The sequence below is a fragment of the Chitinophaga flava genome (assembly GCF_003308995.1).
GTDB lineage: Bacteria > Bacteroidota > Bacteroidia > Chitinophagales > Chitinophagaceae > Chitinophaga > Chitinophaga flava.
Window position 1 is genome coordinate 3,113,110 of sequence record NZ_QFFJ01000002.1, and the last position, 57,671, is coordinate 3,170,780.

Consider the following 57,671-nt stretch of genomic DNA (forward strand, 5'->3'; position numbering starts at 1 on the left):
TGTTTTTTCCTGGTTGTCGAGATACATCAGCAGTCCTTCGTTGACAACGGCCACAGGGCCGGGAGCAAAGCGGCTGGTGACAGCACTGAACTGCTGTTCGTCGAGTGCGTTCAATGGTAGTGTTTCCAGTTTACCAGTCAGTGGTGCATGGTTTTCCAGTAGCGCCTGGGTAAAACGTTGTTTGGTAACGATCAGGTCTGGCAGGTCGGTGTCAATATAATGCACATCCTGCTGCCGGGTGACAGCCAGTCCGCGGAAAGAGAATCCGGAAGAGAGTTCCAGGATATTCTTCACCGGGAGGCCGTTCAATAGCTGATCGATGCTGTGGTAGCGGTTTTCGAAATGTACCACCCGTGCCCAGAAACCGGGCTCAGTACGGCTGTAGTCGGGGATGTACGGTTCCGGTGCCATCATCAGTTGGGCAGCTTCACGGGCATAGGGGATGTCTGTCAGGCCTTTCATTAGCAGCAGGCTTCTGGCAGAGGGACTGATAGTGTTGTAGTCGCGTGTTGTTTTACTCATCGTTATGAATTGAGGGTTTTCGGTTGATTGTTTCTTCCAATCTAAATTTACGTTATTTCAATTTCCCGCGAAGAGGCGCGCTGTGTTGATAAAGCAGTTAAATTCGCTATATTCTAACTATATATATCGATGAAAAAAATTATCGTTTATTGGATAACACTGGGTATACTGCTGGTGGTCCATTCGTTGAAGGCCCAAAATAAAATTGTTGTTTTTCAATCAGACTTCGGATTAAAAGACGGGGCCGTATCTGCTATGAAAGGTGTAGCCAACACGGTGTCCACCGATCTGAAGCTGTATGATCTCACCCATGAAATACCGGCTTATAATATCTGGGAAGCCGCATTCCGGCTGGAACAGACGGTACCTTACTGGCCGGAAGGAACGGTGTTTGTTTCGGTGGTAGACCCTGGCGTAGGCACCAGCCGTAAGTCTGTAGTACTGAAAACACGTAAAGGGCATTTTATTGTCACGCCAGATAACGGCACCCTCACACTGGTGGCAGCCTCCGAAGGCATAGCTGAAGTGAGGGAGATAGATGAAGCTGTCAACCGGCGAAAGGGTTCCGGTCAATCCTATACCTTTCATGGCCGTGACGTATACGCCTATACCGCCGCCCGTCTGGCCGCAGGTACCATCACCTTCGGGCAGGTAGGGCCTGTATTGCCCGCCCAGGTCGTGACGCTGCCCTATCAGCAGGCCACCCTGCAAGGGAAAGTGCTGAAAGGTAATATACCCATCCTTGATATACAGTACGGAAACGTATGGACCAACATCGACGCATCGCTGCTGGAACAGCTTCATCCTAAGTACGGCGACATCCTGGAAGTCACCTTCTATCATCAGCATAAAAAAATAGCTACCCTGAAAGCGCCCTACAGCGAGACTTTCGGAGCGGTGCCCGAAGGTAAACCGCTCGCATACCTGAACAGTCTGATGCAGTTGTCATTTGCCCTTAATATGGCCTCCCTGGCCGAAACATACCATATCGGCAGCGGCAGCGAATGGAGTGTGGAAGTAATTCTGGATCGTTTTAAGTAATTTGCGTTCCATTTTAAGCATCTTTATGGATATCAGTATTAATAAATACATCAGCGAAACCGGCTTCTGCAGCAGGAGAGAGGCAGACAAATACATTGAACAGGGCCGCGTGACCATCAATGATAACATCGCCTCCAAAGGCAACAGGGTAAAGGCCGGCGACGTGGTAGAGATTGACGGGGAGCCACTGAAGAAAAAGAAAACTTCCGTGTACATCGCACTCAACAAGCCTAAAGGCATCACCTGTACCACCGACCTGAAAGATAAAACCAATATCATCGACTACGTTAACTTTCCGTCCCGCATATTCCCCATCGGCCGGCTGGACAAGCGTTCGGAAGGGCTGATCTTCCTTACCAACGATGGCGATATCGTCAATAAAATCCTGCGTGCCGGTAACCAGCACGAAAAAGAATATATCGTCACGGTAGACCAACCTATTACCCTGGAGTTTGTGAAGGCGATGCGCAACGGCGTGAAGATCCTGGGTACCGTTACACAGAAATGTTTTGTACAGCAGGAAGGTTCAAACCGTTTCCGTATCATCCTTACCCAGGGCCTCAACCGGCAGATACGCCGTATGTGCGAAGTGCTCGGATATAATGTGGAAACACTCAAACGAGTACGTATCATGAATATGACACTGAAAGATCTGGCCCCGGGAAAATGGCGTTATTTCACCAAGGAAGAAGTCGCCAATATCAATGCCATGGTGGCTTCCAGCAGTAAGGTCGCCGGTGGGGATGATAGTGGTGGTATGGACGAATAACGTATATGCCTGACGTTTAGACGGGTGTTTTTTTTGAAAAAAATTTGGAAGTGATAATTTAATTCCTATTTTTGCACCCGCTAAACAGCAATACAGTAAAGGATTCCGTAGCTCAGTTGGTAGAGCAATACACTTTTAATGTATGGGTCCTGGGTTCGAGTCCCAGCGGGATCACAGAAGACTTGCAAACCTCACGCGCAGCGTGGGGTTTGCTTTTTTAGCCGAGTTCCGATTATATAATCTCAATTCGGATCAAGTTGAATACTTGGGGGATTGATTATTTTTTTATGCATAGCAAGTACCCATCAATACTACAATTCGGATAGCTGGGCTGCCTTGAGACATTTATTATAGTAAGGGTCAATCCGGATTTGACGCTGTGGCTTTTTTGTATCAAATGAAGATCGGTTCCAGATGGTTACTTTATCAAACCATATGACTTGTTGCAGTAGGTATTCGAACTTTGATTCGCGTTTAACCTCATTACGTGCAGCCCTCCATATCAGCAGTTGTTCTTTGTGAATCCGCTCCTTCCATTCTTTGTATACCATTGTCAGTATTGTTATCTAGCCTGTTTTTTGTCAGCAGGGCATGGCCGGGGTTATTTTTCATCATAAGCATTAAGATCGCATAAATTTACACTCAAGTGTAGGGTTTTACAAGAAAAAAGTCGGGATTTTTGGCTGAAATCCAAAATATGAACCTATCAAGTACTGACACTAATGATCTACTGAAAAGAAAAAGCCGTATTCAGGGAATGCTAGCAGGATTCCTGGTACTGTGGATGATAATGATCGTATGTGTTCTAATGATTAAAGAAAAGAAGGTGGTGTATATCGCCCCGATGTTTTCATTGTCGCTGGTCTTTTTCCTTTTATTTCAACAGCTGAAAGCTATTAAAAAAGAGCTGCAATCCCGTGCAGCTGCTTCCGCTAAATAATTTTACTATGAATTGCAAGTCATGTAACGCGGCTGTTGCTGATAAGTATTGTGGACACTGCGGCAATCCGATAGCATTGAAGCGGGTGGATAGCCATTATATCATTCATGAGGTGCAGCACGTGCTGCATTTTGAGAAAGGAATATTGTATACGATCAAGGAGCTGTTGATACGCCCCGGAGTAAATATCAGGAGGTTCCTTACAGAAGACAGGAGCAGACTGGTGAAACCGATCATTTTCCTTATCATATGTTCGCTGCTGTATACGCTGGTTACCCATTTCTTTCATATCGAGAACGACCATTACGTAAGCGAGTCCATACGGCACGAAACCTTTGCAGCCCTCACCACATGGATAGAAGGGCATTACGGCTATGCCAATATCATCATGGGCCTTTTTATCGGCGTCTGGTTGAAATTGTTTATGCGCAAAAGCGCGTATAATTATTATGAGGTACTGATTATGTTATGTTTCGTGATTGGTATGGGGATGTTGATATATACGCTGTTTGCACTGGTGCAGGGAATCAGCGGGAAAAATATGAAGCTGGCATCGGAAGTGGTATCGCTGTTATACAGCATGTGGGCCATTGGTCAGATATTGGGTGGGAAGAAGATAAAGGGATATATTTTGTCACTGGTGGGTTATATATTAGGCATGGGATCGTTCTGGATTGCAGTAGAATTGTTGGCTTGGATAATAGATCGGTTCAATGATTAAGTATTGCACAGTCATCCCGGCCACGATCGACGGTAGATACGTTTTTTGTTTTGTCGGCAGCTGAAAATTATCGGCGGCACCCTGATTCGCTATACCTATGATGTGTTATCTTTCCATGTATTATTTTCATTGAGGTGCGACATGGATGAGGAAGTAGTCAACTCGATTCATGGTTAAATTGAATCACATATTTAATATGTGAAAATATCTGAATTATGTCTATGTAATAAGAATAAATAATTTCCTTATTTTTTCGGGTATCAGTAAGTTTGTCGAAGTTGCTAATGGGCCACTATGACTGATTTTGAGAGGTTTTCTGTGATCCCAGCGGGATCACAGAAATAGAAAAGGCTTCAAAACGTATTAGTTTTGAAGCCTTTTGGGGGTTTGAGATCTTGATGGAAAAATTTCGATGATCAATAAGGTTCACTGGTAAGTTTCAAACCTCGCGCATGGCGCGGGGTTTTGTTTTTTAGTTGTGTGTTTAGTTGAGTTCCTTTTATATAACCTCGATTTCTTTCCCGTACTTTATATAGGTTAACGAGCTTTTACTAAGCTACGAAAGAAATAAAAAAAAGATTTAGTTAAATTACTTGTGCCAATTAGGACGTATTGCAGTTGATCTAATACAGGAAAAGTTATCTAAAGGAGAAACAGTAGAGGATATTCTTACAGCCTATCCACCTAATAAAAGCCAGCAAAAGAAATATATCCCCATTTTAAAAGTAAACATAAAATTGTCTCCTTATAGGTTATGAGGCTTTCTGCTGTTGCGAGAAGCTATACTCCGGAACAGAATGGTATATTACTATTGTTTCGACTGTAATGATCCATGCCACTATTATATTGAATAATGTAAGAATCTGTATAGGTTTCCTGTACCGCAACGCTATAGTTATCTGTCTGTAAATATCATGTCCATGCTGTATTGTTACCGGGATGTTTTTCTACGCATTGCTATTTCTTCTGTGATGTCTGCTTGAGCTGATATATTCGCAGTGGATATTTTTATTAGAAAAAAATTTTATTAACGACGTCGTTTAGCAGCACCTGCCCTTAATTTTAATCCGTTTAATAGAGTAATTGCCAGAGTGTTGCTGGCTAATTGTGCAATATACTTTGTCTGGTATTGCTGTACCATAAACGAGTCCGGCACTTATAGTGCAGTGAAATATTACCATTGCCGAAATGAAATATAAGCAGTTCATAACTGCTGTTATAACAGAAATGCCTATTTTATTCACCATAATAGCAATAATAAAATGATGAACAATAACAGCATAAATAATATTGTCATTGTTGGCGGAGGAACGTCAGGATGGATGACAGCTGCCTATCTCAATGAAGTATTTGGGGAAAGTATTAAAATTACAGTTGTTGAGTCCCCGATTATCGGAACCATTGGAGTAGGAGAAGCCACTTTCAGTACTATAAAATTGTTTTTTGATTTCCTCAAACTGGATGAGCGCGACTGGATGCCGCATTGCAGTGGAAGCTATAAGCTAGCCATTAAGTTTGTTGACTGGAACGCAGAAAGGAAGGACTTTTATCACCCTTTTCAGCGGCATGAAATTGCAGATGGATTTCATATAGGTGAGTGGTGGATGAAACATCAGGGTGATCTGGATGCTTACGACCGTGCCTGTTTTACCACAGCAGCTTTATGTGATAATAAGCGGTCTCCCAGATATTTTGACGGAACAGTGTATGATAGAAAAGTAGAAAACTATTTTAAAAATAATGTGGCGTTTCAGAAAAATAAGCTGTCTGATCTCCGGATACAATTTCCATATGGTTATCATTTTAATGCAAACCAGCTGGCAGTTTTTCTCAGAGATATGGCAACGAAGAAAGGTGTTGTTCATATTGGGGATGATGTAACAGAGGTGAAACAAAAAGAAGATGGCAGCATCTTGTCTGTCATCACCAAAGAAAATGGAGAGATTGAAGGCGATCTGTTTATTGATTGTACTGGTTTCAAAGGATTACTGATTAATAAAACCCTGAAAGAACCGTTTATTCCTTTTGCTGAGTCGCTTTTATGCGACAGTGCCGTGGCTATACAGGTGCCCAGGGATATCGTCAGAGATGGTATGAATCCTTATACTACCGCAACCGCGCTTAAATCAGGGTGGGTGTGGAATATTCCGCTGTATGGCAGGGATGGCACCGGATATGTATATTCCAGTGCTTTTATTTCCAGTGAAGCGGCAGAAAAAGAATTCCGGGAACATCTCGGGCCTGCTGCAGACAATTGTAGTGCACTGCATATAAAGATGCGAATTGGACGCAATAGAAATGCCTGGGTGAAAAATTGTGTAGCCATCGGTTTGTCGAACGCTTTTGTTGAACCGCTGGAATCCACAGGAATATTTTTTATTCAGCATGGCATTGAGGAATTGGTGTCTGCTTTTCCTGATAAATCATTTAACCCTGCGCTGATGAAACAATATAATCAGGCAGTGGGAGACTGTGTAGATGGTGTGAGGGATTTTTTAGTACTTCACTATTTCGCGAGCAGCAGGTATGATACGCCTTTCTGGAAAGCGACAAAGCATGACCTCAAATTGCCTGGTGATCTGGAAGAACGCATTAAACAGTGGAAAAGTCAGCTTCCCAATTCCAGGAATATAAATCAGAAATATCATGGCTTTGAATCTTATTCCTACGCTGTGATGTTACAGGGTCTCGGTTATCAGCCGGAATATTGTTTGCCTGTTATTCAGCATATGGATAGTACAAATGCCCTGGCTGTCTTCCGGGAAATCAAAGACAGATCCGAATTACTATGTAATACATTACCTTCTCTCTATGAATACTTAACCTCCTGGCAAGAACAAGCACTAATGTAAATAATGCTTATCTGCGATTACCGGTTTATATTATGCTGTAGCATTAACCCATCATATCTATATTGCGAATAATAGAACGTACACCTGCTACATACTGCGACTATCAAATACCGAATCAAACAACACTTTTATAAAAATATATTGTTTACCCATTCAGTTTGGATTTTAACCCGTATTCCAACTAATATACTGTTCTGGAAAAACGGCCAGGTAAGAAACAAATTACGCATACGATTGAACGTCTTCAGTTGTATATGCACTACAGTGCAGTATAACCATATTTTAAAAATGGGTATGGAAAGATATTTTGATAAATATGTTCCGGAACGTTTTATAGCCTTTGATAAGACAACGAAAATTCGTTTGTAAATATGATAACAGTCATCCGATACAAACTGAAAAACCTCTGAAAATCGGGCCTAACCGTGAATTGGTATAGGTTACGTCCGTATTGATATATTTTTAACCGCACAATAATGATTATTAATACTATGAAAGAGTTCTTGTCTATTCTGAGAAAACATAATATTCATTTGAAATTGGAAGAAGGCGGGTTATCTGTTAACTATCCTGATGGAGAGGTAAATGAAACACTATTGAACGAAGTCCGGATCAGAGAAACGGCATTAATAAATTATTTAAGCTCATTGAACGATGACGTTTATCTGAACATCCCCGGAACCCGGGAACAGCTAAATAAAGAGTCATTAATCAATCATAAAGCATATTGGTTAAAACAATTCGAAGGAGAGCTGCCTGTATTGGAATTGCCTGTTGACAAAGTACGACCGGCAATAAAAACGCATCATGGCGGAACGATACATAGGGTAATTAGTCCGGCAATAAGCAGCCGGATAAAAGCTGTTTGTAAGCAACAGGATACTACCTTATTGATCGGCTTACTGGCTGTCATTAATACCTTATTGCACCGCTATACAAACCAGGAAGATATTATTATCGGTATTCCAGCAGCGGGAAGTGAGCATATAGATGTAGCAGAACAGATTGGATTGTACTTAAACATATTGGCTTTAAGAACACAATTCACAGGAGATGATACTTATAAACAATTGTTGGCGAACGTAAGAAGGATAACTTCAGCGGCTTATGAACACCAGGTATATCCGTTTAATGAATTGGTAGATGCCTTGAATATTAAGCCGGACATGAGCCGGAATGCTTTGTTTGATGTAATGGTGACACTCCGCCATGCAACTGCCGGCAATAGTAATAAGGAAGAAATATCTGACAACGTAAAAATAAACGGACTTAAAGAAGAAAACCGGAATTACAGATTTGATCTGACTTTCAACTTTATTGAAACGGAAGAAACATTAGAAGTATGTATAGAATATAATAGCGATATCTATGTGAGGGAAACAATAGTCAGGTTATCAGACCACCTGGAGCAGTTATTGGAGGCTATTGTAACGAATCCCTCAAAACCAATCCGGCAATTAAACTATTTAAGCGCGGCAGAGCAATATCAGTTGTCAGTAGTATTTAATGATACAGCAACATGCCCACAGGATAAAACAGTTATCGCATTATTTGAGGAACAGGTGGAAAGAATACCTGGTAATACGGCAGTAGTATTTGAAGGAAAAATATTAACCTATAGCGAATTAAATGCAAGTGCCAATCAGCTGGCAGCTTATTTGAAAAATCATTATAACATTCAGCCAGATGATTTAATAGGAATAAAACTGAAGAGAAGTGAATGGATGATTATATCCATAATTGGTGTGCTGAAATCAGGAGGAGCTTACGTGCCGATAGATTGGGAATATCCGAAGGAGCGTATTGATTATATGCTGGAAGATAGCAGCTGTAAAGTGTTAATAGATGAAGAGGAGCTGATGGAATTTTTCAGAGAAGCACATGATTATAGTAAAGAGAATTCAGCTTCGCAATACAAGCCGGATGATCTGGCGTATGTGATTTATACATCCGGTTCCACAGGTTTTCCTAAAGGGTGCGCTATTACCAATAATAACTTGTCCAATTATATTCAATGGGCCAATAGCTACTATTTCAAGGCCTCCCATAAAGCTAATTTTGGGTTGTTTACTTCTTTTTCTTTTGATCTTACTGTTACAAGTATATTTTGTCCGCTGACAGGAGGTGGTGAACTATTTGTATATGGTCAGCACACAGAGATTACTACAATCCTATCTCATATTTTCAGTGGGGAAAGTGCTATCAACTGCATTAAACTTACGCCTTCACATATAAATCTGTTAAAGTACGCAAACCTGCATTCCTCCGCTGTTTTATGCGCCATTGTGGGAGGGGAAGAAGTTACAGCCGAGCAGGTGAGTATCTTAAAACGCATTCATCCTTTCATCAGGATATATAATGAATACGGCCCTACCGAAACAACGGTAGGCTGTATTGTAAAAGAATTGGAAGAAAACGTACCAATCCTGATTGGTAAACCTATTTCCCAAACGAGTATATGGATACTGGATAAATCATATGAGCTTTGTCCGATCGGTATTCCCGGGGAGATATACATAGGAGGCTCTGGTGTGGCCAGAGGGTATCACAACAGGCCGGCGCTCACTGCTGAAAAATTTGTAGCTAATCCGTTTAAGGAGGGTGAGCGGATGTATAAGACAGGTGATGTAGGCCAATGGCTACCCGATGGGGATATAAAATTTGGGGGAAGAAAAGATGACCAGGTAAAGATCCGTGGCCACCGGATAGAATTGGGTGAAATTGAGAGTACATTGCAGGGACATCCTGAAATTTCCGCTGCTACTGTATTGGTCAGACATAATACCGAAAATGAGAAGGAATTGCTGGCTTATGTAGTATGCCGGAAAGGGTTAAATGTAACGGATATACGAAAATATCTGAGCGAACAGTTGCCGGCCTATATGTTGCCTGGTCGTTATATTGAGTTGGCTGAATTACCATTAACCACGAATGGAAAGATTGATAAGAAACGCTTGCCGGATATTGCAGGTACAGGACTGGAAACCGGTGTGACATATGTGGCTCCCCGCAATGAAACGGAAGAACGGCTGGTAACGATATGGCAGGAAGTATTAGACGAAGAGAGAATAGGGGTAAAAGATAATTTTTTTGACAGGGGAGGACATAGCTTAAACGTTACCCGTTTAACCAGCCTTATATATAAAACGTTTGAAGTCCGTATCGGATTCGATGAATTATTCGAGACAGTAATACTGGAAGATCAGGCCCTGCTAATATCGGAAGCCCGGAAAACACCTTTTGTTGCTATATCCCCTGTAGTACAACAAGACCATTATGCACTATCCTCTTCGCAGCAGCGACTATGGGTAGTGAGCCAGTTGAAGGATGGTAGTATAGCCTACAATATATCAGCTGCATACAGGTTGGAGGGCGCATTGGATGATGCTGCATTCGTGAAGGCCTTTAATACGTTGGTGGAGCGTCACGAAATGTTGCGGACGATATTTAAAGAAGATGAACAGGGAGAAGTTAAGCAGTTTATTCTTTCATCGAAGGAAGCGGGAGCAGGCCTGATATACCATGATTTGCGCCATAAAACAGACCCGGAAACAACAGCAAATGAATGGGTACAGTCAATGTTTGTTGAACCTTTTGATCTTGCAACCGGTCCGCTGATACGTGCCGGTTTGTATCAGGTGGGTGATAATAAATGGATATTTACTTATACTATACATCATATTATCAGTGATGGTTGGTCTGCTGAAATATTGGTAAAAGAACTTTTTACATTATACAATGCCTATGGTGAGGGTAGGGAGAATCCTTTAGCTCCTTTACGTATTCAATACAAGGATTATGCGGCCTGGCAACAGGAACAACTCAAGGGAGAGTCATACAAGGCCCACAAGACATACTGGTTAAAACAATTCGAAGGAGATCTGCCTGTATTGGAATTACCAGGGGATAAAATACGTCCTGCCATAAAAACATATAACGGGGAAACGGTTTATAGGATAATTGATCCGGAAATAAGTGGGCAGATAAAAGTGCTTTGTGAGGAACAGGGCGCTACCTTATTTATGGGATTGCTGGCAGCAATCAATATTTTATTATACCGGTACACAAATCAATGTGATATCATCCTTGGTATTCCTATAGCAGGAAGAGAACACGTAGATGTAGAAGGCCAGATAGGGTTATACTTAAATACGCTGGGATTAAGGACGAAATTTAAGGGGGAAGATAGTTACAGGCATTTATTAGCAAATGTAAAAGAAACAAATTTAGGAGCTTATGAGCATCAGATGTATCCGTTTGATGAATTGCTGGATGCCCTGCGTCTCAGGTGGGACACGAGCCGGAGCGCCTTGTTTGATGTAATGGTAATATTACAGCACCCGATTACTGGTAATAGTAATGATGACAGAACATCAGGTGGGATAAAAACAACCAGGCTCCGGGGTGGTGAAAGCCGGAGCAGCAAATTTGATCTGACTTTCGATTTTGTTGAAACAGGAGAAGCACTGGAGGTAAGTATAGCCTATAACAGCGACATCTATGTAAAGGAAACAATAATCCGGATGGCCAATCACCTGGAGCAATTATTGAGGGTTATTGGTAAACAGCCATCAATACCAGTTCAGCAACTAATTTATTTGAGTGCAGCAGAACAGCACCAGTTGTTGATATCATTTAATGATACAGCAAAAATATATCCACAGGAGAAAACACTTGTCACCTTATTTGAAGAGCAGGTATACAAAAATCCAGATACTGTGGCATTGGTAGCAGGGGGAAATACATTCACCTATAAAACATTAAATGAACGCTCCAATCAACTGGGCCATTATTTACGGGATCGATATAAAATAAAGACAGGTGATTTGGCAGGAATCAGATTGGAGCGGAATGAATGGATGATCATTGCCATACTCGGTATACTTAAAGCGGGAGGCGCTTATGTTCCGATAGATCCGGAGTATCCGCAGGAACGTATTGATTATATACTGGAGGATAGCAAATGTAAAGTAGTGATTGATGCAGAAGAGCTAAATAAATTTTCGAAAGAAGAAAACAGATACCACAACGGGGACTTGACATCAGTAATAAAACCAGATGATCTGGTTTATGTGATTTATACATCAGGCTCCACGGGTAAACCTAAAGGAGTAATGATAGAGCATAGAAATGTTACCTCCTTTTTGGAAAATTTCAGTAGTAAGTTTTTTCTTCAACCTGGTATGGTGTTTGGCGCCACCACCAACTACACATTTGATATTTCGGTATTGGAGCTGCTGGGTACTTTGATCTGTGGCCAGCAATTATTTTTACTGGAAGGAACCGATCCTTTAGAAATATTAAGGGATATTACTGACCATAACATAAATGCATTACAGTTAACTCCTTCGAGATTAAATCAGCTGTTAGAGACGGGTTCGGATAGTATCAATACGCTTAAACAGCTGAAAGTATTACTGGTGGGTGGAGAACCCTTAACACAGCGTAATTATGAACGTTTAAAAAGATTGACAACAACCCATGTCATTAACGTGTATGGTCCAACGGAAACAACAATCTGGAGCAGTTGTTCTGCATTGCATACAAGTACATCCTTGTCAATAGGGACACCCTTGTTGAATGAAAATATTTTTATAACTGATCATCAGCATCAGCTATGCCCGATAGGTGTAGTGGGTGAAATCTGCATAGCCGGTGATGGATTATCCAGGGGATATTTTAACAAGCCGGAACTAACATCGGAGAAGTTTGTGGCTAACCCATTCAAGCCGGGAGAGCGGATGTATAAAACCGGGGACCTGGGTAAATGGCTGCCAGATGGGAGTATAGAATTTATAGGAAGAAAAGATAACCAGGTAAAGGTACGGGGGCACCGGATAGAATTAGGGGAAATTGAAAATGCGTTGCAAAGTCACGAAGGTATTGATGGTGCTGTGGTTGTAGCTAAATCAGATCAGAATGGGGATAAGGAATTAATAGCCTACCTGGTATGTAAGGACGTACTTAATATACCGGATTTGCGATCACATTTAAGCAAGTCGCTGCCAGCTTATATGTTGCCAGGGCATTATGTTGCATTAGCGGCATTACCCTTAACGGTGAGTGGAAAAGTAGACAGAAAGAGATTGCCGGACCATGAGGGATCAAGCATCTCAACCGGTATCGCGTATGTAGCTCCCCGGAATGAAACAGAAGAAAAACTGGTATCCATCTGGCAGGAAATACTTGGCAGGGAAATTATCAGTATAAAAGATGATTTTATCAACCTGGGCGGACATAGTATCATGGCAACCCGCCTCGTCAGTAAGATATATAAAACATTTGAAGTCAGCATAGGATTAAGCACCTTGTTTACAACGCTTGTATTGGAAGATCAGGCCCGGTTAATATTGCAAACCCGGAAAACATCTTTCATGGCTATACCTGCCATAGCCGGAAAACCTCATTATGCATTATCTTTTTCCCAGCGCCGGTTATGGGTAATAAGCCAGTTTCCGGAGGGTAGTATAGCCTACAATATGCAGGCTGCCTATGTATTGGAAGGGCCATTGGATCGTGATGCACTGGCGGCCTCATTCAATACATTGATAACACGTCATGAATCACTGCGGACGACATTCAGAGAAGATGAACAGGGTGATATAAAACAATTTATCCATTCCCCGCAGGAGACCGGATTTAAGCTGATATACCATGACATCCGGAATGAGCATGAGCCGGAAGTAGTGGTAAAAGAACGGGTACATTCGGTATTTACTAAATTATTTGACTTTACAGCCTGCCCATTGATCCGGGCTGAGTTATATCAGTTGGGCGATAACAAATGGATATTGGCTTATGTGATACATCACATTATCAGTGATGCCTGGTCCATGGATATCTTTACCAATGAGCTATTCCGGCTTTATGATGCATATTCCGGGGGGGAAGTGAATCCATTGGCGCCCTTACACATCCAATATAAAGACTATGCCGCCTGGCAGCAGGAGCAATTAAAGGGGGAATCGTTGGAGGATCATAAAACATACTGGTTAAAACAGTTTGAAGGTGAATTACCTGTATTGGAGTTGCCATGCGATCAGGTACGCCCGGCGATAAAAACGTATAACGGTGCAATAATAGAAAAACCTGTTAATCACCGGTTAAGTGATGGCATGAAATTACTGATCAAGGATCAGGGCTGCACTTTGTTTATGGGGTTAATGGCAGTCACTAATGTTTTATTTTACCGGTATACTCATCAGGAAGATATTATTATAGGCACTCCCGTAATGGGAAGGGATCACATTGATTTGGAAGATCAGATCGGATTTTATGTAAACACCCTGGCTTTAAGAATACAGTTTAGCGGGAAAAACAGCTATAGGGAATTATTGGAAAATGTTAAAAAGGTATCATTAGGAGCATATGAACACCAGATATATCCGTTCGATAAACTGGTTGATGAATTGCATCTTCAACGGGATATAAGCCGGAACCCCCTGTTTGATGTTCAGGTGCTGGTGCAGAACGCTGAAACCAATCCGGTAATAACAAATCAGTATCCGGTGGAGCTGATAATAAATGAATATAAAGAAGTATCAAATACAGGTAGTGTATTTGATTTGGTCATTAATTTTATTGAAAAGAAAGAAGGGTTATATATCAATATAGTATATAACACTGACGTATATAATGAAGGAAACATAACCCAATTGGTGGATCACCTGATACAATTAATGGAAGCTATTGTCGAATCTCCTGATAAGGCAATCAGTCAGTTGGATTTTTTAACCGAAAATGATAAAGCGCAATTGCTGACAGTATTCAATGATACTGCAGTGGCTTATCCAGATAAAACGTTGGTAGATCTGTTTGAGGAGCAGGTAGTCAAAACGCCTGATAATGTGGCGGTGGTATGTGGTGCAAAAACACTGACATACCGTGAATTAAACGAAAAGTCCAATCGGCTGGCCAATTATCTGCGAAAAACCTATGATATACGCCAGGATGAATTGATAGGGATAATGCTGGAGAGATCTGAGCAATCGCTTATTGCTATAATGGGGATATTGAAATCAGGAGCCGCATACGTACCCATAGATCCCGAACTGCCTAAGGCAAGAAAATCGTTAATAATCAATGATACGGGAATACAGATACTAATAACGCAAACAGAATACCTGTTCGACCTGGATTATTATCGGGGAGGTGTTTTTGGAATAGATACCCAGTTGGATATCCTGGATAATACGGCGAACCCAGTCGGAGTTACCATTTCTCCGGAAAGGCTAGCCTATGTAATTTATACATCAGGATCCTCCGGTGATCCCAAGGGGGTGATGATTGAACATGGTGCGGTTATCAATTCCGTTCAATCGCTGCGAACCATTTTCGAAATGAAGGAAGGGGAAAGAAGCCTTCAGTTCTCTTCTTTCTCCTTTGATGTGAGCGTTTTCGAAGTTTTTACAGTAATAATTTCAGGCGCATCATTATATATAATCAGTGAAGAAGAAAAAAAATCTCCATTTTTATTGGAACAATACATTATAAATAACAGGATTGATGTTGCATCTATCCCACCCGCGTATCTGAGGTTACTGGAGATTAAAAAAATAAACACACTAAAAAGACTGATAACAGGAGGAGAGTCTGTTACGCCGGAAATTGTGCGTTCTTTTTGTAGTTACGGTACCTATTATAACGCTTATGGCCCTACGGAGTCCTGTATAGGTGTTGCCATATTTAAGATTGATAAAGGAGAAGATCTGCAAAAGAGTAGTGTTCCGATAGGCAAGCCTATTTCGAATATGCAATTATACATAGTGGATGACTATATGAACATAGTACCCACTGGTGTAACCGGCGAAATTTGTATAAGTGGTGCCGGATTGGCCCGTGGTTATTTAAATAACCCGGAGCTGACAGCGGAGAAATTTGTTCCTCATCCATTTAAGGTGGGCGAAAAGCTATATAAAACGGGCGATCTGGGCAAGTGGTTGAAGGATGGTAATATTGAATTTGCAGGGAGAAAGGATGATCAGGTAAAAGTTCGCGGATATAGGATAGAGTTAGGGGAAGTCGTACGTGCATTACAAAGCTACGAAGTAATTGATGCTGCAGTCGTTATTCTCAGACCCAATAAGCATGGTGAGCAGGAGTTGGTGGCTTATTTGATAAGTAAGGTAGCCTTGAATGTACCGGATATGCAGGCTTACTTAAATGATATTTTGCCTGCTTACATGTTACCGTCACATTTTGTTCAGTTGGATCAATTCCCTATAACATCAACCGATAAAATTGATAAGAGAAAATTGCCTGATCCGGAAGTCGCTGGACTGCCTACAGGCGTAGAATACCTGGCGCCATCCAATGAAACCGGGTGGAAAATGGCAAAGATATGGGAAGAAATATTAGGTAAAGAAAAAGTAGGATTGCGCAACAGCTTCTTCGATTTAGGTGGTGATTCCATAAAAATACTGCGGATGACCACCGCATTAAGAAAGGAATTGAACCTGGATATCCCCATTACTGATATTTACAAATACAACACCATAGAAAGTATATTATCCCATGTAGTACAGCATAAGGATGAAATTGACGGCAGGAACAGCAGAATGAGAGAAGAGGAATCCATTGTAAAAGCATCAATAAGTGAATTGAAAGAACGGATTTTGTCATCAGGCAATCTTCCGGACAAAGAGAATGTGGAAGATATTTACCCGATGAGTGACATTGAAAAGGGAATGATATATGAATCTCTGTTGAATGAGAGAAATGATATATATCATCAGCAAATGGTGGAAAGAAAAGTATTAGTCAATTTTGAAATTGAGCGCTTTAAACAGGCAGTGGTGCTATTGACAGATAAGCACTCAATATTAAGAACCAGCTTCAACGTGGACGATTATGAAACGGAAGTACAAATTGTTCATAAAAAGATAGCAGTCTCTGTTCAATATAAAGATCTTGCTGATGTAACCCGGGAAAAGCAGGAAACAGTAATCCGGGATTTCATGGAAACAGAGAAAGTGAATCATTTCAGGTTTTCTGTAGCTCCATTGTGGAGAATAAATGTATTTAATCTGGGTGCAGATGAAATTGTATTTGTAATACAAATGCATCATGCTATTATAGATGGCTGGAGCGATGTCTCATTCAGAGCGGAGCTATATGATCTGTATCTGAAATTAGGTAATGATCCATCATACGAACCAGTGAAATTAAAATCTAGCTATAAAGATTTTATCATTCAGCATGAGTTGGACAAAAAGGACGAATTGATAAAACAGTTTTGGCGGGAAGAGTTGTCGGACTATACACGGCTGGATATATTCGCATCAGGAGAAGAAAGTAAGCACTACACCCAATCTCTGGACAGAGACCAATTAAAAAGACTGGAAAAGACGGCTGCCGATCTCAATACTACTGTCAGAATAGTATCGTTAAGTGCATATTTATACATGCTGAAAGTATTTACCCATGATGACGAAATAGTTACCGGTCTTGTAACAAATACCCGCCCTGATTGCGAAGACAGTGATAGGATACTGGGCTGTTTTTTGAATACTGTTCCGTTGAAGATGGGAATAGATGTTGATGAACCGTGTGCCGATTTTATAGTCCGCGTTCATAATAAACTGATTGAATTAAAGAATTACGAAAGATTAAGCACCTTTGAAATATCCCAGATACATAAGCAGGAATCATATTCGGGCAATCCTTTTTTTGATATGATATTTAATTATGTCGATTATCATATCGGTAAATCAACAACAAAAGATGAGCAATTCAGTCAAAAGGAAGCTATACTGCCTTCATTTAATATAGATAGCATAGGTCGTACAAATACTTACTTTGATTTTTCTGTAAATGTGACAGACGGTAATTTCTTTATAGAAATATCGTTGTCACGGCAGTTGAAATCAGGATTTTCACCTGAAAGAATTGCTGCGCTATATTTTAGAATATTGAATTACATCATTCATTCCGGTAAGCAGGCGATTAACAACCTGGAACTACTGAATGAAACAGAACGGCAGCTGCTGGTGTCGTTTAATAATACAGAGATGGCATACCGGCCGGAAAAGACGGTGGTGGCATTATTTGAGGAACAGGCAGCACTAACACCGGATAATATTGCACTGGTTTTTGAAGATAACACATTTACATATCAGGAATTAAATGCGCAATCGAACCAGTTAGCCCGCTATTTAAGACAGCATTACAATATTCAGGCAGACGATTTAATAGGTATAAAATCAGACCGCAATGAATGGATGGTCATAGCCATGCTGGGCATTTTGAAATCAGGAGGAGCTTATGTACCGGTGGATACTGAATATCCGCAGGAACGCATTGACTACATTATAGCAGATAGCAAATGCAAATTGGTGATAGATGAAGTGGAACTGATCCGTTTCCAGGCGGAAAGAAGCGATTATGATGCAACAAAACTGGTATCCATCAACAAACCAACAGATTTGGCCTATGTGATCTATACATCCGGATCAACAGGGAATCCCAAAGGGGTAATGATTGAACATAGGAATGTTGCAGCCTTTATTGCATGGTGTAAAGAGGAGTTTCATCATTCAGATTTTGATGTTGTGTTTGGTGTTACCTCCATCTGCTTTGACCTATCTGTTTTTGAAATTTTTTATCCATTAAGTATTGGAAAAAAATTAAGGTTATTAACTAATGGATTATCGATTCCGCAATACCTGGCCACAACAGAAAATGTATTGATCAATACCGTTCCCAGTGTGGTGGGTAGCTTGCTGAGAGAACAGGTTGATCTCAGCGCTGTGAAGGTATTAAATATGGCAGGAGAGCCGATTCCTCACGGATACCTTACACAGTTGGATAGTGAAAATATAGAGATCAGGAACCTGTACGGCCCGTCGGAAGATACTACGTATAGTACCATATACAGGATAAAAGATAGTGCCGTTGTTTTAATCGGCCGGCCGGTCGCCAATACGGGCATATACATCCTGAACGAATGGCAACAGCAGCTGCCTGTTGGTGTAATCGGCGAAATATGCATAACGGGAGCGGGTTTGGCACGGGGCTATTTGAATAAACCTGCATTAACAGCAGAGCGATTTGTCACCAATCCTTTTGTAGAAGGTGAGCGGATGTATAAAACAGGTGACCTGGGACGATGGTTGCCTGATGGTAATATTGAATTGACAGGCAGAAAGGACAACCAGGTAAAGATCCGGGGATACCGGGTAGAGCTGGGAGAAATTGAACATGTCCTGCAAGGGCACCCGGATATTAATGCTGCCGTTGTGGTATTGAGAGCTGCTAAACAGGAAGGAAAGGAACTGGTGGCATATATCGCGAGCCAGGCATCATTAAATACTTTCAATATACGCACCTGGTTAAGTAAAACTTTGCCGGCTTACATGTTGCCAGCCCATTATGTACAATTGGATGAGCTGCCATTACTGCCCAATGGTAAAGTAGATAAAAGGAATTTGCCGGATCCTGCCGCGCTAGGCCTGGAAACAGGTATTGCATATGTATCCCCTCGTAATGAGATAGAAGAAAAGCTGGTATTGATCTGGCAAAAACTATTAAACAAAGACAGCATAGGGGTCATGGATAATTTCTTTAATCTTGGTGGCCATAGTTTAATAGCAACCCGCCTGGTAAGTCAGTTGCATAGAGCCTTTGACATTGACATCAGTTTAAAGGAGATATTTGGCGGATTAGTATTGGAAGATCAGGCCCGGTTAATTGCACATGCCCGGAAAACACCTTTTAATGCTATCACTCCTGTAGTACAGCAATTACATTATCCTCTATCCCCCTCTCAGCTCCGGTTACTGGCAATAAGCCAGTTCCAGGAAGGTAATATTGCCTATAATATGCCGGTAGCATATATGTTGGAAGGAACATTGGATCGTGTTGCATTAGCAGATTCTTTTAATGCTTTGATAGCGCGTCACGAAATCCTGCGGACGGTATTTAGGGAAGATGAGCAGGGAGAAGTAAAACAATTTATTCTTTCACCGGAGGAAGCAGGAATCGGACTCTCATATCAGGATGTACGCCATGAAAAGGAACCGGAAATAGTTGTGAAAGAACTGGCGCAGTCAGTATTTCTGGAGCCTTTTGATCTGGCAGCGGGACCTCTGATACGTGCAGGGCTATACCAGGTAGCCGATACTCGTTGGGTATTTATTTATGTGGTACATCATATCATTAGTGATGATTGGTCGATGGGGATATTGCATAAAGAAATGTTTGCATTATACGATGCCCGTATCCGGGGCAAAGAAGCCACTTTATTTCCGCTGCGTATTCAATACAAGGATTATGTGGCCTGGCAGCAGGGGCAGTTAAGCGGGGATTCGTTAGCCGCTCATAGAGCCTATTGGCTGAAACAATTTGAAGGGGAACTGCCTGTACTGGCATTACAACCCGATAAAATACGGCCCGCCATAAAAACATATTCCGGAGATGTAGTTAATAGGATAATTAATCCGGAACTGTGTGCGAAAGTGAAAGCGCTGAATGAAGAACAGGACGCGACTTTATTTATGGGCTTGTTAGCGGTGGTAAATACATTATTGTACAGGTATACAGGACAGGAAGATATTATTTTTGGTATCCCGATTGCCGGCAGAGAACATGCGGACCTGGAAGGTCAGGTGGGATTGTATTTAAATACATTGGCATTAAGGATGCAGTTTGACGGAGAAAATAGTTTTAAACAACTATTGACGAATGTAAAAGAGGTAACTCTCGGGGCTTATGAACACCAGGTGTATCCGTTTAATGAATTGGTGGATGCGCTGGATCTTCAATGGGAAATGAGTCGTAATGCCTTATTTGATGTGATGGTGGTGTTGCAGAATGCCACACAAAATAGTAATGAAGAACAGACCGCAGGCGAAATAAAAGTCAGTAGGTTTGATGTGGGAGAAAGCCGGCGCAGCAAGTTTGATCTGATTTTCGAATTTGTTGAAATCGGAGATGCATTAAAAGTAAGTATAGGATATAACAGTAATGTATATACGAGAGAAACGATATTAAGGTTGTCGGACCACCTGGAGTACTTATTGGAGAGTATTACATCACAACCGTTAATACCAGTGCGTCAATTGGCTTATCTGAGTTTAGCCGGGCAACAACAGTTGCTGGTTTCATTTAATGATACAGCGGTGGCATATCCGCGGGAAAAGACGGTTGTCTCATTATTTGAAGAGCAAGTAAAGAAAACACCTGGTAAAATCGCCCTGGTATTTGAAGAAACAACGCTTACCTATAAAGAACTGAATGAAAGGGCCAATCAGTTAGCCGCTTATTTGCGGAATCATTATAAAATTCAACAGGATGATTTAGTTGCAATAAAACTGGATCGTAGTGAATGGATGATTATATCCATACTCGGAGTACTGAAATCAGGCGCTGCTTATGTTCCGATAGAACCCGAATATCCGCAGGATCGTATTGATTATATGTTGTCTGACAGCCAGTGCAGCGTATTGATAGATGAGCCGGAATTAGCAGTTTTCCGGAAAGAAAGTGAAAATTATGCCGGTATCCAGCTGCATTCAATTAACCTGCCGGATGATTTGATTTATGTAATGTATACTTCGGGTTCCACCGGTAAACCTAAAGGAGTGATGGTAACGCATCGTAATGTAGTGCGCTTAACCAAAATGCCTGACTATATATCGTTAACCGGTAATGAAGTGCTGTTGTCTACAGGAGCATTTTCATTTGATGCAACAACCTTTGAATACTGGAGTATGTTATTGAACGGCGGAACGCTGATACTATGCCGTAAAGAAGTGTTGTTGGATGAAGGTAGTCTTGCAGAAGAGATACTGAAAAGGGGAGTGGATACGATGTGGTTCACAGCAGGTTGGTTGAATCAATTAGTTGATAGAAACATCTCACTCTTCAGTGGACTAAAAACTATTCTGGCCGGAGGAGAAAAATTATCAGCATTTCATATTAATGTATTACGTCATCAATATCCTGATGTAAGGATCGTGAATGGCTATGGTCCAACAGAAAATACGACTTTTTCTCTCACCTATCAGATAAATGGGGCCTCAGAAAGCATTCCCGTGGGTAAACCCATTAATAACAGTACGGCCTACATAATTGATTCCGGGCAACAGCTGTGCGGAATTGGTGTGGTAGGGGAGATCTGTGTGGGTGGAGACGGCCTGGCCCGTGGTTATTTAAACAATCCTGATCTGACAGCAGAAAAATTTGTGTACCATCCATTCAGGGAAGGAGAGAGAATTTATAAGACCGGTGATCTTGGCAGATGGTTACCAGATGGTAATATAGAGTATCTCGGTAGAAAGGATGACCAGGTAAAGATCCGCGGGTTCCGCATAGAGTTGGGAGAAATAGAACATGCCCTGCAGGATCACCCGGTTATTGATGCTGCCATTGTGATATTAAAATCTAACATACTGGTGGCATATATAGTGAGCCATGAGCCGTTAAATATATCCATTATACGGGCCCATTTAAGCAAAACTTTACCGGCTTACATGTTACCGGCCGACTATGTGCAATTAGATGAGTTGCCGTTAACATCCAATGGTAAGGTAGATAAAAAGAGTCTGCCCGACCCCGCCGGATTACATATGGAAACAGGCGTTGCATATGTGGCTCCCCGTAATGAAACCGAAGAAAAATTGGTGTTGATCTGGCAAACATTATTAGGAAAAAACAAAATAGGGATTATGGATAATTTCTTCGAATCAGGTGGAAATAGTTTAAAAGCAATGGCTCTTTCCGCCTCGATTCACCAGGCATTTAACGTGAAATTAAAATTGATAGATATGTTTAGTGCAGGGACAATAGAAAATATAAGCAAGGATATTATAAGAGAACTATGGATCAGGAAAAGTAAAGAACAGGATGGTGATCATTTATTATCAGATCAACACTTTATACTTTAAATTATGATGGAAGTATTTATTGATAAGTTAATAAATCTCAATATAGATATTGAATTGGTGGATCAGGATAAATTAAAGATCCATATGGATATTGCCAAAATACCTGACGATATTCTTGCAGAAATAAAGTTGAGAAAAGAAGAATTGATTACGTATTTGAAGGAGCGTCAGACAACTGATGATTTTAAGAAAATACCTGTTACCCTCACCAGGGATAACTACATACTGTCATCCACGCAGCGGCGTTTGTGGATTTTGAGCCAGTTTGAGGAAAGTAACGTGGCTTATAATGTCCAGCGGGCGTATGTATGTGAAGGGGAACTCAATTTGCTGGCATTGGAATATTCTTTTAACAAGTTAATCGAACGCCACGAAATTCTGCGGACCGGATTCAAAGAAGATGAACAGCGGGAGATTAAACAATTTATATATCCACCGGAAGAAATTGGATTCAGGCTTTCCTACCAGGATGTTCGCCATGAAAAGGAATCGGCGGTAATAGTGAAGGAATTGGTGCACCAGGCGCTTGTTGAACCTTTTGATCTTTCATCGGGTCTCTTGTTACGTGCCGGTTTATTCCAGGTGGATGATAATAAATGGGTGTTTACATATGTCATACACCATATTATCAGTGATGCCTGGTCCATGGATATTTTAATCAATGAACTATTCCTGTTTTACAATGCATATCTCAAAGAAGACAAATACCCGTTAATACCTTTGCGTATCCAGTACAAAGACTACGCAGCCTGGCAACATGAACAGCTTAGCGGAAATACGTTTGAAAATCATAAAGCATATTGGTTAAAACAATTTGAAGGGGAACTGCCGGTATTGGAATTACCATGTGATAAGATACGCCCGGCTGTGAAAACATATAATGGAGCATCAGTAAGCAAGCGCATTCATCAGGAGGACAGTAATAGGCTAAAAGGCCTTATTCAGGAAGAAGGTAGCACTTTGTTCATGGGCTTACTGGCAGTGGCTAATGCTTTATTTTACAGGTATACTAACCAGAAAGATATCATTATAGGTACTCCTGTAGCAGGTAGAGAGCATGTTGATCTGGGAGATCAGCTGGGCTTTTATGTCAACACGCTGGCCTTGAGAATACGGTTTGACGGAGAGAATAGTTACAGGGAATTATTGGATCATATCAGACAGATAACTTTAGACGCGTATGAACACCAGGTATACCCCTTTGATGAATTGGTGGATGAATTACGTTTACTACGGGATATAAGCCGGAACCCTTTGTTTGATGTTCAGGTGATAGTTCAGAATACTGCAGCCGGTAATACCGGGATAAAACAAACCCCGGAAGGCCTGAGCGTAAATGACTACGATGAAACAGTATTTACAAATAGTGTCTTTGACATGGTTCTTCTTTTTATTGAAGATGAGGAAGGGATAAATCTGAATATAGGATATAACAGAGACGTTTATAGCGAATGGATCATGCTGCAACTGGCTGATCACTTAACGCAAATGGTGAAAGCTATTATAGCTTGTCCTGATAAGCCCATCCATCAATTGGATTTTTTAACTGAAAATAATAAGACAGCGTTACTGACAACGTTTAATGATACTGTCCTGGTGTATCCTGAACAAAAAACACTGGTACACTTATTTGAAGAACAGGCAGAGAGAACACCTGATAGCATAGCAGTGGTGTCTGGAAATAAAACATTGACATATCGTCAGCTGAATGAAAAAGCCAACTGGCTGGCTGGCTACCTGCTAAAAGCTTACCAAGTCCGCCCGGATGAATTGGTGGGTATCATGCTGGACAGATCAGAAGTCGCGATCATTGCTATTCTTGGCGTATTAAAATCAGGGGCTGCCTATGTACCCATCGATCCTGGCCTGCCGAAAGCAAGGAAATCTTTTATCATTAATGATACAGGAATTGAAATATTAATATTACAGGCTGAGTCTATTTTTGACCTGGATTATTATCATGGAAAAGTTTTGGCTATAGACATAGAGTTAGATAAGCCTGATATTGTTGTGGAACCAGCCGGAGTTATTATTCGCCCTGAAAGTCTGGCCTACGTAATTTACACATCGGGATCAACCGGAGAGCCCAAAGGTGTAATGGTAGAACACCGTGCAGTCGCTAATTCCATTCAATCCCAACAGGCTATTTTTGGATTAAAAGCAGGAGAGAGGCTCCTGCAGTTTTTTTCCTTTTCATTTGATGTATGTGTTTTTGAAATATTTACAGCCATAGTTTCCGGTGCTACATTGTATATTATTAATGAGGAGGAAAAGAAATCTCCGCCGTTGTTGGAAGCTTTTCTTATCAATAATAGAATTGATGTCGCCTCTGTCACTCCTCCCTATCTGAAGTTGCTGCAAATTGAAAAAATACATACGCTTAAAAGACTCATAATTGGTGGCGAAACGTTGAATTTTGAAACGATTGAGCCATTTATGAATCAGGTTGCCTGTTATAATGTTTACGGCCCTACAGAATCCAGTATTGCGGTATCTGTATTTAATGTTAATGAAAATACTCATCTGAGAACCGGCAACGTTCCCATTGGTACACCGATTTCAAATATTCAACTATACATAACAGATGATCATAACAACTTAGTCCCTCCTGGTGTAGCAGGGGAAATCTGCATAGGAGGTGCCGGCCTGGCCCGTGGTTATTTAAATGATCCGGATCTGACAGCAGAAAAATTTATTCCCAATCCTTTTAAGGCGGGCGAAAAAATGTATAAAACAGGTGATTTGGGGAAATGGATACCAGGTGGAAATATTGAGTTTGCAGGCAGAAAAGATGATCAGGTAAAAATCAGGGGACACCGGGTAGAGCTGGGAGAAGTAACGCAGGCTTTGCTGGGCCATCCGTCAATTGATGCAGCAATTATTGTTACCGGTCCGGACACCGGTGGTGGAAAAGAGTTAGTAGCTTATATAGTAAGTAAGGAAATATTAAATGTTTCAGAGATTCAATCATATTTAAGTACTGTTTTACCTGCTTACATGCTACCTGCACATTTTGTTCAGTTAGATCAATTACCATTAACACCACACGGTAAAATAGATAAGAAAAAATTACCAGATCCGCGTATTGAAGGTATGTCAACTGGTATGGAGTACATAGCGGCGCGCAATGAAACCGAAGAAAAAATGGTAACGATCTGGCAGGAAATATTAGGTAAGAGCAGGATAGGCGTAAAAGATGATTACTTTGAGCTGGGCGGGAGTTCATTGAAAGCAATGATGCTGGTTAAGAAAGTGATGGATGAAACAGGGCAGGTATTGCCATTAAAAGTATTGTTTGAACAAAAGAATATTGAAAACGTCTCAAAATATATAGACTCGGCAAATGATATAATAACAGACATAGTATCCTACAGCAATACGCCTGAAGATGATAGTGGTTTAACTGACGTGTCCTATAACCAGCTGATATTTTTTTCCGAATGGAATTACGCTGATGATGTTGTAATAACACTTTTTGAGTTTGAATATATGGATGTGGTGGCGCTTAAATCAGCTATGGATAAGTTGGCAGAGCGCCATGAAATTTTGAGGACTGTGTTTGTTCGTATAGGTGGAACAATAACGCAAAAAGTATTGCCTGTGGAGGAGATAGCGTATGAGATTGCAAATCCTGTTACCATTTCTTTTGCTGATGAAATGAATGACATCATAGCAAAAGAATACTTCAGCAAGTTTGATTTATATACTTCTCCATTATTTTCTGTAAAAGTATACAAAATTGAAAATGGTAATTATAATGTATTGGTTACAATACATCATATTATAACAGACGGCTATTCCAGAGGTGTTTTGCAGGAGGAATTAGCAGCATTATATACTGGTATACTGCAGGGGAAAGAGGCAGAATTGGAACCTTTACCCTTTCAGTACCTGAATTTTTCAGTTTGGCAAAAGAATTTTGTTAACTCATTGGAAGGGATAAGGCATAAGGAATACTGGCTGGAAAAATTAGATGGCTTTAAGCCGGCCATAAAGCTATCTTCAGCCACTGGGAATGAGCATAAGAAAGCAATATTGATTGGTATATCCAAAGCAATTGATGGAACATTTTATGAAGACATAGACCGGGTGGTAAAAGAGCATGGAGTGACGCGTACTGTGGTATTCATGAGTGCATTAACCCTTTTATTTAATCACTGGAGCGGACAGGATGATATAACCATTTTTACAACTGTTTCCGGAAGAAATTCGAAATATTATGGCGAATTGGATGTCAGTAAATTAATCGGATTTTTTTCAAATTTATTAATGGTAAGAAATGTTATTGATAAAGATATGTCTGTAGTAAAATATTTACAGATGGTGCAATATAATTTCCTGGACGATCTGAGCTATGATGATTACCCCGTTGAAAAATTGATTAATGAACTTCCTGGTGTTGTTCCTTCCGCTTTTTTAGATGCTTCTGTTATTTATAATTATCATAATTATGAACATTATCTCACATCAGTATATCAAGTGGAGGAATCTGAGAAAATAGAAGAGAGAAGGGGGGAAATGCCCATGAATCTGGCTTTTATATTGGTTATAACTGAATATAAAAACTGTTTGGTGCCGCAACTTACGTTTAATGGGAATTTGTTTGATCATGTCCAGATTAAAACCATTAAAGATCTTTATTTCTCTATTTTAAAAGAGATCGTGTATAGTCCCCAATTGTCAATCAGGCAAATGCTGGCGCGGATTTCCTGACAGAACATGTTAAAATACAGATGAATAATCAGATAATGATAAAATCAATAATTTATGAGTGAAAATAATTGGTATTTAAAGCCTAATGTGGTTATAGAGCCATTAGTGGGAAGATGGTATGCATGGTCACATCTTATTTCTCCTGCCACAGCGGCAATGAATGTATTGGGCCGGCATCTGAAAATTATGAATTCGTATATGTTGTCTCCACAGATACATGCAGCCGCCGTACTTAATCCTAAAATGCTGGGCGGACCATTTATGGATTATAAAACTACCCGGGTGGATGACATACAGCAACTGAAGATTGATACAATTGCCAATCAAGCCAGTTCAATCCGATTGGCAGAAGCTATCATAGCACTTGATAAAATGCTTAAAACTTATGCGAAAGGCTACTCGTTGGAAGCATTATACGAAAAAGTACCGGATGAACTGAGAGGATATGTAGAGTTAACATACGATCTTAATAGTAATCCTTCGTACCATTTTTTTGAATCATTATTGTATAACAGTGAATTTTATGATAAGGCATGGCAAAGTATTGCCTTGTTTGTAACTAATAATGATGAGCGTCCATTCAGTTTGAGTACAGCCAGGCTGAACGATCCGGAGGTGTTGCACCTGGATATTCCTTTTGACCACCCTGGAATAGATGCTTTGAGCAGGATGAAAAGAGAAGGCGGTTCAATAGAGGAGATAGCGGAGATATTAGGTGTTCAGGAAACGGACGGAGCACTTTTTAATACTTTCTTTACACAAAAGGAATATCCAAAGTATAGAAAGTATGATGGTGATTATGTAAGGATGCGTTATTTTGGTCATGCCTGCATTTTAATTGAAACGAAAGATATAAGTATTCTGGTAGACCCGCTGATCAGTTACTATGGATATGAATCAAATATTGTTCATTTTTCTGATATTGATATTCCTGATGTGATCGATTATGTGCTGATCACGCATAATCACCAGGATCATATTTTGTTTGAAACCTTGTTACCATTGAGGCATAAGATAAAAAAAATTATTGTGCCGCGAACCTCCGGAGGCTTGTTACAGGACCCCAATATTAAGCTGATGTTCAATAATACCGGATTCAATAATGTTGTTGAGATCGACAATATGGAGGTGTTGAATTTTGAGAACTGTGTTATAAGGGGGATACCTTTTACTGGTGAGCATTGTGATTTAAATGTGCAGGCTAAAACATGTTTTCATCTTGCTGTTGGTAAATACACTTTTCTTTTTGTGGCCGATTCAAGAGTAATGGAGCCCCGGCTTTATGAACATATTCATCGCGTAACCGGAGATGTGGATGTGGTTTTCTTAGGAATGGAATGTGATGGTGCTCCTCTCTCATGGCTCTATGGACCCTTGTTAACGGAAGAATTGGCCAGGGATAAAGATCAGTCAAGAAGACTTGCGGGGTGTGATTATGAAAAAGGCAGGCACCTGGTAGATATATTTCATCCGAAGGAATTGTATGTATATGCAATGGGAATGGAGCCATGGCTGCAGTTTATAAGCACTATCAGGTACACGGACGAATCTAACCCCATTATTCAGTCAAACATGCTGATAGAAGAATGCAGTAAGCGCGGAATAGTGGCGGAAAGGTTATTTGGAGAAAAAGAACTGCTCTATACCTATGAAAAAGAACCAGTGCAATAATGTCACTGTTACTGTCATGCCTCAATAGAACCTGTTATCAACCCTGTTTCCCGATTCTTTGTTCACACATTTTAGTGTAAAATTTTCATCAAAAGTTAGAAACATATATGTCTTATCTCCACCTTCCACGAATTATTTTTACGGGTGATTTCCAGGCAGATGTTGCCACCGTAAATAATGATGTCCGTCATTTTGATAATGAAACCTTTGAAAAACGATTTCAATTCCCCAGAGAAGAATCCTCTGATATTAATAATGGGGCCTGGAATCCGGAGGGGAGTAATAATTTCAAGCTCCTGAATTGTCAGATTATTCAAGGTACACTCCCCGATGAACGTGTCGTGAATAATCAAACAGATGACATACTGATTGGTGCGTCAGTTAATGGGTCGCCATATTTTTCAAATGGTAAAATGGTAGACCTGGACCCACAGATGCAGATGGCGTCTGAGTTGTGGGCAGTTAAACTACGGTTTTCTACACACGATGGCCAGCTGTTACTGGAGGGTGATATTTTACCGGTAGGTTTCCGCGATATACAACCCCGACAGTTTCCCAATACCGAAGATGACACATATTATATGAGGAATGGACAACGAATGGGAGCATGCTGGGCATCTGTATTGGAGAACCTTAAATGGGGCAGTCACGCCATGAAATCGCCGTTGTTAAAAGCATTGAAACTTGCTACGAAGAGTAATAGAATAGCGGTTCAGTTAACGAGTTTTGGATTTTATTATTCTCACAAGGATGGGCGGTTTTCATTAGGCCGTATAATGGGTTGCATTGGACCATGGCTTTCTGATGAACCGGATCTGTTTGCTCCTGCCAGGAGGCTTTATGGTGCTGTCAGTCAATATTTCAGGTATAGTAATTTTTATGTGAACAAGCATCTGCATAGTCTCACAGTTGATCTCGGTGGTTCTTATCCGATTAATTCCGCATTGGGTGATTTAAATATTAATTTCCCAAAAGTTAAGCTGGCAGTGTCAAAGAAGGCAATTACTATTCCGCAGGCTAATCCCGATCATAAATACCGGATAGCACCGGATCAGTTTATTGAGATAGGCACTGTTGTTCCTGCCAGTCCGGGTAGCTGGTTGCTGGATACTGCAGGAATTGTTTCTTTCAGGTTAACAAAGGAAGCCTTAAATCTCCTGAATGATCATCAATTACTTTTATTGATCGAAGAACAAGGAGAAAATATTATTTATGCCCGTGAGTCCATTAAAGGGATACACATAAGGGCAGACTCCTTCATTTTTCGGATGGACCCCGGTGATCAGCATAAAACAAAAATTTATGCCTATCAATGGGGGGAGCCATTGGCCGGCATCAATATTAACATTGCACTATTGCCACCAATGGCAGATCAGGGAGGAGGTCTTGAAAATGATCCTGCCCCTCCGCTTGCTAAAATTCCACTTATTAACTTTCCTGCTGGTAAAATTGATCATCCTCTTACGGTTGTCACTAATAAAAAAGGGGTGGCTACTTTTACTATGAGCGGAGGTAATCCTGAAAACTACAGAAAGTACGTGGATGGACAATTGTACCTGTTTTCATATAAGATAGAAGGGTTTCCGGAACTTGATCAGTATTTTTTCTTCGGCATGATGATGGATCTGATTTGTGTTCACTTACGAGATAAATTTGAGGTGCCAGAAAATCCCGAGTGGGATGATGTAGCAGCAATATGGACTCAATTCGGAAATGTATATCCAATCATGAGCAAATATATTGTAGACATGAGTAAGATGGAAGAATTGATGAAGTATACAAATATTTTGTTGCACTCCTTTACAAGAGATATACACGACGCCACTTATATGCCTGTTACCAGGGATCTGTCGAAAAACAAAATGCTGACATTGATAAAATGGCTAAAGAACCCCATAGCCAGTAATGATAACGGGCCGAAAAGGGCGACTGAGGCTTCCCTCGCGGTAACAAACGAATTAAGTATTGACAAAACGTTAAGCAGCCGGATGAAGGAGATTACAAATCAGAAAGGAGGATTTAAAGATATCCCGATAACCGGCCCTTTTGATGCACGATACACCATTGAATCAATCGACTAATATTTCTATTATGATTTTAATTGACGCTAAATGTTTGCATGCTGTTAATAGCGCCTGTCACCTTTCGGACTTATTTGAGCATTTACAAAAAGCCATTGAGCTGGAACACGCTACTATCCCACCTTATCTGACTGCCATGATTTCTCTGATGCCAGGAAAAAATCAGGAAATAAGAGACCTGATACATTCAGTGGTAATTGAAGAGATGCTTCATATGTCTATTGCCGCCAATATTTTGAATGCAATAGGCGGTAGTCCGGTAATAAATAAGCCGGATTTTATTCCTACTTATCCTGGTCCTCTTCCCATGAATATTAATAAGCAATTAACTGTTCATTTGGAAAGGTTTTCAAAAGATGTGGTGAAAAGAACATTCATGGAGATAGAAGAACCGGAGAATCCCATTCTCTTTCCTGAAAAAATGCGATTGAATAATTTAACAGAAGACAGTGTAGCCACCATTGGACAATTTTATTTATCAATACGGAGAAAAATAGAACAGATAGCAGAGGATGTGTTGCCCGGTGATGCTGACAAACAAATGGTATCCCATATGTTCAGTAGCGATGAGCTATTTCCTATTTTGACAAAACAGGATGCCATTCATGCTATTGATATCATTATAGAGCAGGGTGAAGGAACTGCAGAAAGCCCGCTTGCCACACGGGGAAACCTTGCCCACTATTACCGTTTTGAGGAAATATATAAGGGTAAAAAGTTAGTGGAAGATCCTTCAGCCGATAACGGATATTCTTTTGGTCCGCCTATCCCATTTGATGAAAGCGGCGTATTCCCGATTGCAGCAAATACCATGGTCAAAGATCTGCCGGATAGTACTTCGGATGAAAAAGAGATCAGGCGGATGGCTGAAGAGTTCAGATATTCTTATACCAAGTTGTTAAATGGATTACATCGGACTTTTAATGGTGATCCAGGATTTATATCAGATACCCTGGGTTTAATGTACGATGTTAAGATCATTGGAGAAAAACTTGCTGCAACACCTTTCCCCGGCCGTAATGGGGAAACGGTTGGCCCCCCGTTTGAGTTTTCGGCTGCCGGCATTTAATATTAATGGCGTTCCGCATTATATTATTATTGGCAGAGATGGAAAAATACAACAGAACGTGATATCAGTGGAAAGCAGGTATCACGTTTTGTTGTTGATAATAGACCCTTCTCCCGGGATATGGGTCTTTTTAAAATATAAATGCATGATTCACTGCAAAGATTTTCGTATGTTTTTCCAGGTTATACTGTTCAAGCAGAATATTCTATCGCAGTTAATTTTATTATTATTGTATATTAGATCAGGGATCGAACTGAGTAATTAGGATTTACAAAATGAGGAGAGGGAAGACGGATAAGCTGATTTTAATCAATACATGTTCTATTACCGCCAATATTATCCGTCCATTCAACTGGCAGACTTTATAGAATGCTATTGGGTATTACATGCGCCGGATAGGTTTGTGGATGTACCTGATCGCTTAATACCTGGTGGCCGTGTGGAACTGATCTTTAATTTTGGCGACCCGACGGATTGGTTGATAACAGCTGATAATCCTCATGGCACCCGTCTGAGTGGGCCAGTGATCATGGGACAGCGCAACCAGATTTTTTATGTGAAAAGTACAGGTAAAATTAGGATGTTAGGCATGCGTTTTAAGCCAGGTGGCCTGGCATCATTTACCAATGTACCTATTTCTGATTTATTAAATATCCTATTGCCGGCAGAGCTTCTGTTAGGAAAAGCCGTAAAAAGCCTGGAGATGCGGCTGTCAGATTATTCGGATGATGATAAGCGGATACAATTACTGGACGCTGTACTTAAGGCCGAATTAAGAAATACACCAACTGATCTGTTAGTGGTTAACCAAACCATAGATATGCTTCGTAACAGCCGTGATGATATATCTATTGACACAATCTGCCAGCAAACAGGTTGGTACTATAAAAAGCTGGAGCGGGTTTTTCTGAAAAATATCGGCTATACACCTAAGCATTACCATAAAATACTTCGTTTCAATAAGGCGGTCAGGTATATGCGAACCACCAATACCCTAACTGATGTTTGTCATGTATGCAATTACTTTGACCAGGCGCATTTTATTCGTGATTTCCGGTTGTTTACGGGTACCACTCCCAGTCAGTTTAAAAAGGACGATAATAAAATAGCGGATATTCTCATAAAACATCAACCTGTCTAAAATATACAATTCTACGCCGGAAAAACGGTATAGATTTGACAATTATACTAAACTTCTATCATGTCGGATTTAAAACCGGTTTCTAAAGCATTTTTAGCCGTAGGGTTGCTTTTTGCGGGTATTTGCTGGTATTTATCTTTTAGCTTATCAGCGCACATTTGGTGGACATTATGGGTAGCGCCAGTTCCGATACTGTATTGTTCTTTACGACTTACAAGCAAATGGACATTTTTAATAGCCTTTACCGGGTACTTAATAGGAAGGCTTAGCTGGGTGCCTTATTTACAAAGTATTTTACCTTTACCGCTGGTGTTTTTGTTTACACTGCTATTGCCGCTGATTTTTGCGTTACAAGTGATGGCAGCAAGAAAGCTAATGCTTACTTATTGCCATTGGTCCACTGTATTTGTATTCCCTGTTTGGGCTACTACGATAGAGTATATCAGATTCCTCACCGCCAGGGATGGAACGGCAGGCAGCATTGCCTATACACAATGCGATTTTTTACCTGTTGTACAAGTTGCTTCTTTGACAGGCATACAGGGGATTACCTTCCTGGTTACTTTTTTCCCTACGGCTATAGCGTTCATCATCTATCGGTATCAGCGAAAACAATCAATCCGAACACTCTCCTTCGTAACCATTGGCGTTCTTGTGGCTGTAATGGTTTGGGGTGTGGTGCGTTTGAATCAAACGTCTTCTGCCACTAAATCATTACAGGTAGGTATGGTGGCTATTGATAAACGGGCATATCACAATGAGAATATAAAAGGAGAAGATAGGGATTTGTACCTGGCAAACCTTTACCTGCGTCAGGTAGGAGAACTGGTAAAGCAGGGGGCAAAGATCGTCATGTTTCCTGAAAAAATGTTTACCGTGAGAGCTAACCGGCGGCCGGGTTTTATTCAGCAGTTTATAGATACAGCAATTACGCATCGCGTATGCATCATTGCATGCGTGACGCAGCAAAAAGGAGACTATTACGAAAACAGGGCTTGGGTGATCAAGGAGGATGGGGCGCTGCTGGCAGATTATCAGAAAGTACATTTGTTTGAAGGAGAATTGCTGGATAGCCTGAAACCAGGAAAGGAACCCGGTTTGTTTCTCAGAAATGGTACAACAGAAGGCGTGGCCATTTGTAAGGACATGGATTTCCAGCAATACATCAGCAGGTATAGCAGAGCAGACTGTGATGTTTTATATGTACCAGCCTGGGACTTTGAGCGAGATGGCTGGATGCATAGCCGGATGGCGATGATGAGATGCGTGGAAGGCGGTTTTGGAATGGTAAGAAACGCCAGGCAGGGCAGGCTGACTATCAACGACTATTGCGGTAGGGTTTTGTATGAGGCCAATAGCGACAAAGGCACGCCTGTGTTGTTATCAGGCAACATTGATATACAGCATCATGCTACGCTGTATAATAAGTGGGGTGATTGGTTCGGTATGTTAAATGCCATTGCATTTTTGGTGAGCCTTGTACTATTAGTAAAAGCCAGGCGGACTTAAAAGTGACCAGTAGAATTAACTCTCTCCACCAGAGCCAGTGCATTGAAAGCCCCGTTTTTAAGGGTATGCAGCACCCCGTTAACCTACACTTAAAAAAAAAATTGCTGTCATCATTGGGGGTAGTGATTTTGGTATGCGTCTTATAAACAAAATCACTATTCTAAAGTATATGATAAAGAACCTACTCATTGTAGCACTGCTTGCAGTTGCTGTAAATACCTATGCACAGCAAACAGCCCCTATGAAAAAGTCTGCTCAGGTAGGCGCATACGGAACTTTTAGTACCGGCTTTACTTCCGTCAGCGGGCATTTGTCGGTTATTACTGGTGTTTCCGGCGGTATTTTTCTGAACAAAAAATTTATGATCGGCGCTGGTGGCTATACCATGGCTAACATGATAAAGATTAATAAGACAGGAATTGACAGGAACTGGCATATCTGGTATACCGGCGGCGTTTTTGAATATGTACATCATTCCGATAAGAAGTTCCACTGGACTGCCGGTACATTGATCGGCGGTGGAAGTCTTTCTGAACGATTGGTGATGGAGGATGAAAAGGATAAAGATAAAGTTGTTGACCGATACGGTTTTTTTGTAGTGGAGCCATTCATCAATGCTGAATTAAACATTAATCAACACATCCGGTTATTTGCAGCAGGTAAATATCGTCAGATAATGGGTGCTGGCAGTGGCGGTTTATCCAATGGCGGTATGAGTGCTCCAGGTTTGTATGTGGGTATCAAGGCTGGAAGATTCTAATAGTATCAAAGCCGCATAAATCATAGTGTTTACGCGGCTTTTCTTTTTTTGCCATAAAAAGTAAATCATACAAAACGAATCTAAAAGGATGAAAAGAGGATACACAAAACAGTTTTAATTCTGGTGTATCCTTCTCGAATACAGACTAACAAGCTTACCTAACTATACAGCAACAAATCCTTATGCACGGTAGGTTTTGTTGTTATTCTTATCAGGTGTCTTTTATGACATCTCCAATTATTTCGTTGCGAAGTAATTATGATATTCCTGCGATAGGAGAGTACCTACATTAAAGAACATGTCTACATTGCCGTTGATATATTCCATATCCAGCAGTGTTGCATTGAAATAAGTGGTAAGTTCTACAGGGGTATGGTTACTCCAGTCAGTGCCCTTAGGTGCGTGTTTACCTTTTTCTGCTGTAGTGTAAATGAAAGGAAATGAGAACTCTTTTTGTACAGATAGTTTGTTGCTGTTGATTTCGGCATCTGACATATTGATCAGCGTGTGGATAGCCACATCTCCCATTACCGAAAGGCAGGTGCTTTTTTTGATCCCTTTTCCTTCCATAAAAAATACTTCTTCTACAATTAAGTTACCGGCAACCTGGGCCAGACTATCGTTATGATCAGGGTAGCGCGTCCACATGTTGTTGGTTTGTACATTGCCTGCTACCAGTCCTTCAAAAAAGCTCAATACTTTGGTCTGTACATTTCCCAATACTACTGGTTGGGATAAACGCAGGTCTTCCCTTTCTTCTATATATTTATAAAATACGCCCCAGTAAATATCATTCAGCAGATTAAGACTTGCTGTTTCAATATCGCCTTCATAAACAGGAAAAAGCTGGTCTTCAAACTTTGATTTGTCTTTTGCTTTCTCGTATAATGTTTCCAGTTTGTTACCTGCAGGCAACAGGCCTCTTAAATCCTTAAAGGGAATAATTTTCAACTTACTTTCGTGAATCATATATAGGCGTTCTTAAAGGGTGTAAACTTTAGTTGTATGGTTTGCACCTGATGTTTGAATGTCAAATATATATCATTTAATAATTATACAATCCGCCGGAGTTATATCTTCATGATAAATTGGTGGGGCGATCAATTAGAGCTGGTTTCGCAGATAAATAAGCAAGGGCGCGTAGTGCGCCCTTGCCATAGTTGGTATAATTGATTTCTATCAAGGATATAAAGACTGTGCAGCCAGGATATCTTTGGCGGATAATACAGTAGCACCGATGCCGCATTGGCCGGCATTCATCAGGGAAGAAGCATCAGTGCCTGGTACGCCTGGTACATCAATGCCTGGAGGGTTTTCGCCAGCGGCAGCCCAGTTGGTATGCCTCAAAGAGATGTTGTGGCCCAGCTCATGACAGATAGTACGTGCACGCTGTGCAAAGTTATTACCAGCAATATAAGCAGCGTTGATACGGATCAGGTTACCTACCACGCCGTTTGTCGGGAAGGTACCAGCACCGCATACACCATTACCTAGGTTGGCATTGGTCATCAGTACATCATAAGGGCCGGTTGGAGTGAGCACCCAGTTCACAGAGCAGTTAGGGATTGCATTCCACTGAGCAATCGCTGAATTGATTTCAGAGCTTAAACCACTGAGGGATGCATCCACTTTTAAGCGGATGTTGGTAACGTTGGTAACAGTACTACCGGTATAATATTGTTCTGATTTAAGGTTACCTTCAGGCACCTTCATGTTTTTAGGGAAGCTGATATCGCCTTCCACCATGAACTCTGTAGGGTGTTCCACAATCTGGTTTTCAGGGAAACCTAATTTAAGAATGTACTCGCGCACTTTAGCTGCGTTGTCGGATTGGGGTGGAGTGGTAGGGCTGTCAGCTGATTTGGAACAGGCTGCAAACACAATGGCAAATAAGGCCATCAGAACGAAGGACATGTTTTTTTTCATGTGACTTTTTTAATTTGAATGAAAAGAAAAAGGGTATAGTGTGATGATCATCTGCTCGGGAATCATGGGCATAAAACGCTCACGAGATAACTATTATCAACAGCTATCCATGTAGGTAAAACATACGCGTCTATTGCTTGCTACAGCAATCTATCATCTGTGCTCTCAGTGATAATAGTCATATGGTTTATTTAAACAGGGCTACTAAAATTTGCGTGTTCAGACTTTGGTTACGTCAATATTAAAATAAATTCTTCATCATGAAAAGAACTTTAATTTCTCCACTGCAGTGTTAAACCAGTGGGATCTTGTATGACTTCTCACTTTTTATTTCTTTTCCGGTTTTCAAGCATTGTGGCAATGCTGATAGACGAACAATCAGCGATCAAAGCCGCTACTATGGCAGGTGGCATAGCGTCTGTATCCGAAAAATTGATACAGCCTTTCTGGAACTTAGCTGCTGGTAGCAAGGTTACGTATTTGGCATGCAGTACCTGATCCATGTAAATCGGCAAGCAATGCAGTGACATATGATTTTTGGCACTCGCCAGGCCGTACTTCATATAGAAACGCTCTTCGTATAGGATCATTTCCTTTCCCATCACCGGTTTAATGACTGGGTTTACAGTCGGATCATTGGCAACAATTGTTTCATGAAGCATGCTTAGGAGCGCCTGCCTGTCAATTGGTATACTACTGATGTATTCAGATACAGTCATATTCAGTATAAAAATCTGTTTGAAGAAAGGTAATTTTATTTTACATTCGATCACATTTTTAAAAAAAATATGAAAATAATTGATAAGCTCGCTTGGATAGAAATTAAAAATAAGGCAATACTATCTGCAAAATCTATCGGAAAGCAGAAATATTATATTCCAGGTGGAAAAAGAGAACATGGAGAAAGTGACGAACAAGCATTATGTCGTGAAATTTTGGAAGAGCTTAGTGTTGAACTTGAAGCGAAAACGCTAAAATTTATAGGAACATTTGAAGCGCAGGCAGACAGCCATCCGGATGGTGTTTATGTGAAAATGACGTGTTACACGGCAGATTACAAAGGAATATTAAAGGAATGTTCAGAGATAGAAAATTTCCAGTGGTTAAAGTATTCCGATAAAGACAAAATCTCTGAAGTGGATAAATTGATTTTTGACTTTTTAAAAGATCAAAATTTAATTGACTAGTAAGAGAACACCGCCATTAGCCTTTTTTATTTTAAACCAGATTGTCCATATCACCACTTGAGATTGTCTATTTTACCCCCTGTGAAAGTTTACATAAGAAAGTACCTTTGGAAAAATAATCACTTATGGCAAATATCTTACATCGCATAGGTATCAAAACTTCATCGATCGATGAAGTTTACCGCGCATTGACAACAAGAGACGGTCTTGCTGGCTGGTGGACTACCGACACTAAAGGAGAAGGTAGCCATGTTGGAGATATCGTAGCATTCCGGTTTGGTGCAGGAGGGTTCGATATGAACGTTAAAAAGCTTCATGCGCCCAATCAGGTAGAATGGGAAGTAGTAGCGGGTCCTGAAGAATGGATAGGTACAACCATCAACTTTGAGTTAAAACAGGATGGCGACTATATAATCGTACTATTTAAGCACCTGAACTGGAAGGAGCCTGTAGAGTTTATGCATCATTGCAGTACCAAATGGGCCATATTCCTGATGAGTCTGAAGTCGCTGATAGAAACGGGAAAAGGACATCCCAATCCTGTTGATGTCAAGATCGACAACTGGAATTAAAGGAATGGCGGTGTTGGGTAAAAAAATAAATATTATTTTTTCGGTATTGGCATTTTGGGAACGTGCTGTTCGTATTGATACATCAAATTAATTTTTCCATCTTTATCAAACCGCCATGTTTCCTGCAGTTCCCTGGTTGTCTTTTTCCCTTTGGAGTCTGTTGAAATCTGTCGGGTCCATACCGCTACCCAATCTTCTTTTTTATCCTTACTCCTGAGCGGTATCCAGGCATGAACAGAATCAATGACACTACCCAGCTCTCCTCTCATCTTTTTACCAACAACAAAAAGGCTATCCCTGCTGCCGGTAAATAAAGTGCCATCAGCAAAAAAACGGTGTCAATTTCTGCAAAAAAACTCTTTGCATTGTCAAGTGTGTTGTTGTCCCAGTTTTGGTACACTTCAAGAAGAGTTCGTACGTTTTTGGAATCGCCAATCTCAAAATTCGAAGAATAACCAGCCGTGTAAGGATATGTATGGCTTCCCTGTTTTTCCGAACCGGAATCGGATGTCACAGCCTCTGTGTTTGATTTGTTGGGGCTGGAGGTGCAGGATACTAAAAAAGCAATCGCTGCGAAAAGGTATGTCTTTCTCATAAAAATTGTTTCTGGATTTAAACAATAAATAAAGTCAAGGCAACGACTGAAAAAGAGGAGGATGGGGGTTCAAAAGCCTGTTCTAAGTTAAGAATTTTTATGGACAAGCTAATCAACATTTTTAATATATGGAAAGCGCTCAGATCAGCATCAGGCCTGGTTCGATAGCTGTCCAATCCGGTTTACAAACAAGACTGCCAAAGAAAATTAAAGCCGCCTAAACAGTATGAATCAGGCGGCTTTTCTGTTTTTAAATGCTGCATAGGTAACGACGTCTACGGGAGACCCAGAGACGGCAGGTTAATTTTAGTAAAGAAGTGGTTAACATTGATGCTGACCACGATAGCATTAGTTAATACATTTACAGTGTATAAATTAAGTGTATAGCTTACCAACTCTGGTGAGCTGTTTTTTTTATAGCATTTACTATGCTGGTACTAAACGATAATGAAATTAGTGGTCTTCTTTCATCAGAGGAAGTGATAGCCACAGTAGAAGCAGCGCTGGTTGCTAATGAACAGAACAGTTGTGTCGTTCCCAAACGTATGCACATTGACTGGGGAGAAAATACTTTTCTTTCTATGCCTTCCTTTTCAGACACCTATTTTGGTACTAAACTGGTATCTGTTGTGCCGGCAAATAGAAGCCAGCAATTGGCCGTAACCAATGGGGCCATGTTGCTGAATGATGCATCTACCGGTTTCCCGCTGGCTATTATGAATGCCGCAAAACTGACCGCATTGCGTACCGGGGCGCTGGGAGCCATAGGAATCAAGTATATGACTCCTCCTGATATTGATTCTATTGGATTAATAGGATGTGGCGTACAGGGTATACAGCAGGCTATCTTTGCCACTGCTGTGCGGCCGGTAAAAAAAATATACTGCCTGCAGCGATCAGCAGCCGGTATGACAACCTTTACCGCAGCACTTCGGAGGTATAGTCCGTCAGTGCAGATTGTTCCCTGCAATGATGTTATCACTATCCTGCAACAAACGGATGTGATTATTGCTGCCAGCCGCTCAGCTACGCCGGTTTTACCGGATGATGCATCTCTGCTGGAAAACAAACACTTTATCAGTATTGGTTCCTACAAACCCGATATGCAGGAGTTACCGGATCATGTTTTCCGATTATCAGGGAAGTTGGCGATTGATTCTGTGTTTGCTAAAGTAGAAACAGGTGATATCATTAATCCATTAAGAAAAGGAATTTTGCAGGAAGAAGATGTGTTTACTATCGGAAAACTCTTAACCGGTGAGGTTAAGATAGATGTAACCCGTACTACTGCCTACAAATCTGCTGGTATGGCCCTTTTTGACCTGTTCATGGCAAAAGCCCTGTACGAAACAGCCAAAGCAAGGGACATCGGGACTAACATCCCTTTTTAGAGGTAACCTCTTCCATCTCTGCCTCTTTATCAATCATTAATTTCATATTAAATGCAAACGCTGCTTAATAACCTGCATTGGGAATCGCCTACTCAATGGTTAAAGATAGGAACGATAGACATGCACACCGGCGGGGAACCTTTACGCGTTTTTGTTTCCGGATTGCCTCCAATAGCAGGACTGACAGTTCTTGAAAAGAGGAGATACTTCAAAGAACATCTGGATTTTATCCGGACAGGCACTATGTGGGAGCCCCGTGGCCATGCAGATATGTATGGGGCAGTGATCACTGATTCTGCTGATGCAGATATGGATGTTTTTTTCCTGCATAATGAAGGCTACAGCACCATGTGTGGACACGCCATTATCGCACTGACCAAGCTGGCGCTGGAAACGGGTATTGTCAAAAAAGAAGGACGGAATCCGGAACTGACGATCAATGTGCCTGCAGGGAAAATTTTTGCTCATGCCACTATGGAGAATGGGAAAGTAAGCAATGTTGCCTTCCGTAATGTACCTTCCTTTCTGTATTTGTCTGATCAGGAAATAATGGTTCCGGGTATCGGTAATGTGAAGTTTGATGTAGCCTATGGTGGCGCTTTTTATGCGTTTGTGGATGTGGAGAACCTGCCGCTTAGCCTGGATGCCGCCCACTACAATCAGCTGATTGATTATGGACGTCGGATCAAACATGCGGTCATGAGCAATTTTGATATCCGGCATCCATTTGAAGAAGACCTGAGTTTTTTGTATGGCACCATTTTCACCGGGAAAGCCCTGAAAGAAGGGCATCATAGCCGTAATGTATGCATTTTTGCAGAAGGAGAGGTAGACCGCTCTGCTACCGGTTCCGGGGTGAGCGCGCGTGCGGCATTACATCATGCCAAAGGCGAGTTAAAGCTCAATGAGACTATTATAATAGAAAGTATCACCGGCAGTACCATGGGGGTAACGGTCAGAGAACTGACCCGTTTTGGCGACTATAATGCCGTAATACCGGAAGTGAGCGGAACAGCCTTCGTTACCGGACAACATACCTTTTATTTTGACCCGGAAGATCCGTTTAAAGAAGGATTTATTTTCAGATAAGGATCTTTTCGGATACTATATCCGGGGGCTACGGGATAAAAATTTAAAATTTTTTTGCTGCACATGTCCAAAATACGACAGCCCGGTTGTTGTATGGTTGTAAGAAGCCTGATAAGGCTTTCTATTCAAACCATTTAAATTTATACAGACATGATCACAGTGAAGGTTACTTATACAGTAAAACCGGAATTTGTAGCAAAGAATAAAGAAAACATTCAACGATTCCTGGCAGATTTCCAAAAGATGGATGATGCCGCCTTTTGGTACCATATTTCCCTGATGGATGACGGGGTTACCTTCTCACATTTCTCAGCCTACCGGGACGAGAAGATTCAGCAGGAAGTGCTGAATGTAGCGTCCTTTAAGGTTTTCCAGCAGGAGCGCGATGAGAGCGGTCTTAATGGCTCTCATGCGGTGAAAGTGCTGGAGTTTGTCGGTGCTTCTTCTGGTAAACTGACCCCTGGTCAGCCTTTGTAAAAAGATAACTACAATCCCCGGGAACAAAAACAGGTCTCCCGGGGATTGTTTTATGAAAGCTCGTGATTTTCCCCGAATCCTTTATGCTGAACGGATATCTTTCCGCCGATGGCACATTGGCAGTACGATTCTGTGGTGAGGATCTTTAAATCATTAATTGTGTCCTGGGGCGTGGTTTTATTCCAGGCTGTAGGGGCTGGCACACACTGACTGCGGGTAACAGTACACATACCGAAATTGGGTATGTTCACCTCTGGTGCAATATCCTGTTCGGTGGCAATCAGCTTGTTTTCGGCCGTGCAGAATTGTTGGCTCGTAACTTTTAATGAGGAGGGCTTGATGCCCTTGTCACATGTCAGTATAGCCTTTTCCGTTATCTTTTGAGGCATATTATTTTGTGGTGTTAGCCTGTTGTGATTTCAGATATTCATTGAATGGGTTAGCCCGCTGTTTTAAGAAATAGGAGGTTTTGAACAAGGTCTCTCCGTTGTTACCATCCACTAGAATATAGTTTATTTGCATGTTATTCTCTTTGGATGCCAGCTTAACCTCATAAAAAGGGCGGTTGCTCAGTTTTTCATATTGAAACCGGCTTACCGAATTGCCCGGTGTTTTAAGTGTCAGGTCAACGAAATATTCTTTCTTTATTTTATCGATCAGCTTATCTAAAGAGAAATGATAAGGCTGGTCCATATCAGTTTCCTTTACAAAACTACCATTGGTGTCATATTCTTTCCACTTGCCGGTATTAAAATCATAAAAGAGTTGTCCTTCTTTTTTCAGCACGTCATTGAGATGGTACTCAAAGTAGGTAATATAGGCAGTGGGGTATTTGTTTATTTTTTCCACATAGCCGTGATGCTGTGTTTTGTTGATGAGTTGTACCAGATTGCCGTTGCTAAGCCGGTAGGAGCCTGTTTTTTCATCTACAGGCAGAGTTTTATATAGTGCTTCATTGAATCGTTTCATTGTGTCTTGTTTTTGATTTTTAATAGGCTGATTTCCCTGACTTACACAACTGGATGTGTAAAGTAGTAGCGACATTACCGATAAAAAAAAACCGTTCATGATAGTATCAAATTTTAGTGTTTATTATCTTCCATTGCCAGTGCCAGGAGGTGATAGCAACAGATTGATAACTCATGATATTGTCTGTTGCATCTGTAGGATTGGCTGCCGGCTGGAGTGAAGAGGCGATAGCATTTGGATAGATATACCGATATCCCGGCATGTCCACTGGAATAGCGTCACGATGGGTATGACATAAGCCGAGCCCATGAAATGTTTCATGGTTCAGGGTACAATCATCTCCGCCTCCGCTCAGTGTGAACATGATCACATTGGTTTTTCCGATATCCTGTACTGCTCCCAAAACGCCGGGTATATTGGACTCTACTCCAAAGACGAAAATAGTAAAATATCCTCTCTTGTATTGCTGGTTTTTGGGTTTGCCATGAGCGTCCTTATCATTAAAAAACGCCTTTTGAACATCCGGGTACAAGGTTGGATTAGCGCGGTTGGGATTGTTTTTGTCCAGATAGGCAATATTGTTGCCGTCCACATGTTTTCCGCCATTCTGAAAGTCGGCCACTCCGGTCAGATCGAGGGTTGTTTCCACAACGGTGGGAACAATCAGTGCCTGGTGGAGGGCATTATACAGGTTTATTTTTTCCTGTGCTTTGAACCGGCCTTGCGCGATGGCGTTGATATTGGTGTCAATGCCTACCAGGGCGAAATTACGGGTTCGTCTTACTTTTTTACCGTTGCGCAGCACTCTTATTTTCCCTGCCAGTCTTCTGGCGGCCAGTTGTTCTGCTTTACTTTTGGCCGTGACGCCCTGAGGATACGCATAAATGCGGATCTCACTATCCCGGTCGAAGTCTTTCAGGCAGGTGATTTTGATGGTGTTGCTGGCGCTTTGTTTCAGTCCGCCGGTTACATTTTTATCTGATAATGTGGTTTTGTCCAGTGAAAATACTTTGGTGTCAAACTCAAACTCCAGTTTGTCGAGGTTTTCCTCAATATCCACCAATATCCGCAAAGTGGCTTCGTATTTAGGTTTGACGGCTCCTGCCGGCAGTGTGAGGGTATTGACAAACTCTTTGGAGAAAAGCGTGAGATAAGGCACGAAGTATTCTGTGGATGGCGCCTGAACAGGAGGTGGTGAGCCTGCCGGTGGTGCTTTCCGCTCAATGGGCAGGGTTAAATACTCTTTCTTCAGTTTATCATAAGCCTCTGTTTTGGTAAGGTCTCTGCGATTGCCACTGGCATCTGTCAGTGTGGAATAGCCACCTTCTATGATTTTCTCATAGGCAGGTTCGGTGGTCAGCCCGTTGTCGTCCGCACGAAGCCAGTCAAACCCGAATTCTCCCGCGTAGGATGTTTCCGGCCGGAAGTGTACCATGGCCAACGCTACTTTTTCGGGCTTGGACTTCTGGAATTTGTCGGCCACGTTGGTATGAGCATTGCCCTGGGCTCCTTTGATCTCGGTTTTCCCTTTGGAATTGAGGGTGGCCACGGTATCAGAGTGGAGGAACAGTTTCTTTTCTCCCGAGAGGTACATCTCAGGGCTTTCAAATTTCAGTTCCGTCAGGGTGTTGAACAGGGCCGTTCCTGCCTGTGTATGCAGGTAGTTGGATACGAGCTGGTTCATGAACGGCGTTTGTATAAAAAGCTGGTTCATGGCAAGGAGTAGGGCCTTGTTGCCGATAATATGGCTAAAGTCATTCCCGACATTGATTTCCATATTTTGGCCGGCATTCAGCTGTATATCCTGCCCTGCATTGATACGGATGTTATGGGGCGCCTGTACACTGATATTTCCGTTTCCGTCCATAAACCAGGTGTTGCCGCTGGGGTCTTCGACAAATACGGACCCGGCGGCATCGTCCATTCGGATTTTAGTTCCGCTCCGTGTCTGTATGGTCTTTATATCGTTACCGGGATTACTGAAGCTATTACTGGCGCGGCCATGGTAGACCGTTCCCAGCATATAGGGCTTTATGGGATTGTCTCCTTCAAAACCGATGATCACTTCTTCTTCCAGCTCAGGAATGAAGAAGATACCTTTGCCTCCGCCGGCATGGGAAGACATAACACGTATCCATGGTGTCTTCTCTTCTCCGTTCATCCAGTGGAATTTTACACGGACGCGGCCCAGGCCCTGAGGGTCGTGGTTGTCTGTGACGATGGCACTTTGCGCCTCACAGACCGGGGATTCCGGGATGGTTACCGGCGGCAGCTGGATAGAGGAGGGAATGGCAGTGAACTGGTTGCTGTAATCACCTTTGGTATCTACAAAATGATTGATTTCCGTGATGAGGTATTCGCCGTATTCTTCCGCATCGCCGTTAAACACATTCATATTGGCTATTTCAGCTTTGGCGCCGATGGCTAGGCCCGGATGCCCGCTTTTCCCTGTCAGGTGGATCATTCGGGTGCTTTCCATGGCGTTGCGCAGGGTAGCCATTTCATCCTGTTGTTTTTTGCTGTCGGCAAAGCGGAAGTTCCATTGTTTGGGCTGGGTGGCATAAATGGTCTGTGCTTTCTCATACACCTTTTCGCCGAGGGAGTTTAATCCCGCTTTCTGATGGACGCTTTCACTAAGCGGACGGCTGGTATGCAGCTGGCTGCTTTGGTAATCCCACCCCATATATTGCATTCCGGCGGGTCTGGCATTGAGGTTGATGCTGAAGTGGCTAAGGTGGCTGCCATAAAACAGTTTGGTTTTTTCAGTCCCGTCCGGAGGACCGATAACAAGGTTACGGCCATCCCAGAAAAGCCATTCCCCGCATTCGGCTGTCAGCCGCTGAAGGAAGGCCCACGCTGTTTCCTTGTATTGGACCATGTATTCAAACGGCTCTCTGTGCAACGGCTGTACCTTGGGCGACAGCTGTTGTTGAGGAAAAAACTTCAGGATATCCTGGGCGATACTCTTCAGGTTTTTTTGCTCCCAGGTTTTGCAGTGCGGGCCGCTGTCCAGCATGACAGTAGGACTGTGGCCGGAGATAATGACTTCTCCGTATTCGCCGTTGACCCTCGAAGTTTCAACGCCTGTAATAATACCATTAAACAGCAAATCCCCTTTGAGCCCTACACCGGAGATATGTGCTTCAAAGGCGCTGCCGATCATCTCGCGGGAAGACGAGAACAGGCCGGTCACACCGTCAATGGTTTGTGCAGGACAAACAAATGTGAACTGGTGATGATCAAAGATGCGCTGGCTGAGCGAAAAAGAGGTGAATTGTGATACGGGGTTACCACCTATGCTGAACGTTGCATTGGTAAGTTGGGCCATACGATGAATATTTTAGTTTTGATTACGTGTTTACAGGAAGTTGTATATGTGTGCCGGCGCACAATCAATAGAAAGGCAAAGAATATGGTCCATACTGACAAATTAAAAAAGGTTAGCAAATGGAATTAAGAACGAAAATTACCAGAAAAAGTTGGGTATACTAATGATCCGGGAGTTAACGTTCTTCAATGTGCCTGTAAATATATAAAAAAATCCCCGGAACAAAACATGTCTCCCGGGAAATCTAAAAACAGCTGAAAAGTGTTAAACACTGAAATTCAATAGCAAAAAAAATTGTACTTCATGATAAATTTTTATTAGCTTTAGTGAAGAAGGGGTATCCTTGTTTAAGTTGAATATCCGAGCTAACAATGAAAAATCTGATGTCCCTGTGAACCCGATCCTGTAGTGAACAATGAACCTGCCGAAGTTGGCCCATAGATAATACCGACGAGCGTTATACATCAACCAAACATCTGAAAAACAATGAAAAAAATCTCCTTATTGGTGGCGTCATTGCTATGTGCGCTATATGCCTATACCCAACAGTCTCTCAAAGGCAGGGTGTATGATCTGTACACATTATCTCCCGTAAAAGGTGCTGGCATTTATTCCGGTGATCAGCTGCTGACAACAACTGATATTGCAGGCAGTTTCAGTATCAGCGCGCACTACAACCGGTTATTGGTGAAGGCCTCTGGTTATGAACCACAGACTGTGCGTGCAAAGGATAGCAGTCCGTTGATATTGATAGGCCTTGCAGCTACTTCCTATAATCTCAGCGAGGTTTCCGTCAATGCGGCTAAACCCCGCAGCAATCTGTTACTACCTCAGTCGGTGGCCATTCTTGGCAGGAAAGAGCTGCAACGGAATGATGGTATTTTCCCGGAATATGCACTCAATCTGATTCCCGGGGTGCGTATGGAGAAAAGAACAATGGCCGGTGGTCAGCGCATCACCCTACGTGGTTACGGCAATGGCACCAACTTCAACGGAACGGGCTACAAGGCTTACCTGAACGGTATTCCGGTAACGGATGCGGAAGGCACTACCATCCTCGATGATATAGACTTCTCTGTCCTGGGCCGCATGGAAGTGATCAAGGGACCGGCTTCCAGCCTCTATGGCAGCGGCATCGGCGGTGTGCTGAACATGTATACGCTCAAGCCGGTGCTGTATGGTACGCGCATCTCTCAGGAAACGCTGGCGGGTAGCTATGGTCTGTTCAGAACCAATACCCGCCTGGAATACGCGGATGATAAATCATCCATTATGTTGAACTATGGTCATCAGAACTACGATAGCTACCGTATCAACAGTGCATCCAAAAAAGATTTTGTGTCTTTTATAGGGGATTTTCATAGCAATGAAAAGCAGACATTTTCGGTATACGCCGCCTACAACAACTCCAATGATCAATTGGCCGGACAGCTCGACAGCAGCCAGTTTGCTCAGAAGAAAGATACCGGCGAAGTGCCGTACCTGAAGAATAAAGGGTATGTTGCTTTTGAGACATACCGCGCAGGGCTTTCGCATCAATATGCCCTCTCATCGCATGTCAGCAATACCACCAGCGCTTATTTCAGTGGCTACAAACAATCGCAGGCTTTCGCAGCAGGGCTGTCGTCCAATATAGCGCAGAACTTTGGCGCACGCACCGCTTTCGGACTGAGTTTCAGCGGCAGAACCGTAGCCTTGAATGGTACTGTAGGCACTGAATATCAGAAAACCAATTCCTTCAAAAAAAGCTATGCCCTCGCAAACGCTGTACAGGGGGCACTCACCGGCGATCTGGAACTGTCTGTCATGCAGTACAGTCTTTTTACCCAATGGGAACTGAAGCTGCCACAGGGCTTCTTCATTACGGCGGGTGTCAGCAACAATTACATTGAATACAGTATTACCGACAGGCTTACGAATACTGCAAATCCAACGCATAAAGACCAGTCGGGGCACAAGACCTTCACACCTGTGCTGACGCCGCAGGTGAGCGTGCTCAAGACCCTGAATGAAACAGTGTCTATATACGCAGGTATCAGTAAAGGATATTCGCCTCCGGTATCGGGGCAAGTGGTGATTCCGCAGATAGGGCAGGTGAATACAGATCTGCGGCCTGAAAAAGCAGTGCAGTACGAGGTAGGAGCCAAAGGCAGTTTGCTGGATAAACGGCTGTCATTCCAGATGACGGTGTTTGATATGGAGATCAGAGATAAGCTCACCTCACAGGCAATTACAGATAATAACACCGGTACTGTACTGTATACGATGACTACCAATGCCGGCGGGCAACAGAACCGCGGTGTGGAAGCCGGTATTGCCTATACGCTGGAACCGCAGCATCCGCACGTATTTTCGCTGGTGAGGCCATTCGTAAACTACACGTATTCCAGCTTTACTTACAGGGAGTTTAAAAGCGATAATAACAACAACGCCAAAACGATCGACTACAGCGGTAAAAAGGCATCCGGCATAGCGCCGCACCTGTTCAATGCCGGTGTAGATCTCGAGTCTGAATGGGGCGTTTATCTGAACACCACTTTGCACTACGTAGACAGAATGCCCATTACGTATGACAATGCACACTATGCGGACGCCTATACGCTGTTGCAGGCTAAATTAGGCTATCGGCATGATCTGGGGCGGCATTTCAGCCTCGATGTATTTGCCGGCAGTAATAACATCACCGGCAGCAGGTATTACACGATGGTATTTCTAAATGCCAACTACACTGCAGCACCCCCCAATATCTATCTGCCCGGACCTTATAAAGCCACGTGGTATGGCGGTTTTAACCTGTCATACAAGTTCTGAAAAAGTTAATCATCTCCCTAAAATATTATCATGAAAAATACATATATGCTGCCGGTCATCATGCTGATGATAGGTGCCTGCGGCAGATTTAGCAATAAAGATCGGCATTCCGGAAGCACCCGTATTGTTTGCCTGGCCAAGCAGTACAATGAAGTGATCTATGCGCTGGGCGCAGAAAAGAATCTGGTGGCGGTAGATCTTTCCAGCACATATCCGTCGGCCATCAAGGCATTGCCTACAGTGGGCTACCATCGTGCATTGAGTGCGGAAGGCATTATCTCACAGGAACCTACGCTGGTGATCCACGATAATAACGTGGGGCCAGAACAGGTAATGCAGCAGTTGAAGAAAATGAAGATACCCATGAAAACCTTTGCTGACAGCGTATTTACCATAGACCAGGACAAGGCTATGATCACTGAGCTGGGCACTTACTTTGGGAGAGAACGCCAGGCGGACAGTCTTTGCCGGATACTGGATGCGCAGATGAAGGAGGCATTGACTAACAGTAAGCACTATACGGACACACCGCGCGTAGTGATCATTCATTTTGGCCGTGCCATGAATATTTATCTCGCCGTAACACAGAAGAGCACAGCGGCGAAGATGGTAGGATGGGCCGGTGGCGTGATTCCTATTGAGGGCGCAAAAGGAATGCAACAGGTTTCCGCTGAGTTGATAGCACAGGCGGACCCTGATGTGATACTGCTGACAGACTTCGGTTATGACAGGCTGGGATCTATAGAGAAGATTAAGGAACTGCCCGGCGTATCCGGTACAAAAGCCGCACGCAGCAACCATATCTACCGTGTGGAAGAACATGATCTGATATACCTGGGACCACGTACCGGCGTCAATGTGCTGGCACTGCAAAAACTGATACATGCAAAACAGAACATATAGCGGTGTGTTTCCCTTGCTGACTATGCTATTGGTGGTGGCAGTGCTGTTGTCTGCCTGTCTGGGTGCAACAGACATCAGTGTAGGGGAGATAGCCGGGGCATTTGGTAAACTGTTTCATAATGGCAACGACTATACGTTGCACGAACGTGTTTTTCTGGAGATACGATTACCCCGCGTGTTATTCTGTTTATTGGCGGGCGCAGCGTTGTCGGTGGGCGGTGTGTTGTTGCAGGCGCTGTTCAGGAATCCCATCATAGAACCCGGACTGATAGGCACTTCCAGTGGGGCAGCCTTTGGCGCCGCGCTGTATTTTGTAACAGGCGCTATGTTCCACTTCCATGCCGGCGTATGGATGTTACCGTTAGCTGCCTGCGCAGGAGCCATGCTAGCCACTTTTATGGTGCTGGGCTTGTCGGGAGGTAAAGAGGAAGGCGGGACGGGCATTGTTACTTTATTGCTGACAGGTATAGCCATCAATGCATTGTTCCTCAGCGGCACCGGTTTTCTCTCCTATGTCGCGCGGGACCCGCAGGCGCGTTCCATCACTTTCTGGAACCTGGGCACTTTGTCGGGTGCCAACCGGGAATCGGTAATCATCACCGCTGTTGTGGTGGTACTGTGTTGCTGGCGGGCGATGGCCTGTGCAGCGAAGCTCAATCTGCTGATGCTGGGTGAAGCGGAAGCGCAGCTATCAGGTGTGGCGGTGAAGCAACTAAAAATGGAAGTGATGATCATTAACGTGATCATGATAGCGGTGGTAACGGCTTTCACGGGTGTGATCAGTTTCGTAGGACTGGTAGTGCCGCATCTGCTGCGGATCTGGAAAGGAGCCGACAATCGTTATCTGGTGGCTGGCGGCGCATTGGCTGGCGCGGTATTGCTGACGGTGGCGGATATAGCGGCACGACTGCTGCTGCGGCCTGCGGAGTTGCCGATAGGTATCGTTACTTCGTTTGCCGGGGTACCTGTATTTATTTTTTTACTGAGAAAGAAAAAATATTATTTCTGATGCTTGTATTATCTGGTATTACCTGTGTGAAGAATGACAAGGTATTGCTGAAAGACATCAGCGTACAATGGGAACCAGGCAGGCTGTATGTAGTGATGGGCCCAAACGGTGCCGGCAAGTCGACGTTACTGAAAATCGCAGCGGGGCAACTCCGGCCGGCATCGGGTACGGTAATGTATGACGGCCGGCTGATCACTGATTTCTCCGTTAAGGAACTGGCAGCCATACGCGGGGCGCTGTCGCAGCAGCAGGAGCTGGCTTTTTCGCTGAAAGTGCGGGAAGTAGTGCTGATGGGACGCTACCCACATATCCGGGGTAAGCCAACGTTAACGGATGAACGCTATTGCCGGGAGGCTATGGAGCTGTTTGGTCTGGAAAACTTATCGGAGCGGGATTACCTGAGTCTCTCCGGCGGTGAAAAGCAGCGGGTGCATTTTGCACGCGTGCTGGCGCAGATCTGGGAAAGACCACCCAATAGCTGTCGTTATCTGCTGCTGGATGAGCCGCTCACTTTCCTCGATGTGTACTATCAGTTCAGGCTGATGCGACAACTGAAAACATTGCTGCAACAGCAGGACCTGGTGATCGTGGTGGTGTTACATGATCTGCACATCGCCGCCAGGTTTGCAGACAATATTCTGTTGCTGCACAATGGCAGGATGGTGGCGCAGGGCAGCAGGGAAGAAGTGCTGACGCCGGCTTACATTCAACAGGTATACCAGCTGGATAGTGAAGACATTACAGCGGTCATCCCCGTTTATCATCAACCAAAATCTGTTTCTCACTCTTAAACCACCTGAATAATGAAAAAACAATTTGTCTGGACACCTTTAGTTCTGATGGTGACACTACTGTTGTGTGGTATAACGGTATCGGCACAACGTCAGGAGTCGCGTCAGCAGGTTAAAGAACCTGACTGGGTCACCATGATGGATGATCCCAATGTTAATTTCTTTGTTATAGAAAAATCTTTCAATGATTTCTGGAAAGGAAAAGAATTACCGGTAGAAGAAGATGAAATACTGGATGTGAAAAGGAATACTGAGCGGAAACGCCGGTTCCTGGGTATTTTCAGGAGAAAGGAATCTGAAGCGGAACGTGTGAGGGAAGAAGATGCACACAAATATGCTTTTGCTTACAAGAAGTACCAATGGTGGAGAAGGCAGGTGCTGCCCTATGTGCAGCCGGACGGCTCTATCCTCAGCAGCGAAAAGCAGGTACAGATCTGGCAACAGCAAAAGCAACTAAAGAGCAACATCATGGAAAAGCAGACGAAGGACAAGAAAGAGAAGAAGAATGATAACCCCGGCCAGCAACGGCTGTAAACAAATCATCTATTTCCCAATCATCAACCGAAATAACCGCAATGACGATACGTAAATATATATTCCTGTTTTTATCCGCCCTGTTGTTATCAACATCAGTTGTTGCACAGAACTATGGCAACTGGCGGAATATCGGCCCCGTGCTGTTTCCGGTCAACTCTTCGGGACAGATCAACGGCATAGGCCGCGTTACACAGATGAAGTTCCATCCTTCCAATGCCGCCACGGTCTATGCCACCAGTGTGTGGGGCCTCTGGAAAAGCACTGATACTGCCAATACCTGGCAGCTGCAGGGCACCGACGAGCTGCCTAAAGCAGCCTGCGCTTCCGTATGTATAGATTATACCAACGATCAGATTATGTACCTCGGCACCGGAGATCCTAACTACTACGGCACTGCACTGGGTGTATACAAAACCACGGACGGTGGACAATCGTGGCTGCCGGCCAACAGCAGCATCGGAAACCGCATGGCGGTAGAGCTACTCATGTCACGCACAGATCACAATGTGCTGATTGCCGCTACCAACGATGGTATCTGGAAAACGACGGATGGCGGCACTTCCTGGACCAATAAGCTCAGTGGTGGTCAGTTCACAGACATGACATACAAAGCATCCAATAATACCACCACCATCTACGCAGTGAACATGGCTGGCGGGTTCTATGTATCTCCCGATATGGGTGAAACCTGGACGCCCGTTGCGCTCACCTTACCGGCCAGCGGGGCCAAAGGTAGCAGAATAGCGGTAACACCTGCCGATTCCAACCGTGTGTATGTAGGGATGATTGGTGCCAACGACGCTGTTACCGGTGGGGTGATCTACAAATCAACAAATGGCGGCACCTCTTTTACACAGGTGAAAGGAGATGTAGCGCCTAACCTTGTAGGCTACAACGCTACTTCCAGCGGACAGGGTAACTACAATTTCGGTATTGGCGCGGATCCTGTGAATGCCAATATCCTTTATCTCGTGGCACACATTGTATGGAAAAGTACAGACGGCGGCACCAGCTGGACACAGATACAGACAGGCTGGTGGACCATGATTCACACCGACATGCATGGTATCAAAGTAAATCCTTACAACAACAGTAAGGTGTTCAACTATAATGATGGTGGCATTTGGCTCAGTACTGACGGCGGTGTCAACTGGGTGCCACGCAGCGATGGGCTTTCATCCACTGAAGTGTATCATGCTTCCGGCAGCCCTATTCGCCGTGATATGATCAGCATCGGCACACAGGACAATGGAGAGTTATATTACAAGTATGCCGGCAACCCCTGGTTTACCAACAGGGGGGGCGACTGGGGCTCGCGCTCTGCATTTGATTATAATACCAACAATCAGGTGTATTATTATGAGAATGGTAAGAGGAGGGCAGTAACAGGAAGTGAAAGTTCCTACAATGTGCCGTTCACTGCATCCAATAAAATGGAGCTGGAGTTCACACCCGCTAACGCAGGCGTTGCTTTTATTGCAGATACAGGGCTGTGGCGTAGTACCAATATCACCGCGGCTTCGCCGGCCTGGGCAAAACTGGTGAACAATACAGAAAAGATTAAGGCACTACACATCAGCAACGCTGATGCCAATGTGGTTTATTATGTTACCACCAATCAGAAAGTATATCGCTCCCGCAATGCGCTGGCAACATCGCCTGCCTTCACCAGCGTGGCCGCACCGGTAGCCACCAGTGTAGCCGCCAGCGTTACCACCATCAAAAGCGACACCAATGTTGTGTATGTCTCCTGTGGTAGTAGGGTATACCGCTCTGCAGACCAGGGAAGTACCTTCACTGACATCACCGGTACATTGCCGCCGGTGAATGTTATCCGGCTGCTGGAAGACCGCTACGCCACCGACGAGTCTGTATACCTTGCCACGGCACGCGGCGTATATTACCGTAATAAGAACATGGCCGACTGGTCGTTGTATTCCATCGGGCTTCCGACGGTCGCTGATATTACAGATATTTTTGCCTATAACAACGGTGTAGCTGATAGCAGTGAGCTGCGGGTGAGCTTCTATGGGCGTGGTGTTTTCGGTACTAAGTTCAACAATGCGGTAACACCGCTGATTTCTTTTGCTGCTACTACGATCAATACCACAGCTGGTGGCTCAAATAAATCCGGCTGTAAACCGTATACGGATTATATTGTTAATCTTACCACCAGCCCGGCGCCTTCCGGCGATGCCAATGTGCAGCTGGTAGCAGGTTCTACGTCCTCCGCAGCGAAAGGAATTGATTACGATGTGACCACCAACGGCAGCTTCACCTCACCCAGTGATACGCTGGTTTTTGCATCGGGGCAGACCACATCACGCCAGGTTACCGTTAGGGTGTATGGCAGTAAAACAGATCCGGCCAGCAAATATGCCTTGTTATCCTTTAACGTCAACGGGACTACGAATGCCATGGCTGATCCTTCTGCGCAAACATGCCGTGTGAATATCAACTACCCAGATGCTACGCCGGTAGGAGATACAGCGCGCGTCAACCTGACTTACGGTAACGGCACTACGGGCGGTAGCGCCTCCAGTCCGTTCAATGGCACACAGTCTGATAAGCGCACCCAGACTATCTATCCTGGAGATGAACTGAGAGCAGCAGGGTTACAGCGCGGTAACATTTATTCAATCGCTTATCACGTGATCTCACGTACGGTTACCACTACCAGCTCGTTCCAGAACTTCAACGTAGCAATAGGTACTACATCGCAGGCTGCGTTTACGGATACACAGTTTGATAACAGCCCGCTTACAACTGTGTATAGCGGTAATATCAGTGTTACAGATACAGGCTGGGTACAGGTTCCTTTCTCACAGCCTTTCTATTGGGATGGTAGTTCCAGTATCCTCATACAGTCCTGCTATAACAACGCAGATGGAACAGATCAGGGAGATAATCTCGTAGCGTCGATCTCTGTGAGCGGCGCCAATCCTACCGCATTCCAGCGGCAGACCAGTGGCGCAGGATGTAGCTTCACTGCACCTGGTTATGGTTCTACAAGACCTAACCTGATCTTCAGTACGCAACCGGCCGTCACAACCGTGGCGGGCACGCTGAATGCCAGTACCACGCAGTATCTTGGCCCTAATGCAACAGTGTATTTTGCTGACAGCCTTGGTAAAATCATTGCGAAAGTGAAGAATCTGTCGGCCTTTGATTATGGCTGTACTACCGTAGAGATAGACCGTGCAGGTACCAGTGCCGCACAGTTTTGGGATACTACCAGGGTACATTACCTGGCATCAAAAACATTGAAGATCACACCGGCCAATAACAACACTGCCGGCAGCCTAAATGTAACATTGTACTACACAGCGGCTGAAAAACAAGGTTGGGAGGCTTCTACAGGGCTAACCTGGGATTCTGCGAAAGTGGTGAAGGTGAAGAGCCGTATCAGCAATGTAATGACATCTAATCCTTCACCTGACGGTGCCGGTACGATCTATGTGTCACGGGACAGCAGCGGAATGAAAGGTGCTACCATCTACTATGTATCAGGGACCTTCAATACCGGTATGGGTGGCTTTGGCACAGGCAATCCGGGTAATCCGCCTGTAGCCGGGACTTGCAATACCCCGATACCGCGCACTCAGCTAAGGGTATCGCAGTTCGATAGCCAGGAAACAGCAGGAGAGAACGCTCCGGCTACGAACGTTATCGACGGAGACAACAGCACCTTCTGGCACACACAATGGTACAGCAGTACCGCGCCCATGCCGCATTATATTTCCATCTATCTTGGTGGTGCCTACAATCTGAGCAGGCTCACCTATCTGCCAAGGCAGTCAGGTGTTAATGGACGCATTAATGCATACCAGGTACATGTGAGCGCCGACAGTATCAACTGGATGCAGGTGGCCAGCGGCAACTTTGTGAACAGCACTGCGGCACAGGATGTTGTTTTTTCGCCCACCGTGAAGGCTCGTTATGTGAAGCTGGTAACCACTTCCGAAGTGAATGCCAATCCATGGACCTCCGTTGCGGAGCTATCGTTTACGGGTTGTCCGGATACCACGGCACCCGCGGCAAGAGCGGCGTCGGCAAAAACATCACAGGCCAGCACACAGCAGCCTGGCAATATCAGCGTATATCCGACCAGGTTACAACGCGGCGGAAGCGTGAATGTGCTCAGCCACGGAAACGCTGCGCTGCTATTGCGCCTCTATGACCTCAAAGGCAGAATGGTACGGCTCGAATATGTAAACGATGCCGGTACTGTTAGTACCGGCGACCTGAGTGCAGGTGTTTATTTGTATAGTATTTTCAACAGCAAACAGGCTTCAGCCAAACCGTTGAAAACAGGTAAGATTGTGATCACGGAGTAATTTCCGCAGTTTGTGAGGGCTGATAAAAAAGAAAAAGAAGGCTGAATAAAAGCCTTCTTTTTCTTTTTGGTCGTAT

The 57,671-nt window shown here is 43.0% G+C and carries 33 protein-coding genes and 1 tRNA gene (1 of these 34 running past the window's edge); 25 read left to right on the top strand and 9 right to left on the bottom strand.

The window, feature by feature from the left end:
* On the bottom strand, positions 1–522 hold the 5' portion of the coding sequence (locus DF182_RS28190) for a class I SAM-dependent methyltransferase (RefSeq protein WP_113619094.1). It extends 348 nt beyond the left edge of the window; 522 of the gene's 870 nt are visible here — the first part of the coding sequence; the start codon lies at positions 520–522; its stop codon lies off the left edge, out of view.
* Positions 523–651: 129 nt separating this feature from the next.
* On the opposite strand from DF182_RS28190, the gene DF182_RS28195 reads away from it, so the two are divergent.
* From DF182_RS28195 to DF182_RS28265, 14 genes are all read left to right on the top strand, one after another.
* Entirely contained in the window at positions 652–1,563 is a 912-nt protein-coding gene (locus DF182_RS28195) for an SAM hydrolase/SAM-dependent halogenase family protein (protein ID WP_113619095.1), read from the top strand.
* A 25-nt stretch (positions 1,564–1,588) separates the two neighbouring features.
* The gene (gene rluF, locus DF182_RS28200) at positions 1,589–2,332 is read left to right on the top strand and encodes a 23S rRNA pseudouridine(2604) synthase RluF (RefSeq protein ID WP_113619096.1); all 744 of its coding nucleotides are present in this window, start codon (positions 1,589–1,591) and stop codon (positions 2,330–2,332) included.
* A gap of 101 nt (positions 2,333–2,433) precedes the next feature.
* Positions 2,434–2,506 (top strand) — tRNA-Lys (locus tag DF182_RS28205).
* 505 nt (positions 2,507–3,011) lie between these two features.
* A complete protein-coding gene (locus DF182_RS28215) occupies positions 3,012–3,272 on the top strand; it encodes a hypothetical protein (protein WP_113619098.1) in 261 nt (86 codons plus the stop codon).
* 7 nt (positions 3,273–3,279) lie between these two features.
* A complete protein-coding gene (locus DF182_RS28220; RefSeq protein ID WP_113619099.1) occupies positions 3,280–3,993 on the top strand; it encodes a DUF3667 domain-containing protein in 714 nt (237 codons plus the stop codon).
* Between the two features lie 1,262 nt (positions 3,994–5,255).
* The gene (locus DF182_RS28225; RefSeq protein ID WP_211327231.1) at positions 5,256–6,845 is read left to right on the top strand and encodes a tryptophan halogenase family protein; all 1,590 of its coding nucleotides are present in this window, start codon (positions 5,256–5,258) and stop codon (positions 6,843–6,845) included.
* 533 nt (positions 6,846–7,378) lie between these two features.
* Entirely contained in the window at positions 7,379–22,729 is a 15,351-nt protein-coding gene (locus DF182_RS28230; RefSeq protein WP_161964298.1) for a non-ribosomal peptide synthetase, read from the top strand.
* A gap of 3 nt (positions 22,730–22,732) precedes the next feature.
* Complete coding sequence (locus DF182_RS28235; RefSeq protein ID WP_113619101.1) at positions 22,733–27,442, top strand: non-ribosomal peptide synthetase; 4,710 nt, start codon at positions 22,733–22,735, stop codon at positions 27,440–27,442.
* 54 nt (positions 27,443–27,496) lie between these two features.
* On the top strand, positions 27,497–29,113 hold the full coding sequence (locus tag DF182_RS28240; protein WP_113619102.1) for an MBL fold metallo-hydrolase: 1,617 nt from the start codon (positions 27,497–27,499) through the stop codon (positions 29,111–29,113).
* Positions 29,114–29,220: 107 nt separating this feature from the next.
* Entirely contained in the window at positions 29,221–31,194 is a 1,974-nt protein-coding gene (locus DF182_RS28245) for a hypothetical protein (protein ID WP_113619103.1), read from the top strand.
* A complete protein-coding gene (locus DF182_RS28250) occupies positions 31,163–32,263 on the top strand; it encodes a ferritin-like domain-containing protein (RefSeq protein WP_245957633.1) in 1,101 nt (366 codons plus the stop codon). The genes DF182_RS28245 and DF182_RS28250 overlap by 32 nt, the downstream gene beginning before the upstream one ends.
* A 316-nt stretch (positions 32,264–32,579) precedes the next feature.
* Complete coding sequence (locus tag DF182_RS28255; protein ID WP_113619105.1) at positions 32,580–33,404, top strand: helix-turn-helix domain-containing protein; 825 nt, start codon at positions 32,580–32,582, stop codon at positions 33,402–33,404.
* Positions 33,405–33,464: 60 nt separating this feature from the next.
* Positions 33,465–34,913 carry a nitrilase-related carbon-nitrogen hydrolase gene (locus DF182_RS28260; protein ID WP_113619106.1) on the top strand — a complete coding sequence of 483 codons (1,449 nt, stop codon included), beginning with the start codon at positions 33,465–33,467 and terminating at the stop codon, positions 34,911–34,913.
* 169 nt (positions 34,914–35,082) lie between these two features.
* Positions 35,083–35,673: a hypothetical protein gene (locus tag DF182_RS28265; RefSeq protein ID WP_113619107.1), complete on the top strand. Its 591-nt coding sequence runs from the start codon at positions 35,083–35,085 to the stop codon at positions 35,671–35,673.
* Between the two features lie 237 nt (positions 35,674–35,910).
* Here the strand turns inward: DF182_RS28265 and DF182_RS28270 are convergent, their stop codons facing one another.
* From DF182_RS28270 to DF182_RS28280, 3 genes are all read right to left on the bottom strand, one after another.
* Positions 35,911–36,642, bottom strand: coding sequence for a hypothetical protein (locus tag DF182_RS28270; protein ID WP_113619108.1), 732 nt, complete (start codon positions 36,640–36,642; stop codon positions 35,911–35,913).
* Positions 36,643–36,852: 210 nt separating this feature from the next.
* The gene (locus DF182_RS28275; protein WP_113619109.1) at positions 36,853–37,599 is read right to left on the bottom strand and encodes a M57 family metalloprotease; all 747 of its coding nucleotides are present in this window, start codon (positions 37,597–37,599) and stop codon (positions 36,853–36,855) included.
* A gap of 320 nt (positions 37,600–37,919) precedes the next feature.
* Positions 37,920–38,372: a DUF1801 domain-containing protein gene (locus tag DF182_RS28280; RefSeq protein WP_113619110.1), complete on the bottom strand. Its 453-nt coding sequence runs from the start codon at positions 38,370–38,372 to the stop codon at positions 37,920–37,922.
* A 15-nt stretch (positions 38,373–38,387) separates the two neighbouring features.
* Between DF182_RS28280 and DF182_RS28285 the strand changes: the two genes are divergently transcribed.
* Both DF182_RS28285 and DF182_RS28290 read left to right on the top strand, forming a co-directional pair.
* Positions 38,388–38,786: an NUDIX hydrolase gene (locus DF182_RS28285; RefSeq protein WP_113619111.1), complete on the top strand. Its 399-nt coding sequence runs from the start codon at positions 38,388–38,390 to the stop codon at positions 38,784–38,786.
* Positions 38,787–38,911: 125 nt separating this feature from the next.
* Complete coding sequence (locus tag DF182_RS28290; RefSeq protein ID WP_113619112.1) at positions 38,912–39,358, top strand: SRPBCC family protein; 447 nt, start codon at positions 38,912–38,914, stop codon at positions 39,356–39,358.
* Between the two features lie 32 nt (positions 39,359–39,390).
* Here DF182_RS28290 and DF182_RS28295 read toward each other — a convergent pair whose 3' ends face one another.
* Together DF182_RS28295 and DF182_RS28300 are read right to left on the bottom strand one after the other, a co-directional pair.
* On the bottom strand, positions 39,391–39,627 hold the full coding sequence (locus DF182_RS28295) for a hypothetical protein (protein ID WP_113619113.1): 237 nt from the start codon (positions 39,625–39,627) through the stop codon (positions 39,391–39,393).
* Entirely contained in the window at positions 39,624–39,953 is a 330-nt protein-coding gene (locus DF182_RS28300) for a hypothetical protein (RefSeq protein ID WP_113619114.1), read from the bottom strand. The genes DF182_RS28295 and DF182_RS28300 overlap by 4 nt, the downstream gene beginning before the upstream one ends.
* A gap of 428 nt (positions 39,954–40,381) precedes the next feature.
* On the opposite strand from DF182_RS28300, the gene DF182_RS28305 reads away from it, so the two are divergent.
* From DF182_RS28305 to DF182_RS28315, 3 genes are all read left to right on the top strand, one after another.
* Positions 40,382–41,344 (top strand): ornithine cyclodeaminase family protein, encoded by a 963-nt coding sequence (locus DF182_RS28305; protein ID WP_113619115.1) that lies wholly within the window; start codon positions 40,382–40,384, stop codon positions 41,342–41,344.
* Positions 41,345–41,395: 51 nt separating this feature from the next.
* Positions 41,396–42,433, top strand: coding sequence for a proline racemase family protein (locus DF182_RS28310; RefSeq protein WP_113619116.1), 1,038 nt, complete (start codon positions 41,396–41,398; stop codon positions 42,431–42,433).
* 150 nt (positions 42,434–42,583) lie between these two features.
* Positions 42,584–42,910 (top strand): hypothetical protein, encoded by a 327-nt coding sequence (locus tag DF182_RS28315; protein WP_113619117.1) that lies wholly within the window; start codon positions 42,584–42,586, stop codon positions 42,908–42,910.
* 50 nt (positions 42,911–42,960) lie between these two features.
* On the opposite strand, the gene DF182_RS28320 is transcribed toward DF182_RS28315, so the two are convergent.
* From DF182_RS28320 to DF182_RS28330, 3 genes are all read right to left on the bottom strand, one after another.
* Positions 42,961–43,299 carry a DUF4280 domain-containing protein gene (locus tag DF182_RS28320; RefSeq protein WP_113619118.1) on the bottom strand — a complete coding sequence of 113 codons (339 nt, stop codon included), beginning with the start codon at positions 43,297–43,299 and terminating at the stop codon, positions 42,961–42,963.
* Position 43,300: 1 nt separating this feature from the next.
* Positions 43,301–43,879 (bottom strand): hypothetical protein, encoded by a 579-nt coding sequence (locus tag DF182_RS28325; RefSeq protein WP_113619119.1) that lies wholly within the window; start codon positions 43,877–43,879, stop codon positions 43,301–43,303.
* A 106-nt stretch (positions 43,880–43,985) separates the two neighbouring features.
* The gene (locus DF182_RS28330; RefSeq protein WP_113619120.1) at positions 43,986–47,207 is read right to left on the bottom strand and encodes a type VI secretion system Vgr family protein; all 3,222 of its coding nucleotides are present in this window, start codon (positions 47,205–47,207) and stop codon (positions 43,986–43,988) included.
* Positions 47,208–47,693: 486 nt separating this feature from the next.
* On the opposite strand from DF182_RS28330, the gene DF182_RS28335 reads away from it, so the two are divergent.
* From DF182_RS28335 to DF182_RS28360, 6 genes are read left to right on the top strand one after another with little or no spacing between them, the layout of a single operon-like run.
* Entirely contained in the window at positions 47,694–50,018 is a 2,325-nt protein-coding gene (locus DF182_RS28335) for a TonB-dependent receptor (RefSeq protein WP_113619121.1), read from the top strand.
* Between the two features lie 30 nt (positions 50,019–50,048).
* The gene (locus DF182_RS28340; protein WP_113619122.1) at positions 50,049–50,921 is read left to right on the top strand and encodes a heme/hemin ABC transporter substrate-binding protein; all 873 of its coding nucleotides are present in this window, start codon (positions 50,049–50,051) and stop codon (positions 50,919–50,921) included.
* The gene (locus DF182_RS28345; RefSeq protein ID WP_113619123.1) at positions 50,902–51,930 is read left to right on the top strand and encodes a FecCD family ABC transporter permease; all 1,029 of its coding nucleotides are present in this window, start codon (positions 50,902–50,904) and stop codon (positions 51,928–51,930) included. Before DF182_RS28340 ends, DF182_RS28345 begins: the two co-directional genes overlap by 20 nt.
* On the top strand, positions 51,930–52,721 hold the full coding sequence (locus tag DF182_RS28350; RefSeq protein ID WP_113619124.1) for a heme ABC transporter ATP-binding protein: 792 nt from the start codon (positions 51,930–51,932) through the stop codon (positions 52,719–52,721). The genes DF182_RS28345 and DF182_RS28350 overlap by 1 nt, the downstream gene beginning before the upstream one ends.
* A gap of 12 nt (positions 52,722–52,733) precedes the next feature.
* Entirely contained in the window at positions 52,734–53,255 is a 522-nt protein-coding gene (locus tag DF182_RS28355) for a hypothetical protein (protein ID WP_113619125.1), read from the top strand.
* A 41-nt stretch (positions 53,256–53,296) separates the two neighbouring features.
* Positions 53,297–57,595 (top strand): discoidin domain-containing protein, encoded by a 4,299-nt coding sequence (locus DF182_RS28360; protein WP_113619126.1) that lies wholly within the window; start codon positions 53,297–53,299, stop codon positions 57,593–57,595.
* The last annotated feature ends 76 nt before the right edge of the window (positions 57,596–57,671 follow it).

Bases quoted from the DNA above. Each gene is read 5' to 3' on its own strand.
- DF182_RS28270 (WP_113619108.1), bottom strand. From the start codon at position 36,642: ATGATTCACGAAAGTAAGTTGAAAATTATTCCCTTTAAGGATTTAAGA.
- DF182_RS28235 (WP_113619101.1), top strand. From the start codon at position 22,733: ATGATGGAAGTATTTATTGATAAGTTAATAAATCTCAATATAGATATT.
- DF182_RS28275 (WP_113619109.1), bottom strand. From the start codon at position 37,599: ATGAAAAAAAACATGTCCTTCGTTCTGATGGCCTTATTTGCCATTGTG.
- DF182_RS28310 (WP_113619116.1), top strand. From the start codon at position 41,396: ATGCAAACGCTGCTTAATAACCTGCATTGGGAATCGCCTACTCAATGG.
- DF182_RS28330 (WP_113619120.1), bottom strand. From the start codon at position 47,207: ATGGCCCAACTTACCAATGCAACGTTCAGCATAGGTGGTAACCCCGTA.
- DF182_RS28250 (WP_245957633.1), top strand. From the start codon at position 31,163: ATGCACGATACACCATTGAATCAATCGACTAATATTTCTATTATGATT.
- DF182_RS28345 (WP_113619123.1), top strand. From the start codon at position 50,902: ATGCAAAACAGAACATATAGCGGTGTGTTTCCCTTGCTGACTATGCTA.
- DF182_RS28225 (WP_211327231.1), top strand. From the start codon at position 5,256: ATGATGAACAATAACAGCATAAATAATATTGTCATTGTTGGCGGAGGA.
- DF182_RS28350 (WP_113619124.1), top strand. From the start codon at position 51,930: ATGCTTGTATTATCTGGTATTACCTGTGTGAAGAATGACAAGGTATTG.
- rluF (WP_113619096.1), top strand. From the start codon at position 1,589: ATGGATATCAGTATTAATAAATACATCAGCGAAACCGGCTTCTGCAGC.
- DF182_RS28240 (WP_113619102.1), top strand. From the start codon at position 27,497: ATGAGTGAAAATAATTGGTATTTAAAGCCTAATGTGGTTATAGAGCCA.
- DF182_RS28360 (WP_113619126.1), top strand. From the start codon at position 53,297: ATGACGATACGTAAATATATATTCCTGTTTTTATCCGCCCTGTTGTTA.
- DF182_RS28355 (WP_113619125.1), top strand. From the start codon at position 52,734: ATGAAAAAACAATTTGTCTGGACACCTTTAGTTCTGATGGTGACACTA.
- DF182_RS28285 (WP_113619111.1), top strand. From the start codon at position 38,388: ATGAAAATAATTGATAAGCTCGCTTGGATAGAAATTAAAAATAAGGCA.
- DF182_RS28320 (WP_113619118.1), bottom strand. From the start codon at position 43,299: ATGCCTCAAAAGATAACGGAAAAGGCTATACTGACATGTGACAAGGGC.
- DF182_RS28290 (WP_113619112.1), top strand. From the start codon at position 38,912: ATGGCAAATATCTTACATCGCATAGGTATCAAAACTTCATCGATCGAT.
- DF182_RS28255 (WP_113619105.1), top strand. From the start codon at position 32,580: ATGTTCTATTACCGCCAATATTATCCGTCCATTCAACTGGCAGACTTT.
- DF182_RS28195 (WP_113619095.1), top strand. From the start codon at position 652: ATGAAAAAAATTATCGTTTATTGGATAACACTGGGTATACTGCTGGTG.
- DF182_RS28300 (WP_113619114.1), bottom strand. From the start codon at position 39,953: ATGAGAAAGACATACCTTTTCGCAGCGATTGCTTTTTTAGTATCCTGC.
- DF182_RS28305 (WP_113619115.1), top strand. From the start codon at position 40,382: ATGCTGGTACTAAACGATAATGAAATTAGTGGTCTTCTTTCATCAGAG.
- DF182_RS28325 (WP_113619119.1), bottom strand. From the start codon at position 43,879: ATGAAACGATTCAATGAAGCACTATATAAAACTCTGCCTGTAGATGAA.
- DF182_RS28245 (WP_113619103.1), top strand. From the start codon at position 29,221: ATGTCTTATCTCCACCTTCCACGAATTATTTTTACGGGTGATTTCCAG.
- DF182_RS28265 (WP_113619107.1), top strand. From the start codon at position 35,083: ATGATAAAGAACCTACTCATTGTAGCACTGCTTGCAGTTGCTGTAAAT.
- DF182_RS28335 (WP_113619121.1), top strand. From the start codon at position 47,694: ATGAAAAAAATCTCCTTATTGGTGGCGTCATTGCTATGTGCGCTATAT.
- DF182_RS28340 (WP_113619122.1), top strand. From the start codon at position 50,049: ATGAAAAATACATATATGCTGCCGGTCATCATGCTGATGATAGGTGCC.
- DF182_RS28315 (WP_113619117.1), top strand. From the start codon at position 42,584: ATGATCACAGTGAAGGTTACTTATACAGTAAAACCGGAATTTGTAGCA.
- DF182_RS28260 (WP_113619106.1), top strand. From the start codon at position 33,465: ATGTCGGATTTAAAACCGGTTTCTAAAGCATTTTTAGCCGTAGGGTTG.
- DF182_RS28220 (WP_113619099.1), top strand. From the start codon at position 3,280: ATGAATTGCAAGTCATGTAACGCGGCTGTTGCTGATAAGTATTGTGGA.
- DF182_RS28295 (WP_113619113.1), bottom strand. From the start codon at position 39,627: ATGAGAGGAGAGCTGGGTAGTGTCATTGATTCTGTTCATGCCTGGATA.